Annotated in this window: 61 protein-coding genes, 1 tRNA gene and 1 pseudogene (2 of these 63 only partly in view); 42 read left to right on the top strand and 21 right to left on the bottom strand. The window is 62.4% G+C overall.

The genetic code is table 11. The annotated features are described in order from the left end of the window. On the top strand, positions 1–747 hold the final stretch of the coding sequence (gene aspS / locus AC1DYW_RS32215; RefSeq protein ID WP_477228870.1) for an aspartate--tRNA ligase. Its footprint begins 1,044 nt before the window's first position; only the last 747 of its 1,791 coding nucleotides appear in the window; its start codon lies beyond the left edge, outside the window; its stop codon occupies positions 745–747. Positions 748–862: 115 nt separating this feature from the next. On the opposite strand, the gene AC1DYW_RS32210 is transcribed toward aspS, so the two are convergent. Both AC1DYW_RS32210 and AC1DYW_RS32205 read right to left on the bottom strand, forming a co-directional pair. Then, entirely contained in the window at positions 863–2,053 is a 1,191-nt protein-coding gene (locus AC1DYW_RS32210; protein WP_457151810.1) for a hypothetical protein, read from the bottom strand. Between the two features lie 27 nt (positions 2,054–2,080). Continuing rightward, complete coding sequence (locus AC1DYW_RS32205) at positions 2,081–2,425, bottom strand: hypothetical protein (RefSeq protein WP_477228858.1); 345 nt, start codon at positions 2,423–2,425, stop codon at positions 2,081–2,083. Here AC1DYW_RS32205 and parC point away from each other — a divergent pair. Then, entirely contained in the window at positions 2,381–4,633 is a 2,253-nt protein-coding gene (gene parC / locus AC1DYW_RS32200) for a DNA topoisomerase IV subunit A (protein ID WP_477228857.1), read from the top strand. The genes AC1DYW_RS32205 and parC overlap by 45 nt on opposite strands. 197 nt (positions 4,634–4,830) lie before the next feature. Further along, on the top strand, positions 4,831–6,045 hold the full coding sequence (locus AC1DYW_RS32195) for an AI-2E family transporter (protein ID WP_457154028.1): 1,215 nt from the start codon (positions 4,831–4,833) through the stop codon (positions 6,043–6,045). Positions 6,046–6,208: 163 nt separating this feature from the next. On the opposite strand, the gene AC1DYW_RS32190 is transcribed toward AC1DYW_RS32195, so the two are convergent. The 3 genes from AC1DYW_RS32190 to AC1DYW_RS32180 all read right to left on the bottom strand — a co-directional run bounded on the left by AC1DYW_RS32190 (position 6,209) and on the right by AC1DYW_RS32180 (position 8,599). After that, a complete protein-coding gene (locus AC1DYW_RS32190) occupies positions 6,209–7,105 on the bottom strand; it encodes a DMT family transporter (protein ID WP_095085762.1) in 897 nt (298 codons plus the stop codon). Between the two features lie 118 nt (positions 7,106–7,223). Next, positions 7,224–7,988, bottom strand: coding sequence for an arginyltransferase (locus AC1DYW_RS32185; RefSeq protein ID WP_477228856.1), 765 nt, complete (start codon positions 7,986–7,988; stop codon positions 7,224–7,226). 140 nt (positions 7,989–8,128) lie between these two features. Beyond that, on the bottom strand, positions 8,129–8,599 hold the full coding sequence (locus AC1DYW_RS32180; RefSeq protein WP_457153868.1) for an RDD family protein: 471 nt from the start codon (positions 8,597–8,599) through the stop codon (positions 8,129–8,131). Between the two features lie 210 nt (positions 8,600–8,809). On the opposite strand from AC1DYW_RS32180, the gene sthA reads away from it, so the two are divergent. Beyond that, positions 8,810–10,198, top strand: a complete 1,389-nt coding sequence (sthA, locus tag AC1DYW_RS32175) for a Si-specific NAD(P)(+) transhydrogenase (protein ID WP_457153869.1) — start codon at positions 8,810–8,812, stop codon at positions 10,196–10,198. Positions 10,199–10,244: 46 nt separating this feature from the next. On the opposite strand, the gene AC1DYW_RS32170 is transcribed toward sthA, so the two are convergent. After that, positions 10,245–10,907, bottom strand: coding sequence for an alpha/beta hydrolase (locus AC1DYW_RS32170; protein ID WP_457153870.1), 663 nt, complete (start codon positions 10,905–10,907; stop codon positions 10,245–10,247). 202 nt (positions 10,908–11,109) lie between these two features. On the opposite strand from AC1DYW_RS32170, the gene AC1DYW_RS32165 reads away from it, so the two are divergent. Continuing rightward, positions 11,110–12,312: an OpgC family protein gene (locus AC1DYW_RS32165; protein ID WP_477228855.1), complete on the top strand. Its 1,203-nt coding sequence runs from the start codon at positions 11,110–11,112 to the stop codon at positions 12,310–12,312. Between the two features lie 4 nt (positions 12,313–12,316). Here AC1DYW_RS32165 and AC1DYW_RS32160 read toward each other — a convergent pair whose 3' ends face one another. Beyond that, on the bottom strand, positions 12,317–13,396 hold the full coding sequence (locus tag AC1DYW_RS32160; protein WP_477228854.1) for a LacI family DNA-binding transcriptional regulator: 1,080 nt from the start codon (positions 13,394–13,396) through the stop codon (positions 12,317–12,319). 155 nt (positions 13,397–13,551) lie between these two features. Here AC1DYW_RS32160 and AC1DYW_RS32155 point away from each other — a divergent pair, with 155 nt between their 5' ends. Both AC1DYW_RS32155 and AC1DYW_RS32150 read left to right on the top strand, forming a co-directional pair. Further along, positions 13,552–13,695 (top strand): hypothetical protein, encoded by a 144-nt coding sequence (locus tag AC1DYW_RS32155; protein WP_477228853.1) that lies wholly within the window; start codon positions 13,552–13,554, stop codon positions 13,693–13,695. Between the two features lie 60 nt (positions 13,696–13,755). After that, positions 13,756–13,905: a hypothetical protein gene (locus tag AC1DYW_RS32150; RefSeq protein ID WP_457154530.1), complete on the top strand. Its 150-nt coding sequence runs from the start codon at positions 13,756–13,758 to the stop codon at positions 13,903–13,905. A 120-nt stretch (positions 13,906–14,025) separates the two neighbouring features. Here the strand turns inward: AC1DYW_RS32150 and AC1DYW_RS32145 are convergent, their stop codons facing one another. Both AC1DYW_RS32145 and AC1DYW_RS32140 read right to left on the bottom strand, forming a co-directional pair. Further along, entirely contained in the window at positions 14,026–14,400 is a 375-nt protein-coding gene (locus AC1DYW_RS32145) for a DUF423 domain-containing protein (protein ID WP_457154529.1), read from the bottom strand. A gap of 42 nt (positions 14,401–14,442) precedes the next feature. After that, the gene (locus AC1DYW_RS32140) at positions 14,443–15,699 is read right to left on the bottom strand and encodes a multidrug efflux MFS transporter (protein WP_457154528.1); all 1,257 of its coding nucleotides are present in this window, start codon (positions 15,697–15,699) and stop codon (positions 14,443–14,445) included. 184 nt (positions 15,700–15,883) lie between these two features. On the opposite strand from AC1DYW_RS32140, the gene AC1DYW_RS32135 reads away from it, so the two are divergent. Together AC1DYW_RS32135 and AC1DYW_RS32130 are read left to right on the top strand one after the other, a co-directional pair. Then, positions 15,884–16,549: a GntR family transcriptional regulator gene (locus tag AC1DYW_RS32135; protein WP_457154527.1), complete on the top strand. Its 666-nt coding sequence runs from the start codon at positions 15,884–15,886 to the stop codon at positions 16,547–16,549. 119 nt (positions 16,550–16,668) lie between these two features. Beyond that, positions 16,669–16,902 (top strand): DUF982 domain-containing protein, encoded by a 234-nt coding sequence (locus AC1DYW_RS32130; protein WP_244730396.1) that lies wholly within the window; start codon positions 16,669–16,671, stop codon positions 16,900–16,902. A 54-nt stretch (positions 16,903–16,956) separates the two neighbouring features. Here the strand turns inward: AC1DYW_RS32130 and AC1DYW_RS32125 are convergent, their stop codons facing one another. Further along, positions 16,957–17,109, bottom strand: coding sequence for a hypothetical protein (locus AC1DYW_RS32125; protein ID WP_095085720.1), 153 nt, complete (start codon positions 17,107–17,109; stop codon positions 16,957–16,959). A gap of 195 nt (positions 17,110–17,304) precedes the next feature. Between AC1DYW_RS32125 and AC1DYW_RS32120 the strand changes: the two are divergent. After that, positions 17,305–17,782, top strand: a pseudogene (locus AC1DYW_RS32120) (hypothetical protein). A 43-nt stretch (positions 17,783–17,825) separates the two neighbouring features. On the opposite strand, the gene AC1DYW_RS32115 reads toward AC1DYW_RS32120, so the two are convergent. After that, on the bottom strand, positions 17,826–18,869 hold the full coding sequence (locus tag AC1DYW_RS32115) for an aldo/keto reductase (protein WP_457155236.1): 1,044 nt from the start codon (positions 18,867–18,869) through the stop codon (positions 17,826–17,828). A 270-nt stretch (positions 18,870–19,139) separates the two neighbouring features. Here AC1DYW_RS32115 and ppk2 point away from each other — a divergent pair, with 270 nt between their 5' ends. Then, positions 19,140–20,060, top strand: coding sequence for a polyphosphate kinase 2 (gene ppk2 / locus AC1DYW_RS32110; RefSeq protein ID WP_477228852.1), 921 nt, complete (start codon positions 19,140–19,142; stop codon positions 20,058–20,060). A gap of 254 nt (positions 20,061–20,314) precedes the next feature. Here ppk2 and AC1DYW_RS32105 read toward each other — a convergent pair whose 3' ends face one another. From AC1DYW_RS32105 to AC1DYW_RS32090, 4 genes are all read right to left on the bottom strand, one after another. Next, the gene (locus tag AC1DYW_RS32105; RefSeq protein WP_477228851.1) at positions 20,315–20,962 is read right to left on the bottom strand and encodes a dihydrofolate reductase family protein; all 648 of its coding nucleotides are present in this window, start codon (positions 20,960–20,962) and stop codon (positions 20,315–20,317) included. A gap of 198 nt (positions 20,963–21,160) precedes the next feature. Continuing rightward, positions 21,161–22,192 (bottom strand): porphobilinogen synthase, encoded by a 1,032-nt coding sequence (gene hemB, locus AC1DYW_RS32100; protein WP_477228869.1) that lies wholly within the window; start codon positions 22,190–22,192, stop codon positions 21,161–21,163. A 110-nt stretch (positions 22,193–22,302) separates the two neighbouring features. Then, positions 22,303–23,133: a DUF2066 domain-containing protein gene (locus AC1DYW_RS32095; RefSeq protein WP_477228850.1), complete on the bottom strand. Its 831-nt coding sequence runs from the start codon at positions 23,131–23,133 to the stop codon at positions 22,303–22,305. Between the two features lie 3 nt (positions 23,134–23,136). Further along, a complete protein-coding gene (locus tag AC1DYW_RS32090) occupies positions 23,137–23,721 on the bottom strand; it encodes a pyridoxamine 5'-phosphate oxidase family protein (RefSeq protein ID WP_477228849.1) in 585 nt (194 codons plus the stop codon). A 95-nt stretch (positions 23,722–23,816) separates the two neighbouring features. On the opposite strand from AC1DYW_RS32090, the gene AC1DYW_RS32085 reads away from it, so the two are divergent. The 4 genes from AC1DYW_RS32085 (at position 23,817) to AC1DYW_RS32070 (ending at position 26,624) form a co-directional block, all read left to right on the top strand. Further along, a complete protein-coding gene (locus tag AC1DYW_RS32085; protein WP_477228848.1) occupies positions 23,817–24,860 on the top strand; it encodes an enoyl-CoA hydratase/isomerase family protein in 1,044 nt (347 codons plus the stop codon). Further along, entirely contained in the window at positions 24,857–25,279 is a 423-nt protein-coding gene (locus tag AC1DYW_RS32080) for a DUF6163 family protein (RefSeq protein WP_477228847.1), read from the top strand. The genes AC1DYW_RS32085 and AC1DYW_RS32080 overlap by 4 nt, the downstream gene beginning before the upstream one ends. Positions 25,280–25,517: 238 nt before the next feature. Next, positions 25,518–26,033 carry a transcriptional regulator LdtR gene (ldtR, locus tag AC1DYW_RS32075; protein ID WP_013896002.1) on the top strand — a complete coding sequence of 172 codons (516 nt, stop codon included), beginning with the start codon at positions 25,518–25,520 and terminating at the stop codon, positions 26,031–26,033. A 189-nt stretch (positions 26,034–26,222) separates the two neighbouring features. After that, a complete protein-coding gene (locus AC1DYW_RS32070; protein ID WP_457153525.1) occupies positions 26,223–26,624 on the top strand; it encodes a hypothetical protein in 402 nt (133 codons plus the stop codon). A gap of 28 nt (positions 26,625–26,652) precedes the next feature. On the opposite strand, the gene AC1DYW_RS32065 is transcribed toward AC1DYW_RS32070, so the two are convergent. After that, entirely contained in the window at positions 26,653–27,186 is a 534-nt protein-coding gene (locus AC1DYW_RS32065) for a hypothetical protein (protein WP_477228846.1), read from the bottom strand. Between the two features lie 373 nt (positions 27,187–27,559). On the opposite strand from AC1DYW_RS32065, the gene AC1DYW_RS32060 reads away from it, so the two are divergent. The 15 genes from AC1DYW_RS32060 to AC1DYW_RS31990 all read left to right on the top strand — a co-directional run bounded on the left by AC1DYW_RS32060 (position 27,560) and on the right by AC1DYW_RS31990 (position 42,536). Further along, positions 27,560–28,813 carry a L,D-transpeptidase family protein gene (locus tag AC1DYW_RS32060; RefSeq protein WP_457153523.1) on the top strand — a complete coding sequence of 418 codons (1,254 nt, stop codon included), beginning with the start codon at positions 27,560–27,562 and terminating at the stop codon, positions 28,811–28,813. 112 nt (positions 28,814–28,925) lie between these two features. Next, positions 28,926–29,168 carry a hypothetical protein gene (locus AC1DYW_RS32055; RefSeq protein ID WP_477228845.1) on the top strand — a complete coding sequence of 81 codons (243 nt, stop codon included), beginning with the start codon at positions 28,926–28,928 and terminating at the stop codon, positions 29,166–29,168. Between the two features lie 183 nt (positions 29,169–29,351). Further along, the gene (gene glyA, locus AC1DYW_RS32050; protein ID WP_477228844.1) at positions 29,352–30,665 is read left to right on the top strand and encodes a serine hydroxymethyltransferase; all 1,314 of its coding nucleotides are present in this window, start codon (positions 29,352–29,354) and stop codon (positions 30,663–30,665) included. Between the two features lie 72 nt (positions 30,666–30,737). Beyond that, on the top strand, positions 30,738–31,376 hold the full coding sequence (locus AC1DYW_RS32045) for a hypothetical protein (protein WP_477228843.1): 639 nt from the start codon (positions 30,738–30,740) through the stop codon (positions 31,374–31,376). Between the two features lie 159 nt (positions 31,377–31,535). Next, the gene (gene nrdR / locus AC1DYW_RS32040; protein ID WP_111545742.1) at positions 31,536–32,015 is read left to right on the top strand and encodes a transcriptional regulator NrdR; all 480 of its coding nucleotides are present in this window, start codon (positions 31,536–31,538) and stop codon (positions 32,013–32,015) included. A gap of 2 nt (positions 32,016–32,017) precedes the next feature. Then, a complete protein-coding gene (gene ribD, locus AC1DYW_RS32035; RefSeq protein ID WP_477228842.1) occupies positions 32,018–33,136 on the top strand; it encodes a bifunctional diaminohydroxyphosphoribosylaminopyrimidine deaminase/5-amino-6-(5-phosphoribosylamino)uracil reductase RibD in 1,119 nt (372 codons plus the stop codon). Positions 33,137–33,262: 126 nt separating this feature from the next. Next, a complete protein-coding gene (locus AC1DYW_RS32030; RefSeq protein WP_095081155.1) occupies positions 33,263–33,880 on the top strand; it encodes a riboflavin synthase in 618 nt (205 codons plus the stop codon). A gap of 112 nt (positions 33,881–33,992) precedes the next feature. Beyond that, positions 33,993–34,448: a 6,7-dimethyl-8-ribityllumazine synthase gene (locus tag AC1DYW_RS32025; protein WP_095081157.1), complete on the top strand. Its 456-nt coding sequence runs from the start codon at positions 33,993–33,995 to the stop codon at positions 34,446–34,448. 5 nt (positions 34,449–34,453) lie between these two features. Continuing rightward, on the top strand, positions 34,454–34,954 hold the full coding sequence (gene nusB / locus AC1DYW_RS32020) for a transcription antitermination factor NusB (protein WP_095081158.1): 501 nt from the start codon (positions 34,454–34,456) through the stop codon (positions 34,952–34,954). Beyond that, a complete protein-coding gene (locus AC1DYW_RS32015; RefSeq protein WP_477228841.1) occupies positions 34,951–36,168 on the top strand; it encodes an MFS transporter in 1,218 nt (405 codons plus the stop codon). Before nusB ends, AC1DYW_RS32015 begins: the two co-directional genes overlap by 4 nt. Positions 36,169–36,343: 175 nt before the next feature. Then, positions 36,344–37,255, top strand: coding sequence for a glycine betaine ABC transporter substrate-binding protein OsmF (gene osmF / locus AC1DYW_RS32010; RefSeq protein ID WP_477228840.1), 912 nt, complete (start codon positions 36,344–36,346; stop codon positions 37,253–37,255). Between the two features lie 55 nt (positions 37,256–37,310). After that, the gene (locus AC1DYW_RS32005; protein ID WP_477228839.1) at positions 37,311–38,474 is read left to right on the top strand and encodes an ABC transporter permease; all 1,164 of its coding nucleotides are present in this window, start codon (positions 37,311–37,313) and stop codon (positions 38,472–38,474) included. Continuing rightward, entirely contained in the window at positions 38,471–39,409 is a 939-nt protein-coding gene (locus AC1DYW_RS32000; RefSeq protein ID WP_095081164.1) for an ABC transporter ATP-binding protein, read from the top strand. Before AC1DYW_RS32005 ends, AC1DYW_RS32000 begins: the two co-directional genes overlap by 4 nt. Further along, positions 39,406–40,155, top strand: a complete 750-nt coding sequence (locus AC1DYW_RS31995; RefSeq protein ID WP_477228838.1) for an ABC transporter permease — start codon at positions 39,406–39,408, stop codon at positions 40,153–40,155. Before AC1DYW_RS32000 ends, AC1DYW_RS31995 begins: the two co-directional genes overlap by 4 nt. A gap of 239 nt (positions 40,156–40,394) precedes the next feature. After that, positions 40,395–42,536 (top strand): sodium-translocating pyrophosphatase, encoded by a 2,142-nt coding sequence (locus AC1DYW_RS31990; RefSeq protein WP_457152674.1) that lies wholly within the window; start codon positions 40,395–40,397, stop codon positions 42,534–42,536. A gap of 215 nt (positions 42,537–42,751) precedes the next feature. On the opposite strand, the gene AC1DYW_RS31985 is transcribed toward AC1DYW_RS31990, so the two are convergent. After that, positions 42,752–43,267: an outer membrane protein assembly factor BamE gene (locus AC1DYW_RS31985; protein ID WP_457152675.1), complete on the bottom strand. Its 516-nt coding sequence runs from the start codon at positions 43,265–43,267 to the stop codon at positions 42,752–42,754. A gap of 114 nt (positions 43,268–43,381) precedes the next feature. Between AC1DYW_RS31985 and AC1DYW_RS31980 the strand changes: the two genes are divergently transcribed. The 7 genes from AC1DYW_RS31980 to AC1DYW_RS31950 all read left to right on the top strand — a co-directional run bounded on the left by AC1DYW_RS31980 (position 43,382) and on the right by AC1DYW_RS31950 (position 48,133). Continuing rightward, positions 43,382–43,924, top strand: coding sequence for a ubiquinol-cytochrome C chaperone family protein (locus tag AC1DYW_RS31980; RefSeq protein WP_477228837.1), 543 nt, complete (start codon positions 43,382–43,384; stop codon positions 43,922–43,924). 3 nt (positions 43,925–43,927) lie between these two features. Next, positions 43,928–44,476, top strand: a complete 549-nt coding sequence (locus tag AC1DYW_RS31975) for a YceD family protein (protein ID WP_095081175.1) — start codon at positions 43,928–43,930, stop codon at positions 44,474–44,476. A 113-nt stretch (positions 44,477–44,589) separates the two neighbouring features. After that, positions 44,590–45,660 carry a phosphate acyltransferase PlsX gene (gene plsX, locus AC1DYW_RS31970; RefSeq protein WP_095081177.1) on the top strand — a complete coding sequence of 357 codons (1,071 nt, stop codon included), beginning with the start codon at positions 44,590–44,592 and terminating at the stop codon, positions 45,658–45,660. A gap of 9 nt (positions 45,661–45,669) precedes the next feature. Further along, positions 45,670–46,641: a beta-ketoacyl-ACP synthase III gene (locus AC1DYW_RS31965; RefSeq protein ID WP_477228836.1), complete on the top strand. Its 972-nt coding sequence runs from the start codon at positions 45,670–45,672 to the stop codon at positions 46,639–46,641. 103 nt (positions 46,642–46,744) lie between these two features. Next, positions 46,745–47,068 carry an integration host factor subunit alpha gene (locus tag AC1DYW_RS31960; RefSeq protein WP_095081181.1) on the top strand — a complete coding sequence of 108 codons (324 nt, stop codon included), beginning with the start codon at positions 46,745–46,747 and terminating at the stop codon, positions 47,066–47,068. Between the two features lie 131 nt (positions 47,069–47,199). Continuing rightward, positions 47,200–47,739 (top strand): MerR family transcriptional regulator, encoded by a 540-nt coding sequence (locus AC1DYW_RS31955; protein ID WP_023810244.1) that lies wholly within the window; start codon positions 47,200–47,202, stop codon positions 47,737–47,739. Positions 47,740–47,830: 91 nt separating this feature from the next. After that, complete coding sequence (locus AC1DYW_RS31950; protein ID WP_477228835.1) at positions 47,831–48,133, top strand: hypothetical protein; 303 nt, start codon at positions 47,831–47,833, stop codon at positions 48,131–48,133. Positions 48,134–48,211: 78 nt separating this feature from the next. Here the strand turns inward: AC1DYW_RS31950 and AC1DYW_RS31945 are convergent, their stop codons facing one another. Together AC1DYW_RS31945 and AC1DYW_RS31940 are read right to left on the bottom strand one after the other, a co-directional pair. Next, entirely contained in the window at positions 48,212–48,418 is a 207-nt protein-coding gene (locus AC1DYW_RS31945) for a hypothetical protein (protein WP_457153466.1), read from the bottom strand. Positions 48,419–48,609: 191 nt separating this feature from the next. Continuing rightward, positions 48,610–49,224, bottom strand: a complete 615-nt coding sequence (locus AC1DYW_RS31940) for a hypothetical protein (RefSeq protein WP_477228834.1) — start codon at positions 49,222–49,224, stop codon at positions 48,610–48,612. Between the two features lie 161 nt (positions 49,225–49,385). Between AC1DYW_RS31940 and AC1DYW_RS31935 the strand changes: the two genes are divergently transcribed. From AC1DYW_RS31935 to AC1DYW_RS31915, 5 genes are all read left to right on the top strand, one after another. Further along, positions 49,386–49,793: a helix-turn-helix domain-containing protein gene (locus AC1DYW_RS31935; RefSeq protein ID WP_477228833.1), complete on the top strand. Its 408-nt coding sequence runs from the start codon at positions 49,386–49,388 to the stop codon at positions 49,791–49,793. Positions 49,794–49,966: 173 nt separating this feature from the next. Beyond that, on the top strand, positions 49,967–50,428 hold the full coding sequence (locus AC1DYW_RS31930; RefSeq protein ID WP_477228832.1) for a YbaK/EbsC family protein: 462 nt from the start codon (positions 49,967–49,969) through the stop codon (positions 50,426–50,428). A 96-nt stretch (positions 50,429–50,524) separates the two neighbouring features. Beyond that, positions 50,525–50,601, top strand: a tRNA-Pro gene (locus AC1DYW_RS31925). Positions 50,602–50,915: 314 nt separating this feature from the next. Beyond that, entirely contained in the window at positions 50,916–51,068 is a 153-nt protein-coding gene (locus AC1DYW_RS31920) for a hypothetical protein (RefSeq protein WP_477228831.1), read from the top strand. Positions 51,069–52,340: 1,272 nt separating this feature from the next. Then, the gene (locus AC1DYW_RS31915) at positions 52,341–52,607 is read left to right on the top strand and encodes a hypothetical protein (RefSeq protein ID WP_477228830.1); all 267 of its coding nucleotides are present in this window, start codon (positions 52,341–52,343) and stop codon (positions 52,605–52,607) included. Here the strand turns inward: AC1DYW_RS31915 and AC1DYW_RS31910 are convergent. Together AC1DYW_RS31910 and AC1DYW_RS31905 are read right to left on the bottom strand one after the other, a co-directional pair. Further along, positions 52,585–53,892, bottom strand: a complete 1,308-nt coding sequence (locus AC1DYW_RS31910; protein WP_477228829.1) for an O-antigen ligase family protein — start codon at positions 53,890–53,892, stop codon at positions 52,585–52,587. The genes AC1DYW_RS31915 and AC1DYW_RS31910 overlap by 23 nt on opposite strands. Further along, positions 53,889–54,876 carry the 3' portion of an undecaprenyl-phosphate glucose phosphotransferase gene (locus tag AC1DYW_RS31905; protein ID WP_477228828.1) on the bottom strand. 551 nt of this gene lie beyond the right edge of the window, so the window shows 988 of its 1,539 coding nt (coding positions 552–1,539); its start codon lies off the right edge, out of view — the gene reads right to left on this strand; the stop codon is at positions 53,889–53,891. Before AC1DYW_RS31905 ends, AC1DYW_RS31910 begins: the two co-directional genes overlap by 4 nt.

Below are 54,876 nucleotides of genomic sequence, written 5' to 3'. Positions count from 1 at the left end.
GGCGAGGGCCAGCCTGGGCTGGGCTACATCTTCTGGCGCAAGGAAGGCGACAAGATCGAAGGCGCCGGTCCGCTCGCCAAGAACATCGGCGAGGAGCGCACCGAAGCGATCCGGCAACAGCTCGGCCTTGCCGGCGGCGACGCCGCCTTCTTTGTCGCCGGCGACCCGAAGAAGTTCGTGTCTTTCGCCGGTGCTGCACGCACCCGCGCCGGCGAGGAGCTGAACCTGGTCGACCGCGAGCGTTTCGAACTGTGCTGGATCGTCGATTTCCCGTTCTTCGAATGGAACGAGGAAGAGAAGAAGATCGACTTCGCCCACAACCCGTTCTCGATGCCGCAGGGCGGTATCGATGCGCTGAATGGCGAGGATCTGCTCGGCATCAAGGCGTTCCAGTACGACATGGTCTGCAATGGCTTCGAAATCGCCTCTGGCGGTATCCGCAACCATTTGCCCGAGACCATGGTCAAGGCGTTCGAGACGGTCGGGCTGGATCGCGCCACGGTCGAGGAGCGCTTCGGCGGCCTCTACCGCGCCTTCCAGTACGGCGCGCCGCCGCATGGCGGCATGGCCGCCGGCGTCGATCGTGTCGTCATGCTGCTGGTCGGCGCGAAGAACCTGCGTGAGATCACCATGTTCCCGATGAACCAGCAGGCCTACGATTTGTTGATGAACGCGCCTTCGGAAGCAAGCCCGCAGCAGCTTCGCGAACTGGCGCTGCGCGTCGCCGCACCCAAGAAAGACGCCTGATCGCGCCTCGGGTGATGCTTTAAAGAACCGCCCGAACCGATTCTTTCGATTCGCTAATCCCACAAAAAAGCCCGGCATCGCTGCCGGGCTTTTTCGCGTATCGGGGTCGCTTCGATCAGTCTTCGTTCGCCTTGACGGCGACGCCGAGCGTCTTCGGCAATTCGAGCGGGTTGGACATGGCGCCCGCCATGATCAGCGCGAACGGCACAGATGCCGGCGGTTCGGCCGAGATTTCGAGGCTCTTCGGATCGTCGAGATACTTGCCGACGGCCGCGGTCACCTGCGCCGTCAGTTCCGGATTGTTGAGCTGAGCCATGCCGAACGGCACGATCGCCTTGGCCTGGTTGGCGATGTCCTTGGCCGACATGCCTTGCTGCTTGCCGACATATTCCAGCACCTTGTTGGTCAGCGAATCGTCGTCGAAACGGATCGAGGCGCTGTTGAACGAAAGCTGCTGCAACAGGCCGAGCATGGCCATGCCTTGCGCCGAATTGTCGGCACCTTCGGGCTGTGCCGCCATCTTCTTCTGCATTTCCTGCAGCGACTTGATGAAGTCCATCGTGTAGCCGCCGAGGTCGAAGGTCATGCCGAGCGTGCCGGCGTTCTCGACGGAAATGTCGTATTTCGACAGTTCCATCTTGCCGTCCGTGGGCTGCCAGGTGCCGGCCATCTCAAGATTGCCCGCGATGTTCTGGTAGCCGAGCGCGTTGATGACTTCCTTGGACTTGGGGTCGTCGACCAGCGTCAGGTCGGCATTGAACTTTTCCGTGGTTGCGGTGAATTCCATCGCCTTACCGTCCGCCGGCGGCGTGATCTCGACGGCAAGTCCGTCCATCGAGAAGGCGGTCTTGTCGGCGACCTTGACGGTCATGTTTGAGAGTTCGGCCGACTTGTACATCATCAGCGAGCCCAGCGGACCGGTGGAGCCGTCGGCCGGAACCGTCATGCCGTGGATGACGAAGGGGCTGAGGTTGAGCGTGACGCCGTCCTTTGAGTGTTCGAATGCCGATGTCGACACGGTGGCGATATCATAGCCGCCGTTTCCCTCGGTCACGCCCTCGAGCTTGACGTCGCCGATGGGGAGCGCTTCCTTTTCCGCCGCCGGCTTGATGGCAACGCCCTGCAGCACCATGCTGGTGTTGTCGCCGGTCACGCCGGTCCAGGAGATGTCGACGCCCTGGGCGGAAAGTGCAGCCTTCAGCCGGTCGGCGACCGCTGCATCCTGGGCGAGGGCCGCGTTCAGCGGCAGCGTGAGCAAAAAGGTCGAAAAGGCGAACTTCTGGAGAGTTGAGCGGTTGATTGTCATCGCAAGGTCCCTGAGAGTGTCCTGAAATTATTTTTCAATTCTTTGCGCCATCACCATTCCGTGACGAACTGGACGGGAAAAAGGCGTGTCCCGGCACAATGGTCGAAAATCACGGTGAAAGGCAAACTCGATCCCACCGTCTTTGCGCAAACCGGTGAATTTGTAATGAAGAGCCGGTTGCCTGATATCATCACGCTTGGCCTTAGAGGCCTGATGTAACAGGCTGATGTTGGTCGACATCCGTTGGCCTGCGGTTTCATGTTGCAGAAGCGCCGGTACATCTGTCGGCCCCTTGCCGCGAATCACCCGCTCGGCTAGGTCCAGCCCATGGGAAAAAGGCTTTTGCCGCCTGAAAATGGCGGTGGCGATCATGTCGAACCGGTCGATCTGAAGAAGGCGCTGGAAGAGCGCTATCTGGCCTATGCGCTGTCGACCATCATGCACCGGGCGCTGCCGGACGTGCGCGACGGACTGAAACCGGTCCATCGCCGCATCATGCACGCCATGCGTCTGCTGCGGCTGAACCCCGACCAGGGCTTTGCCAAATGCGCCCGCATCGTCGGCGAGGTGATGGGCAAGTTCCATCCGCATGGCGACCAGTCGATCTATGACGCGCTGGTGCGGCTGGCGCAGGATTTTTCGATGCGCTACCCCCTGGTCGACGGGCAGGGCAATTTCGGCAACATCGACGGCGATAACGCCGCTGCCATGCGCTACACCGAAGCGCGCATGACCGATGTGGCGACCGAGCTGTTGTCCGGCATCACCGAAGATGCCGTCGACTACCGGCCGACCTACAATGAAGAAGACGAGGAGCCGGTGGTTTTGCCCGGCGCCTTTCCAAACCTGCTCGCCAACGGCTCGTCTGGCATTGCCGTGGGCATGGCGACATCGATCCCGCCCCACAACGCGGCCGAACTTTGCGACGCGGCACTTCACCTGATCGAGCATCGCGATGCGCCGGTGGCGAAGCTGATGGACTTTGTCCAGGGACCGGATTTCCCGACCGGTGGCATTATCGTCGACAGCCGCGCCGCTATCCTGGAAGCCTATGAAACCGGGCGCGGCGGCTTTCGCGTCCGGTCGAAGTGGATCCAGGAGGACCAGGGCAGGGGCACCTGGAGCATCGTCGTCACCGAAATCCCCTACGGCGTGCAGAAGGCGCGGCTGATCGAGAAGATCGCCGAGCTCTTGATGGCGCGAAAGCTGCCGCTGCTCGAGGATATCCGCGACGAAAGTGCGGAAGACATCCGCGTCGTGCTGGTGCCGAAGAGCCGCTCGGTCGACCCGGGGATCCTGATGGAATCGCTTTTCAAGCTGACCGAGCTCGAAAGCCGCTTTCCCCTCAACATGAACGTCCTGTCGCGCGGCAAGGTGCCCAACGTCCTGTCGCTGAAAGGCGTGCTGCAGGAATGGCTCGAACACCGCCGTGACGTGCTTGTTCGCCGCTCGAAACATCGTCTTGGCGAGATCGAAAGACGGCTGGAGATCCTCGCCGGCTACCTGATCGCCTATCTCAACATCGACGAAGTGATCAGGATCATTCGCGAGGAGGATGAGCCCAAGCAGGTGATGATGGCCCGCTGGTCGCTCACCGACACCCAGGCCGAAGCCATCCTCAACATGCGGCTGCGCGCTCTGCGCAAGCTGGAAGAATTCGAGATCCGCAAGGAATTCGACGGTCTGAGCGCCGAGAAGAAACAGATCGAGGCGCTGCTTGCTTCAAACGAAAAGCAATGGGCGACGATCAAGTGGGAAGTCACCAATATCCGTGACAAGTTCGGCCCGGAGACCGAGCTCGGCAAGCGCCGCACCCAGTTCGCCGATGCGCCCGAACACGACCTGACCGACATTGCGCACGCCATGATCGAGCGCGAGCCAGTCACCGTGGTCGTCTCGGAAAAGGGTTGGCTGCGGGCGATGAAGGGGCATCTTGCCGATCTCTCGACGCTGACCTTCAAGGAGGGCGACAGCCTTAAGCTCGCCTTCCATGCCCAGACCACCGACAAGGTGCTGGTCTTCACGACGGGCGGCAAGTTCTACACCATCGGCGCCGACCGGCTGCCGGGTGGCCGCGGCCATGGTGAGCCGATCCGCATCATCGTCGACATGGACAATGACCAGGACATCGTTACCGCCTTCGTCCACGATCCCAAGCGCAAGCTTTTGCTGGCTTCGTATGACGCCAATGGCTTCATCGTGCCGGAGGAGGAAGTCGTCGCCAACACCCGCAAGGGCAAGCAGGTGATGAACGTCAAGGCGCCCGACGAGGCCAAGCGCTGCATCCCGCTCACTGGCGACCATCTGGCCATCGTCGGCGAGAATCGCAAGATGCTGGTGTTCGCACTCTCCGACATCCCGGAGATGGGACGCGGCAAGGGCGTTCGCCTGCAGAAATACAAGGATGGCGGCCTTCTGGATCTCAAGCCGTTCACGCTGGAGAGCGGCCTGTCCTGGCAGGATTCGGCCGACCGCACCTTCGTCCGGTCGCGTGAGGAACTGGCCGAATGGATCGGCGCCCGTGCCTCTGCCGGCCGCATGGTGCCGAAGGGCTTCCCGAGGACAGGGAAGTTTGGGTAGCTGCTAATCTCCCCCTCGAGGGGAGATGTCGCCGAAGGCGACAGAGGGGTTGGTCGGCGTTTCATGCGCGGCGCCCCACTCTGGCGGCTGCCGGCCATCTCGCCCTCGCAGCTTCACCATCATCATTTGGACTATCGTCACGATTGCTGCACTATACCAGTGCATAAGCAGGAAAGGTGTTCGGGAGAAGCGGGCGTTTGAGGGAAGCAAAAATCCAGAAACCGGAACGGCAGCAGCGCCTGTTCGGCCTGTCGACGCCGCTGCGATCGGCCGTCATTCCGCCGCTGTCGGCGGCGCGCTGGCTGCTGGTGCTGATCGTCGCCGCCGGTGTTTATTTCTTCCATGGCTTCCTGTTTCCGGTGCTGGCGGCGCTGGTCATCGCTTTTGCAAGCTGGCCGCTCTACCGGCGGCTGCTTGTCGCGGTTGGCGGCAACCGCACCATCGCCGCGACCTTTGCCATCCTGTTCATCCTTGCCTTCCTGGTGGTGCCGATCGCGCTTGCCGGCACCTACGCCATCAACGAGGTGCGCGAGTGGGTCGGCTGGGCGATCGAGACCAACCGGCACGGCGCCGTGACGCCGCACTGGATCGCCACCATGCCTGTCGTGGGCGAGTGGCTGAACGAGCAATGGACGACCAATTTTGGCCATCCCGGCGGCATCGGCGAACTGATCCAGTTGGTCAGCGGTGCCAATATCGGCAGCATCTATCGCGGCGTCCTTGCCGCCGGCGGCAGCGCCTTCGGCCTGCTCCTGACGCTGCTGTTCATGATGATCGCGCTGTTCTTCGCCTATCGCGACGGCGAGCATTTTGCCGGCCAGATCGACCGCCTCGGCGAGCGCATCCTGCCGACCAGATGGGAGCGGATCTCGCGCGTCGTGCCGGCAACGATCTCTTCGACCGTGACCGGCATGACCGTCATCGCCATCGGTGAGGGGCTGGTGCTGGGCATTGCCTACTGGCTGGCCGGCGTGCCGTCGCCGGTAACGCTCGGCGCCCTGACCGGCGTCATGGCGCTCATCCCCGGCGGCGCACCGCTGTCCTTCACCCTGGTCTCGATCTACCTCGCCGCCAGCGGGTCGCCGATGGCTGGGCTCGCGCTGTTCCTATGGGGTGCGGTCGAGCTGTTCATCGTCGACAAGACGCTGCGCCCGAAGCTCGTCGGCGGGCCGATAAAGCTACCTTTCCTGCCGACTTTTTTCGGCCTGATCGGCGGCGTCAAGACCATGGGGTTCCTCGGCCTGTTCATCGGCCCGGTGCTGATGGCCCTGCTAGTCGCGATCTGGCGCGAGTGGCTGCGCGAGGTGGAACTGACCGACGAAATCATGTCGGGTTCGCCGGCCGAAATCGAAGCTGGCCCGCAGATCGAGGTTCTGCCTGAACCCAGCGTGGTGAAGAAAGCCAGCGCCTGATTCTGCGATCCGGTTCGCGTTAAGGGGTGTTGAGAGTCAGGTTAGGCCGAGCCGAAAGCGACGGCTTTCGAGAACCGGAGCGGAGCGTACTTTTCGTACGTGAGCACCGGAAGCGCAGGAAACCGCCGTTTGCAGGCCGGCATCACCTGAATATCGACATACCTTAGGCCGGGTGATGCACCGCAAGGTCGCCACGGCGCTTGCGTCCGTCGTGCAGTTGCCACAGCGAATGGGCTATCAGCGTGACGATCAGGATCACGCCGCCGATCAGGCTGTTGCGGGTCGGTGTCTCGGCAAAGATCATCCACACCCAGACCGGCGCCAGCACGGTTTCGAGCAGGTAGAACATCGCCACTTCGGGACCTGAAATGTATTTCGGACCGTTGGCGAGGCAAAAGAACGAGATCGGCATGATGACGGCGCCGTTGAAGATGATCCACCATGGCGCATTGACCTGAAAACCTTCGCCAGTGACCATGAAAGCCGCCAGCGCCAGCGGCAGAAGGACGCCGACAAGGGCCGTGAATCCCATATCCTTGCCGCTGGCGTGCGAGATGGTGATGGCGACCGCGATGAAGAATGCCGAGCACAGCGCCATGAAATCGCCGAACAGGTGCCCGGTGCCGACCGAGCCGCCGACGATGACCAGCACGCCGAGGATCATGACCAGCATCGCCACGATCGTTACCAGCCTTGGCTTCTCCTTCAGGAATATCCAGGACAGCAGCGCGGCGAAAACGGGGTTGAAGGCCAGGATGAACACCAGGTCGGCGGTCGAGGTGTGGAAGACGGCGGTGACGAAGGTGATCGAGGTCAGCCCGTAGCAAATCGCCACGACAAGGCCGGACCAGCCGGGGATGAGTTGCGGGGCGTTCCGGCTGAGCGCGCGCCAGATCGACCAGATGATCATGGCCGCGACGAAGGTGGTGCCAGTGCGCAGCAGCAGGATCGTCCATGCGCCGCCGTCGGCGAGCCGGATCAGCGGGATATCGACGGTCAGCGTCAAGCCGCCGATGGCTGTTATCAGAAGGCCTTTCTGGTGGTCGTTGTGGGAGGACATGCAGCAACTTTCGCAATGAAATGCAGGTGGACCGGCGCAATGGCGCACTCTCTAGCCAAGCGGCTGAAAGACCAGCATCCCCCGCTTTGAAACAGTTATGAGTGGATCGTGGAAAAACTCAGCGTGAAACCGCTTCGTTGGTGTAACGCTCCCAGCCCTTCGGGCCGAGATGCTCCTGCGGCATGAAGCGCATCTTATAATTCATCTTGCGCGAGCCGTTGACCCAGTAGCCGAGGTAGACATTGGGCAGGCCCATGGCCCTGGCGCGGGCGATATGATCGAGGATCATGAACGTGCCGAGCGAACGATCCTCGAAATCGGGATTGAAGTAGGAATAGACCATCGACAGGCCGTCGGCCATCTTGTCGGTGAGCGCCACCGCGATCAGTTCGCCCTGTCCCTTGCCGGTGATGAAGGTGTCGGGCCCGCGCCGCCGGTATTCGATCACCTTGGTGTCGACATGGGTGTCCTCGACCATCATGGCGTAGTCGAGCACCGTCATGTCGGACATACCGCCACGCCGGTGGCGGGCGTCGAGGTAGCTGCGAAATAGCGAATATTGTTCGGTCGAGGGCTCGGCATTGTGCATGTAACCGACGAGGTCGGAATTGTGCTGCAGCACCCGCTTCATGTTGCGGCTGGCGCTAAATTCCTGGGCGAGGATGCGTACCGAAACGCAGGCGCGGCAGGTCTCGCATGCCGGCCTGTAGGCGATGTTCTGCGAGCGCCGGAAGCCGCCTTGCGTCAACAGGTCGTTCATCTCCGCCGCCTTGTCGCCGACCAGATGCGTGAACACCTTGCGCTCGAACTGGCCGTCGAGATAAGGGCACGGCGACGGCGCGGTCAGGAAGAACTGCGGCGACTGGGTCGGATGCTGCGTCATCGAGCCTTGGAAACACTCCTTCGAATCGCTCTACCTTTGGCGCGGATGGCGAAAAATTCAACAGGATTGTGTGGGCGTGGTTGACTAGACGCCTTCACATTTACACTCAATCGGCCGTGACTGCGCCTGACAGGGCCGTTTCAGCGGTCGGTGCGGCTGACCACGGTGCCGAGCAAAAGGTCATGCAGCGTGCGCTTGCGATCGGCAAATAAGGTCACCAGAAGGACCAGCGGCGACAGGATGACGTTGCCGGCCCAGAACAGCACCGAATGGACGACGGCGGTCAGACCGTCGATCGGCCTGCCATCGAGCCGGTCGAGCCGGATGCCCATCAGCTTCATGCCCGTAGTGGCTTGGTCGGCACTGCCCAGCGTGTTCCAGATGTAGAGAATGGCGACGGCCGGCACGAGGGCGCCAAACAGCATCCAGCCAAGACCGAGGGTCAAAAGGCCGAGGAAGAACACCAGGATGGCGAACGGAATGGTGAGCAGCGCGACGATGATATAGTCGATCACGAAGGCCAGGATGCGCCGCGTGCGCACGCCGTCATAGGCCCTGACATCGTCGAGCCTGGTCGGGATGATTTCGCCGTCGAGAACGCGCGCGTTCATGTCATTTCCTCGTAACAAGGCCCGACATAGGGTGCGAGCCGCTCGGTAATGAAATGGTGAAGGCCCGCGGCGGAATCAAGATCGAGCTTTTTGCGGCGCGCAAGCCGCGAGCTGCATAAGACGCAATCCGAATCGGTTGAATTTGCGGCGCGGATGGCATTAGCTTGCTGCGGCGCAACAAAGCGCTCAGGGGCAGAGGGACGGGGCACTATGGACTACGACATGCTGGTCATCGGCAGCGGTCCCTCGGGGCGGCGCGCTGCGGTGCAGTCGGCCAAGCTCGGCAAATCGGCGCTGGTGGTCGACCGCGGCCGGCGTCTTGGTGGCGTCTCGGTGCATACCGGCACCATTCCATCGAAAACGCTGCGCGAAACCGTGCTCAACCTCTCGGGTTGGCGCGAGCGTGGCTTCTATGGGCGCGGCTACCGGGTCAAGCAGGATATTTCGGTCGGCGATCTTGTCGAGCGCCTGCACAAGACGCTCGACCACGAGGTCGAGGTGCTCCAGCACCAGTTCATGCGCAACACGGTCAAGAGCGCCCGCGCCGACGTGAAGTTTCTTGGCTCCAACAAGGTCAGCCTGACCACCGACACCGGAGACTACAGCGAGGTTGGTTTTGCCAATGCGCTGATCGCGGTCGGCACAAGGCCGCACAGGCCGCGCGATGTGCCTTTCGACAGGACCCGAATCTTCGACAGCGACGAGATGCTGGAGCTCGACCGTTTGCCGCGCACACTGACCGTGATCGGCGCCGGCGTCATCGGGGTCGAATATGCGACGATCTTTTCCGCGCTAGACGTGCCGGTGACATTGGTCGAGCCGCGCAACTCCATCCTCGATTTCGTCGATCGCGAGATCGTCGACGATTTCATCCACCAGATGCGCGATCGCGGCATGACGATCCGGCTGGGCAGCGCGGTGAAGGAAATCCGGTCCAAGCCGGACGCCGCCGAGGTCGAACTGGCCGATGGCCGCACCATTCGCTCCGAGGTGGTGCTCTACGCCGCCGGCCGAACCGGGAATGTCGGCAGCCTGGGGTTGGATATCGTCGGCATCGAAGCCGACTCAAGGGGGCGGATCAAGGTCGATCCGCAGACCTTCCAGACCAGCGCGCCCAACATCTACGCCGCCGGCGACGTCATCGGCTTTCCGAGCCTGGCCTCGACCTCGATGGAGCAGGGCAGGGTGGCGGCCTGTCATGCTTTCGGCGTGCCCTTGCCGCCGCCGCCTGAAACCTTTCCCTATGGCATCTATGCGGTGCCGGAAATCTCGACGGTCGGCCAGTCCGAGGAACAGGTGCGTGAAAGTGGGGCCGCCTATGAGGTCGGCGTGGCGCGTTTTCGCGAGACCTCGCGCGGCCACATCATGGGGGTCAATACCGGCTTTCTGAAGCTGTTGTTCTCGATCGAAACGCGCCGCCTGCTCGGTGCGCACATCATCGGCGAGGGCGCCACAGAGCTCATCCACATTGGCCAGGCGGTGATCAATCTCGGCGGCACCGTCGACTTCTTCGTCAACAACACCTTCAACTATCCGACGCTCGCCGAAGCTTACAAGATCGCCGGGCTGGATGCCTGGAACCGGATGGGGCGAGGGTAGGCTGGTCGGCGCCGTCGGCATGCTGGTCAGCAACGGCAGCCAGCAGCTAGGCGGCCGTTGCCGTCACCGCCTTCAGCCATTGCCTTACGATTGCCGCGTCGGCGCTGCCGAATTCATGACCCGATGGAACAATCCTCGCGTCGAGGTCGGCGCCATGTTGGCTGAGCAATGTCACCAGAGCCGGCGCGAAGGGCGCATAGGTAAGGTCGGCAGCACCGGCGACGATCAGCACCCGCACGCTTGACAGATCCGTAGCCGGCACGTCGTCGAGCACCGGCATCGGCCGCAGCAGCGCGGCGCGTTCGACGAGGCCCGGATGCAGCAGCATCAGGCTCGAAACCAGATTGGCGCCGTTCGAATAGCCGAGAAAGATCGTGCGGGAGAGATCGAGATTGTGGCGTGTGGCCACATCCGTGACGACCCCTGCAAAAGCGTTGGTTTCGGTGCGGATGCTGTGCTGTTCGAAGCGCGTCGGCGTGATGCGCGCGAACCAGCGGAAACCATCCTCCTGGACAATGCGGCCGCGCACGGCGACCAGCGTGGCGTGCGGCGCGATCTCTCGTGCCAGCGGCACCAATGTCGTCTCATCGACACCCGACCCATGCAGCAGGAAGAAGCATTGACCAGTTGAATCCGCAGGCCTGTAAATGCGGTAGCAGAAGGCGAGATCACGCCGTAACGCACCATCTTGTGAGGTCTCTTCGGTCATGGCCTCATCCTTTTGATTTCATGACGGTTCCGGTCAGTTTGCCGGCTTCAAAACGCAATATTTTCAAGCTCCGCGAAAGTTGATTGAACCGGGCGCATTACTGTCCGTTTCTTCGCCGATATCATTCCTATGGGAGGAATCGAAGCGGTGCGCCGGGGGTCGCATTGCCGGCATGAACAACCAGCTTTGAGGCCTTTTGTCGATGACCACCCAACTTTCCCCGGACCGCGATACGCGCGTCTCGGAGCGTGACACGCGCATCGATGTACTGCGCGCTCTCGCCTTGCTGACCATCTTTGTCGACCACGTGCCGGGTACCGCCTTCGAGTATCTGACCTACAAGAATTTCGGCTTTTCAGACGCGGCAGAGGTCTTCGTGCTGATTTCCGGAATCTCGGTCGCGCTCGCCTATGGCAAGAAATTCCAGCCTGGAAACCGGCTGCTGGCAACGTTGAAGCTGTGGCGCCGTGCTGGCGTGCTCTACGCCGCCCACATCGTCACCACCATGGTGGTGATGGCGATCTTCTGCGCGGCGGCGGTGTTCGCCCGCCGACCTGAGCTGCTGACGATGATCAATATCGAGCCGTTGATCAAGAATACGCCGCAAGTGCTGGTCGGCATCGTGACGCTCGGCCACCAGCTCGGCTACAACAACATCCTGCCGGTCTATGCGGTGCTGCTCCTGCTGGCGCCGGTCTTCCTGCTCTTCGTCAGCTACCGGCCATTGCCGGCACTTGTCGCATCCGGTGCGCTGTGGCTGGTCGCCGGGATCTACCAGATCGCGCCGCCGAACTATCCCGAGCCCGGCTTCTGGTTTCTCAACCCGCTGTCGTGGCAGTTCCTGTTCAACATCGGCCTTGCGGGCACGCTGCATGTGCGTCGCGGTGGCACCATCCCGGTCAATCGCTGGCTGGTTGGCGCGGCTTTGGCCTACACCGCCACGGCGCTGGTCTGGGTGCACAGTCCGCTATGGGGGCAGATCTCCTGGTTGGGCCTGCCTCCGGTGCTGACCGGCTTCGACAAGACGTTCCTGGCGCTGCCGAGGCTGCTGCATATCCTGGCGGTGAGCTATCTGATCGTGGCATTCCCCGCCGTCTCGAACCTGTTCCGCACTGGGCGCGATCATCCGCTTGCCATATTGGGCAAACGATCATTGCCGGTTTTCATTGCCGGCACGGTGCTCGCCCTGACGGCGCAGGTGCTGAAGCTGATCAACCCGGGCGGGCTGGCCTATGACAGCCTGTTGATTGCCGCCGGCATCGCCATGCAGTTTGCGCTTGCCTACTATCTCGAATGGCTTTCGAGCCTTGGCAGGCCCGGGAAAAGCAGACCGGCTCAAAACGCCGCACTGCCGGTCCAGGCGTCCTTCGTCATGTCGTCGATGGCAACAAGAATGGGGCGTTGAGGCGTCAGGCGGGCGAGGGGCCGGATGAGGCCCGCACCACGAGGTCGACCGGCAGCGATTGCCGACTGAACGTGCCGTCGTTTTCGAGGATCGCCTTGACGGCAAGGCGGCCCATCTCGGCGATCGGCTGGACGATTGTGGTCAGCGGCGGCTTGGAGACCGCTCCTTCCGGGACACCGTCGAAGCCGACGATCGAAACGTCGCCCGGGACAGTGATGTCGTGCTGGCGCAGCCAGTCCAGCGCATGCAAGGCGATCCTGTCCGACATTGCCAGGATGGCGGTCGGTGTCTCGGCGCCGGCGAAGATATGATCGAGGCCCGCCCAGACGCTCTCCTCGTCATTGACGGTTTCGTAGATCGGCACCTTCGAGACGTCGATGTCGACGCGGGAGAGTTCGGCGAAGTAGCCGCGCAGGCGGTCACGCGTCCCGGAGTAGAGGGCCTTCTCCACCTGCGCCTGCGTGGTTGGGCCGAAGCCGGCGTCGGCACAGGGCAGGGCAAGCACGGCAAAGCGACGATGCCCGAGCTCGGTCAGATGGCGCGCCGCGAGACCGGCACCGACGATGTTGTCGACACCGATCGCCGCGACCGCCCCGTCGTCGTCCGAATCAAGATCGAGTGCGACAAACGGGAGTTTGCGTTCGCGCGCCAGTTCGACCAGCCTTGAGCCGCCTTCGATACAGAAGACGATGAAGCCATCGACCAGCGCGCTCTGGATGTTCCAGGCGAGCTGTTCGTTGTTGGCGGCGGAGACCAGCGAGATCCCCGCACCAGTCGCGTCGCAAGCCTGCGAGATGCTGGCCATCATCACCCGGGCGAAAGGGTCGTTGAAGAAATAGGACAACGGTTCCGCGGTCGCGACACCGATGGCATTGACCTTGCCGGCGCGCAGCAGCCGACCCTTGGGGTCGGGTCCGCCATATCCCATTGCCTCGGCTGCCGCCTTGACCCGTTCGCGGACCTCCTCGCGCACGATCTCCGGGCGGGCGAACACGTTGGACGCGGTGCCGTGCGACACGCCGGCCGCTTTGGCAATGTCTGCCAGCCGGACCGGTCTTGTCTTTCCAGAGCTCAATGGGGCCATCTTCGTCTCCTGAATTCATCCCATCTAACACTTTCGTTGGATCGGTTCAAATTCTGCCTTGAACAACGACCCGGCGAGGTGTATCTTTGAATCGATCCAAGGGGACAAAGGTCCATATTATTGGATCGATTCAATATCAGCAAGGGAGATGTGTCATGCATCCCGTCAACTATCTCTTCCAAGACATCTACCGCAACGACTGGAGCATCGGTTCGACCGCCACGAAACAGAGGCGCCACGAGAGTGACAGCCCATGGGTTCGCGAACTGCGGTTCTTCGCCGAGCGCAGACGGAGCTGATCGGGATAGCTTTTTTGTGCGCACCGATTGGATCGATTCAAATCTTGAAAGGAGTGCATCATGCATCCCGTGAGCTATCTGTTCGAAGACATCTACCGCAACTACTGGGGCATCGCGCCGGCGTCCAAACGGCCGGAGAGGCGTCTACTGGCGAAGCTGCGGCGGCACGGTCGCGAAGTGCTCGATAAGCCCGAGCGACGGCAGGATTGATCGTTCGACAAACGCGGTGTGACAGGATCGCGTCGGTTTCGCGAATAGGACCGTCCCGGGCAGTGCGCCCGGAGACATCGCCCCCCAGAGACATCGATAAAGGCTGCTGGTCCAGCCTGGTCAGGAACGTGTGCGCACCAGCGCCGAGCCGGCGATCACCAGCCAGCCGGCGATGAGCAAGGTGCCGCCGATCGGCGCCGACAGCGGGAACAGCCGCGAACCGAGGAAATCGCGGGCCAGCAGGTCGCCGCAGAACAACAGCAGCCCAACCAGCAGGATCAGGCTGCCGATGCGCAGCGTCCGGTTCGCGCCAAGCAGTCCGGTCGCGAGGAAGACCGGCGCGTGCATGAGCAGGAAGGATGCGGCAGTGCCGACAAAGGCACCGCCCAGATGCGCCGCCGCGGCCGACAGCGCCACGCCGGCGGCGCCACAGAGGCCGCCGGCCAGGACGAGGATCTGGCCGCTGTTGACGGAAGATTGCTCGGCCGTGCTCATGTCTCGGGCTCCGTGACGTTCAAGGCAAGCGACCCAATTTGGTCAGGGCTTGCCGGCATTGGCGAGCATGTCCTGCTCACGGCGCGATTGCGCCAGCCAGTTATAGACCGCGCCGCCGGCCATCAAGATGGATGTGCCCAGAAACACCGAGCGCATGCCGAAATGGCCGCCGGCAAATCCGCCAAGCAAGGGGCCGGCGACCTGTCCGACATATTGAGCGGAGATCGAAAGCCCTAGCACATTGCCGCCGACGCCATCGGGAACATTGTGGCGGATGACACTGGTGATGCAGGGCAGGAGCCCGCCCAGCGCCAGGCCCATCAGGAAGCGCAGGCCGATGAGTTGCCAGCTCTGCGTGACGAAGGCCTGAGGAATCAGCAACAGCGCCGAGACGGCAAGCGCGCCGATGATGACGTTCCAATGGCCAATGCGGTCGGCGAGTTTCCCCAGGCGTGAAGCCGACAGGATGGCGCCAAGCGCCGCCGCCGACATGACGACGCCGGAGATCAGCGTGACGCGGCTCTGGTCTTCGATCAATTGCTGCACATAGACGGTGATGATCGGCTCGATCGACATGGTGGCGAAACTCAACAGCATGCCGGTCGCCAGCATGGCGATGACAGGCCGTTTGTCGGGGATTTGTGCCCAGCCGCCTTTCGGCTTGCCCTTCGATGCGGCGTCCGTCGCTTTCGGCCGGGGGTTCTCCTTGATCAGAAACGTGGTCGCCAGGAATGCCAGGAAGATGACGCCGCCGGACAGCAGGAACGTGGCGCGGATGCCGATCAGCGGCGGCAGGGCGCCACCAACCAGCGGGCCGACCAGTGCCCCACCGGTGATACCCGCCGACAGCAGGCCCAATGCCCAGCCCGAACGCTCCTTGGGCGTCTGCATGGCAACCAGGATGGTCGATCCCGAGGAATAGCCGCCGGCAAAGCCGATCAGCAGCCGCAGCAGCACCAACTGCCAGACGGTCTGGACCATGCCGGTCAGCGACATGCATATGGCCATGCCAAAGCTGGCGCGAACCAGCATCACCTTGCGGCCGTAGCGGTCGCCGAGACGTCCCCACAGCGGCGCCACAAGTGCCGCCGCAAAAAAGGTCGCGCCATAGGCGATCCCCGACCATTGCACGATCGCCGCGTGGCCTTCAGCGCCGAGCTGCTCGATATAGAGCGGCAGGAACGGCAAAAGCAGCGTCATGGCGACAAGCGTCGAGAACGAACCGGCAAAGCAAACGAACAGATTGCGCCGCCAGTGGATGTTGTAGGTGCTGTCGGTCGTCGGGGGCGTGTTCTGCATGTCATGCGTCCTGTCCGAGCAAATGCCGTGTTGGTGGTTGCTGCGGATACCATTTTGGGATACCAAGATGGTATCCGTCATGGACGCAAGCGTGGGTGCTGTCAATGCGACCCTCTCAAACGTGATTGGGAAAACGTGGCCAGCAAACCGATAGCCAGCCAACGGTCAGAAAACGGGAACGACAATGTCGCAGATGCATAGCGTCGAAAAACAGCTTCGGCAGATGATCCTGGGCCTCGAGATCGGTCCCGGCGAGAAACTGACCGAGCGCTGGATCGAAAGTCGCTTCGGCGCCTCGCGAACCCCGGTCAGGGCCGCGCTGCTGCGGCTCGAGACCGAGGGCCTGGTCGGCAGGGACGGCCGTGGCTGGACGGTGTCGCCCATCAACCTGGCCGAACTCGAGCAGATTGCCGTCTACCGGGAGGCGGTGGAGGTTGCAGCCCTTCGCCTGACATGTGCCCTGGCGGACCGCAGCGCGGTCGATGTCATCGAGGCGATGCTCGACTCCTGCGACACCGACACGCCGCGTGAGGAATGGCATCGTATCGGTATGGATTTTCACATCGAGTTGGCGCGCTTGTCTGGCAACGAATTCCTGTTCCGGGCGGTCCGCGATGCCATGACACGCCTGTCGCGGGCCCGCTGGCTGGAGGTTCGCGACGAGGCCGCCCTTGCTCGCGCCTGGGCGGAACATCGCGCCATTCTGGCGGCGGCACGCCTCGGCGACGCCGATGAAGCCGCGCGCCTGCTTTCGGCCCACATCGTCGGCAGCCGCGACCGCCTGGTGACGTCGCTCGCCAACGACCGGCGCGGTCTTCGCGCCAGGGGTTTTGCCGTCATCGCCGCCTAAGGCATGCGGTACGCGCCGCGCAAAAGGCGACGTCCAGGCGCGCCGTGCACTTTCGGCCTCGCTTCGCGGACACCGATGGCGTAAGAGCGGCGATGGAAAACAACCGATTTGAAACACCCGTGACCGTCAAGTCAGTCACGGCGGGGAGCACTCAGCTCTTGCGTACGGCCCGTGAGGCTTCCGATTACCTGCTCAACAGCTGGCCCGGAAAACGCAGCCCCAAGCATCGCGCGGCCCTGCAGGCCTGTCACGATGCGCTGGCCGGCGACAAGCCGGCGATGAACGCCAGGCGCGCCTTCATTGCGGCGGCGCGCGAAGTGGACGTCTTCGTCAGCGACAAGGCGCCGGCTTGATCCAAGGCGACAATCTGGAATGAGGCACGGCCCGCATGCGCGGACCTTTTGCCGTCACTTTGCCGTTTCGGTTTCGGTTTCAGTCTCGTCTTCGGGCTTCGAACGCTCGCGTGCGGCAACCTTGGCCGCCAGCTTTTCAGCCTTCTTGGCCGCCTTCTGGCGGTCGCGTTCCTTGCGTTCCTGATCGTAGTTTGGTGGTCGCGCCATATCGGCTCCTTTTCACTGCCTTGCGGCTCTGACCCTGCCTAGGAGCATTAGCCGTCAAACACAACAGCTGAAGCGATCGTGCCCAGCCGTTCGCGTCGATGATGGCCCGGGCTTGCAAGATGCACGGGACCATGGTGTAGGGGGCCGGGGCGCCAACGTATCGCGACCGCGCGTTCGTTTTGATCAAGTGAAACCATGGCCACCATACAACGAACGACGGCAAGGGTTTTTTATTATGCGCGAAACGTCGTGCGCGATATCGCGCCGCAGGCGCTTTTCCGCCGGCGGCTTGTGGGTCGCCTCGAAAAAGCCCGGCTTGCTGACGGTTCGGTTCGCCGGCGGCTGAATTGCTACAACAAGCTGCAGGACGCATTTTCGCCCAGCCCGGCTGCGGTGCATATCGACAATCTGCCGCTGATACCGAGTATCTAGTACTACGACCTCAAGGAGATTGCCCGGTACTTCGACCGCCGACCTTGCCGAAAAAGTGCGCTATTTCGAGCAGCACCCGGCTGCAGCCGAACGCATCATTGCCGCGGCGAATGCCTATTGCCGCACATTCGCAAACGAGAAGGCCGAGCAGGCGATCTCCCTGCTCGTGCTCTACAAATACTTTGTCCTCAGCGGCCAGATCGAGCCTGATGCCGAGGTCTGGCGCTATATCACGGGTTAAGTGCGGGCTTCGTCCGCCGAGCCCCGCCGCAAACCTCCCGTGGTCACACGCCGCTGCGGTCAATCACCAGATCGGCGGGACCAAAACGGTCCTTTGCCGTCAGTTGCTGGTGCCAGTAGGGATAGAGCAAGGGTGGCCGGCTGACCGTGTCTAGGCGGTCACGCTCTTCGCCGGTCAGCACCAGGCTTGCCGCGGCGATGTTGTCGCGGAACTGCGTTTCGGTCCTGCCGCCGATCACCAGCGAACTGACCGCCGGCCGGCCGAGCAGCCAGGCCAGCGCCACCTGCGCCGCCGACACGCCGCGCTGCGTGCCGATCTCGACAAGGACATCGACGATCCGCCAGAGGCGGTCCTCGTCGCGGATCGGCGGTTCCGACCAGCCGGCGAGCTGGCGGGCGGTCGGGCTGTCGCGGCGGTATTTGCCGGACAGCAATCCGCCGGCAAGCGGGCTCCAGACCAGCACACCCAGCCCCTGGTCGACCGAAATCGGCAGCAATTCATATTCCGCCTCGCGCGCTTCCAGCGTGTAGTGGATCTGCTGGGTGACGAAGCGCGGCTGGTGATGGCTGTCGCTGATGCCGAGCGCCTTCATCACCTGCCAACCGGAATAGTTGGAGCAGCCGACGTAGCGGACCTTGCCCTGGGCAACCAGCGTATCCAGCGCGGCGATGGTTTCCTCGAGCGGTGTCGTACCGTCCCATTCGTGCAGGAAGTAGATGTCGATGACATCGGTCTTCAACCGCTTCAGGCTCTTCTCGCATTCGCGGATCAGGTGATAGCGCGACAGGCCTTCATCGTTGGGGCCATTGCCGATCCGCATCCGCGCCTTGGAGGCGATCAGCACGTCGCCCTTGCGCTTGCCGCCGAGCGCCTCGCCGATGATCTCTTCAGAGACGCCGTTCGAATAGACATTGGCGGTGTCGATGACATTGATGCCGGCATCGATGCAAAGATCGATCATCCGGCGCGCCTCATCGAGGTCGGTCTTTCCGACAGCCGAAAATGCGCCAGCACCGCCGAAGGTCATGGTGCCCATGGTCAGGGTCGAAACTTTCAAGCCGGAACGGCCGAGGGTGCGGTATTCCATGTCAGTCCTCGCGATTTGTTGTTGAAAGGCAGTGCCCGGACGGGCCTGGCACATTTGTAGGACAATTCAAGCCGCTTGTCGCCATGCCACGACGATGGATCGATCATGCCTCGCGGAATTTGCAGTGGCGGCTGTCTCGCTCCAGGCTGCAATAAAACCGTCATTGCCGGCCTATATTGAAGTCGGCTCAGGTGTTGCCACTCCGGGACGCAGGCCAGGGGTTGGGGCGCCGGACGTGGATCGACAGGGCTTGCAAGCGGAGCAGCTGATATGACCGAGCTAAAACAGAATTCTCCTGCCAGGGACTGGCTTGAGGCCGAGCTCGCCGACACGCTCGACGAGGACTATGAGCTCGAAATGTCAGAGCCGGCTCTGTCGATGGAGATCGCCAAGATCTACAAGAACTCGCATCCGCCATCGATCGATCGCATGCAGCATTTTCGCGACCTGATCACCTTGCAGTCAGAGCTGATCAAACTGCAGTCCTGGGTCGCCTATCACAAGAAGAAGCTGGTGGTGATCTTCGAGGGCCGCGACTCCGCCGGCAAGGGTGGCGTCATCAAGCGCATCACGCAGCGGCTCAATCCGCGCATCTGCCGCGTCGTCGCACTCCCGGCACCGACCGAGCGCGAGAAGTCGCAATGGTATTTCCAGCGCTATGTGCCGCATCTGCCGGCCGGCGGCGAAATCGTGCTGTTCGACCGCTCCTGGTACAACCGCTCCGGTGTCGAAAGGGTGATGGGTTTTGCAGAGCCCGATCAGGTCGAAGAATTCTTCCGCGACGTGCCGGAGTTCGAGCGCATGCTGGTCCGCTCGGGCGTCACCGTGGTCAAATACTGGTTCTCGATCACCGACGAGGAGCAGCAGATGCGCTTCCTGATGCGCATCCATGATCCGATGAAGCAGTGGAAGCTGTCGCCGATGGACCTGCAGTCGCGCGTGCGCTGGGAGCAGTATACCAAGGCCAAGGAAGAGACCTTTGCCCGCACCAACATTCCCGAGGCGCCCTGGTTCATAGTCGAGGGCAACGACAAGAAGCGGGCGCGGCTGAACTGCATCGACCATCTGCTCAAGCAGTTGCCGTATGAAGAGGTGCCGCACGAGGAGATCACGCTGCCCGAGCGCGTCTTCAATCCCGAATACGAGCGCCAGACGCTGCCGCGCGAACTCTACGTGCCTGAGAAGTATTGAGGTAAGGTTCCCTTCTCCCCGTCACTATACGGGGAGAAGGTGCCGGCAGGCGGATGAGGGGCGGCGCCAACTTCAACAGTTGAACTCGGCCAAATCACTGCGTGGACTAGACGTAATTTGATGCCATACTGCCATCGGCGGTATTGTCGGGAAAGGCAATCTTCGATCGGTTGCGCCGCCCCTCATTGCCCTGCCGGGCATTTTTCCCCGTATAGTGACGGGGAGAAAGGGGCCTGGACCAAGGGTTTCGCCTCCTAAGCCCGCTTGACGATCACATGCGTGGCGAGCGCTGTCGCCACCTGCTCGCTGCACTGATAGCCAAGCTTGGGCATGTCCAGGCCGGCAAAGAGATTCTCGCCCGCACCGAGCAGCAGCGGCGAGATCGCCAGATGCATCTCGTCGATCAGTTTCTCTTGCAGATATTGCCGGATGGTGGCGACGCCACCGCCAACCCGCACGTCCTTGCCATCCGCCGCCGCTTTCGCCTGTTCAAGCGCCGAATGGATGCCGTCGGTGATGAAGTGGAAAGTAGTACCGCCCTCCATCGTGATCGGCGCCCGCTTGTGGTGGGTCAGCACGAAAACCGGCACATGGTAGGGCGGGTTATCACCCCACCAGCCCTTCCAGCTATCGTCAGGCCAGTCGCCCCGGATCGGCCCGAACATGTTGCGACCGAGGATCCAGGAGCCGACATTCTCGAAGCTGCGCGCCGCGAACGCCTCGTTGGTGTCGGTGGTGCCGCCCTCCTGTCCGAGCACCATCTTGCGAAAGGTGCGGGTGTCGACAAACCATTTATGCAGATCTTCGCCACCGACGCCGAGGGGATTTTGCAGAGTCTGATCGGGACCGGCTCCGTAGCCGTCGAGCGACAGTGTGAAAGCATTGACGCGAAGTTTGGACATGAAAGCCTCCTCCATAACCAGTTGCGCAAAGGAGTAGCAAACTGATTGCGAAATGCAAGCAGTCTATATGGATGCAGCAAACCCCGGCGATTGGTCCAACGACCTTCGCTGGGGCTCCCGACCGGAAGCTGGAAATTTTCATTGATATCGAGAGGCCGCCGGGCATTGCCGCGACCGGCCATCGGTGGGAAGAGAAAACTATCCCTTCAGCATCGTTGCCACTTCGGGCGCGAAATAGGTCAAAATGCCGTCGCAGCCGGCGCGCTTGAAGGCCAGCAGGGATTCCAGCATCGCCTTCTCGCCATCGATCCAGCCATTGGCGCCGGCGGCCTTGATCATCGAATATTCGCCTGACACCTGGTAGGCGAAGGTCGGCATCTGGAATTCATCCTTCAGCCGCCGGATGATGTCGAGATAGGGCAGGCCGGGCTTGACCATCAGCATGTCGGCGCCCTCGGCGATGTCCTGTTCGGCCTCGCGCACCGCCTCGTCGGAATTGGCGTGGTCGATATAATAGGTCTTCTTGTCGCCCTTGAGCAGGCCGGCGGTGCCCACCGCCTCACGATAGGGACCATAGAAGGCCGAGGCGAACTTGGTCGCATAGGACATGATCGCCACGTCCTGGAAACCGTTGGCGTCGAGTGCGTCGCGGATGGCGCCGATGCGGCCGTCCATCATGTCGGACGGCGCGATGATGTCGGCGCCGGCTGCCGCCTGGATGACGGCCGCGGCGGTCAGCTGTTCCACCGTCTCGTCATTGACGATGATGCCGTCGCGCAGGATGCCGTCATGGCCATGGCTGGTGAACGGATCGAGCGCGGCATCGGTTATGATGCCGATCTCAGGCACCGCGTCCTTTATCGCCCGGGTGGCGCGGTTGATGACGTTGTCGGGGTCGAGAATGTGCGAACCGGTCTGGTCGCGCAGGGAGATATCGACATTGGGGAAGGTGGCGAGTGCGGGAATGCCGAGCTTTGCCGCGCGTTCGGCCTCCTTGACGGCGAGATCGATCGACAGGCGAAAGACGCCCGGCATGGCGGCGATCGGCTCGCGCACTTGTCTGCCGTCGACGACGAAGATCGGCCAGATCAGGTCGTCGACCGTAAGCCGGTTCTCCTGCACGAGTCGGCGCGACCAGTCGGCCTTGCGCATACGGCGCAAGCGGCGGCTGCCGGTGATGTCGTCGACGCTGCGCGCGCCGGCTGGCTTTGCCGGTGTGAATTTGTTCATCGCCGTCGGGGTGAATTTGTTCATCGCCAAAACTCTCGTTCGGCGGCTTTTACCACGAGCCCTTGCCGCTGACCAATGCGACACGTTTGTGCCAACGAGCAGGTCGAGGTCTATTCCGGTTGCCCATTGCCCGACAGGATCTGCGCCGCACCCCTCATGGCGACGCGGAAAGCCTCGTCGAAGGAAACGCCGCGCACTTGCCAGGTGTAGGTCTTGCCGGCCATGGCCAGCCGCCAGTCGGCAATCCAGCCGAACTCCTTGTCGCTCCACACGATGCTGCCGGAAAGTGCTTGATCGGCGCCGGCCTTTTTCGCAACCATGTCCAGCACTGCCATGTCCGCGTCGCGCAGTGTCCTGTCGTCCAGTCCAGCCTGCGACAGCAGCGCTGCGGTGGGAAAAGTCACCCGCATGGCGAGCGGCGCAGCGGCATTGGTGAACGATTCGCGCATCAGCACGCTGCGCTCGTCACCGGCATCGAGCACGAAATGCCTGATGTCGCGCTCGGTTGCCAAAAACACCGCCAGTCGTGGCCGCTCGGTCAGCCACGGCCTGCTGCCGAGCGAAGCCAGCACCGGATCGATCACCTCCGGCCTGTACTGGCAATAGAGATTGTGAGGCCGGTCGTACGTGCCTTGATCATCATGGTTGGGAATGCCTTCCATTCGGTCGCGGTAGCGGAAGCTGGCGACGAAGCTGCCGGCCTTGTCGCGCAGTGCCGTCATCTCCGGTTTCGCCGGCAGGCGCTGATCGCCGGAAACCCGGACCAGGACCGCGTCGAGGCAGAACTTGAAGCCGACCTCGCGATGCTTTTCATACTTACCGTTGACGATGGTCTGCGACTGATAGAGATCCTCGAGATCGGCCGCCCTGGCCAGGCCATTGATGGCCCAGAAGGCCAGCAGGCCACCCAGAACAAGTGCGAGGCGCAAAAACTGCGGCATGGCTCACCGTTCGCTTCTAGACCCGTCGTCGATATTTGGCGGCCATGCAAGGTCAGGGCCGGTTCTGAAGAACGATACGTTGTTGGTGAAAATGCTGACTGGGGCAAGCCTGATCATGCGCCCGTCTGGATGTTCGATCTGGGCCACGTTGTCGATGAACCACTCGTTCCAGCTTGCTTCGGGGCCGAGATATTTGTGCAGGAGCCGTTTGAAGCGGTCTGGCGACATCGGTTCGATGGTTGCGGTGCCGCGCAGTCCGAGGTGCAGCAAGATGCCGCCATTGTTGTCGAAGTGAACAATTTCCACCGCGCAGCGCGGGTCTCTTTCAAGATGCTTTACAGCACTTCCATCCGATGACCCGAGAAGCCAGATCGCACCGTCCTCCCAGATGAACCACACTGGCGCGTTGCGCGGCGCGCCGTCCGCGCTGACGGTCGCCAAATTCGCCATCAGCGGGCGACTGAGAACATCGTCCGGGTCGAACTCTCGCGGCATCGCCAAATGATCTCCCAATAGGCTCACAGACGGATGGTTGCACCCATTTGGCCGCGACGCAAAGGATGGCGCGTTGCCTCTCTTGAAATGCAAACTGACCCGACATCGACCGGGCTTGGCATTGACGCACCCATGCGCCACGCTTTAGCACTTCAATCCCGGCGGCGCGGGGGAGGGATTCTTTCACGATGGATTTTGGCGGAGGCGACGAAATCCGCTTCGAACATCTGGGCCGGGCCGGCGTCGTCACATTGGCGCGACCGCAGGCGCTGAATGCCGTCACGCACCGCATGATCCGGGCGCTCGACGCTGCTCTTCGCGCCTGGGAGACCGACCAGGGCGTCGATGTCGTTATCGTCAAGGCCGAGGGCAGGGCGTTTTCAGCGGGCGGCGACATCCTGCATATCTACGAGGCTGGCCGGGCTGGAAAGCCGCCGGTCGAGTTCTTCGCCGACGAATACCGGCTCAACGCCCGTATCAACGGCTTCAAGAAACCTTACGTCGCGCTGATCGACGGCATCGTCATGGGCGGCGGCGTCGGCATCTCCTTCCACGGCTCGCACCGGGTGATGACCGAAAATGCCCAGTTCGCCATGCCGGAAGTCGGCATCGGCTTTTTCCCGGATGTCGGCGCCAGCCATTTGCTACCCGATCTCGGCGGCTCCTTCGGCATGTATCTGGCGCTGACCGGCAATCGCATCCGCTATGGCGACGCGCTGTGGTCAGGGCTCGCCACCCACACCATCAAGGCCGCCGACCAGGGCGGCTTCCTCGACCGGCTGACGCTGACCGGCGATCCGGAATCGGTGTTGCGCGGTTTCTTCGTCCAGGCAAAACGGGAAACCGACAGGCCGACGCTGGAGGCGATCGTCCGTCATTTTTCGCAACCATCCCTCAAGGCTGTCATCGACAGCCTGGAACAGGCGGCAGGCGCCGACGAGTTCGCGGCCAAGACGCTGGCGACGATGCGGACGCGTTCGCCGACCAGCCTGCGCGTCGCCTGGCGCCAGATAAGCGCCGGGCTGACCATGTCCATGGACGCCTGCATGAAGATGGAGTTCCGCATCCTCAACCGGATGCTGGCCGGCCACGATTTCTACGAAGGGATCCGCGCCGCCATCATCGACAAGGGCTCGAAGCCGCAATGGCGGCCGGCGAGCCTCGGCGCGGTCAGCGAGGCGGACGTCGACGCCTATTTCGCCTCGCTCGGCGAGCGGGAGCTCGACCTGTGAGCGAGGTGACCTCCAGACGCGTCGTGCTGCAGCCCTCGGGCGTGGAGCTGATCTTCGCCTGGTTCCAGCGCGTCGTCGCCGGCTACTGCCTGCTGTTCGGCATTCTCTACTGGATCAGGCTGATCGGCTTCTATCCGGGCGCGTTGTGGCGCTTCGACCTGATGCCGGTGCACTGGCAGGTGGCGGCGGTGATGCTTGCCGTATTTTTCCCCTTCGCCGCCGCCGGCCTGTGGATGCTGGCGTCCTGGGGACCCGTGATCTGGTTTATCTGCGCGGTGACCGAGACGGTCATGTATGCCGGTTTTCCCGAGCTTTTCGGCCACCGCATGCTCATCGTCGTCTCGCATGCGGTCGTGGCGCTGCTTTATATCGCTTTCCGCGTGATCATCTGGCTGCAGAAACGACCGGTGCGGCACTAACCCCTTGAGCCCATTGGCACCCTGGCGGCTGCCTCAATTCGGCCCCGCAATTGTTGGCTAAATCTTTAGGTTAATTATCCTTGCTCGGGAGACCGTTCGTTAAGCCTCTTTCGAAACCTCTTACCGGTAAGCTCTTGTTAGCCCTAGCGTTTAAGTCGAATTTTATGAGTATTCGATAGTGTCGCGATCAAGGTGAAAAACAAAAAATCACCAGGGCGACAAACGAGAGGCAAAGACAATGATCAATTCGCGTCCGGCGGCGAAGACCGCCAACGTATCTGACGACCGCCGCGAGGCTATCCGCTCGCTGTACATGGAATCGCTGCAGCTTGTAGAGCGGCTGCACCGCCGCCTGCTTGACGTGATCAAGGACGAGTTCGACCGCAACGGCCGCTCCGACATCAATGCCATCCAGGCGCTGCTGCTGTTCAACATCGGCAATTCGGAGCTGACCGCCGGCGAGCTGCGTTCGCGCGGCTACTATCTCGGCTCCAACGTCTCCTACAATCTGAAGAAGCTGGTCGATCTCGGCTTCATCAACCACCAGCGCTCGCGCATCGACCGCCGCTCGGTCCGCGTCTCGCTGACGCCGAAGGGCAACGAGGTGGCGGACGTCGTCGCCGGTCTTTATGAGCGCCATGTCGGCTCGATCGAGCAGGTCGGCGGCATCAACACCGACGAGTTTAAGCAGATGAACCGCGCCCTGCAGCGGCTCGATCGCTTCTGGAACGACACCATCGCCTACCGGATGTGAGCCGGCGCATCGGATCTGGCCCGCGCCACAGAAGCGCGGCCGAAATGTCGACCTCTGGTCAAGGCCGGTGCCGAAAGGCATCGGCCCTTTTCTTTTCCTGATACCGAAGCCCAGGCGCCCGGTCGACACTAGTCCGCCAGGTTTGCTTTCGCCACAGCAGTGCCTAATGTCACGGCCCGGAGGGGGCGCATGATGGGTTTGGGAAAACGCTCGAAGATCTGCTCGGTTGCCGCAGTGCTTTTGTTGGTCCCGCAAATGGCTTTTGCCGAGGAGTGGTGGAAGGATTCTTTCGCCTCGGAAGGCAGCGCTCCATGCGACAACAATGACTCGATCGTGACGTTTACCGACAAGGCAGTCGAGATGTGGGAGGTCGGCTGCACATTGGACAAAATTCAGAAGATCAACCGCCTGGATGTCGTCATCCTGGACATGTCGTGTACGGATGGTGAAAGCACAGACAAGAGGCGGGAACTGTTGCTCAAACTGGAGGATAACAAGGTTCTGCGCTATCCCCAGCATGAGGTGTTGCAAAGATGTTCGGAATTGAAGGCGCAGCCAAGTCCGGCCCCAAATGTTGAAAATCCGCACTGAGATCGTGAGATAGTCGGCCCAGACAGGATCACGGCTTCAGCGGGCAGAATTTCTCGTGGAAATAGGCAAGCGCCTGTTCGGCGTGGCCGGGCTCGCCGAAGAACGGACCGATTGCTTCGGGCTCGCGCGTCAGGTCGCAGCTGCCCTCGGTGTCGGTCGTGCATGTCTTCACCAGCCCCTTCAGCGCGATGGTTGCCGGCGGATTGTCGAACGACAGGCCGTTTACGCCGCCAAGCCGCAGTTCGTAGCTCAGGCGGTAGTAGATGGCGCCGTCCTCCTCGAACTGCTGTTCGGCTCTAAAGGTGCAATCATCCAGCCGGGTAACGATGAACCTCAGCGTTTCGGTTTCGTCGCCGACCTCGTTCGGGCCAGTGCTGGTGAAGACCGCCGGCGATCGGGACACCTGCTTCAGCGGTTCGTCGGTCTGCTGCCCGTATTTGGGGATCGCGCCCTGTTCCAGGCCGTGCACGAAATAGGCAACCGTTTCCTCCGGCGTCGGGGTGCTGCCGTTCGGACCTGCGGCCAAGGCGAAGGCCGCGACGATAAAAAGGACACCAGGCATGGTCTCGTTCCTCGCGTTGGACTAGCTTGTCAGTGTAGCATCAAGGGCTTGTGGTAATCGGTCGATATCGCGGCCGGCGACCCGGATCGGTGCCGAAAAAGCACGGGCTTTTCATTTCGCTGCACCGCCCGAGGCAAATCGCAGGCCAAGGCCACGTTGCCGCCATATTCCAATGGAACCGAGGATGCCGGTGATGCTGTGGTGAAGGCCGTGCGTTCACCCGGAACCCGTGTCGCGGCTCAAGCGTTTGTGGCCGAACTGATACGGACATGGTTGGCTAATTGTTAAGATTGCCAACTCTAGAGTGCGGGCAACATCGCCCTGAAAACCGAATGCAGCAAGATCGAACGCTACAAGAATGTCTGGAACGTCCATGAGAACCAGCCGCCGTTTTTTCCTCTCCGGAGCCTCCGCGCTCGCAGCCGCGATGGTCGCCGGCGGCGCCAATGCGCAGGATGTCATCGGTGATATCCTGAAATCCTCGGCGCGCGGCAATTGGGACGACCAGTTCGACGCCCGGGCCAGCGAGGGCGGCAAGGTGGCCTCGACGCTGCCGATCTTCAGCCCGCAGACCGTCGCCTTTACCGAGCAGGCGGTGGCGCAATACCAGAACATCGTCAGCCAGGGCGGCTGGGTAGAGGTGCCCGCGACCAAGAAGTTGCAGCTCGGCGTCGATGATCCCGATGTCGTGCCGTTGCGCAAGCGGCTGATGGTCTCTGGCGACCTGTCGCAGAGCGCCGGCATTTCGACGGCCTTCGATTCCTATGTCGACTCGGCGGTCAAGCGCTTCCAGTTGCGTCACGGCCTGCCCGCCGACGGCTCCATGGGCAAATACACCTACTTGGCGATAAACGTTTCGGCGCAAATCCGGCTTGGCCAGCTACAGACCAACCTGCAGCGGCTGAAGGAGAAGGCTGGCACGCTTGGCAGCCGCTACGTGCTGGTCGACATTCCGGCGGCGCAGATCGAAGCCGTCGAGAATGACCGCGTCGTGCTTCGCCACACCGCGATCGTCGGCAAGATCGATCGCCAGACGCCGATCGTCAATTCCAAGATCAACGAGATCATCGTCAATCCGTACTGGAATGCGCCGGTATCGATCGTCCGCAAGGACATCATTCCGCTGATGCGGAAGGATCCCAACTATTTGAAGGACAGCCATATCCGGCTGTTCGCTCCGGACGGCAGCGAGGTCGACCCGCTCAATGTCGACTGGTCGACCGACGACGCCGCCAAGTATCGCTTCCGCCAGGATCCAGGCGCGGGCAACGCCATGGCGTCGGTGAAGATCAATTTCCCGAGCCCGGACGGCGTCTACATGCACGACACGCCGCAGCAGAGCCTGTTCGGCAAGATGATGCGTTTCGATTCCTCGGGCTGCGTGCGCGTGCAGAATGTGCGCGACCTCGTCACCTGGATCCTGCGCGACACGCCCGGCTGGGACCGTCAGCATTTCGAGGCGACGATCAAGACCGGCGAAAACACGCCGGTCGAGGTCACCAACCCGGTGCCGGTACATTTCCTCTATCTCTCGGCCTGGTCGACGGGCCCGGGCGTCGTGCAGTTCCGCGACGACGTCTACGCGCTCGATGGTGCCAACGAGCTGCAGATCACGTCTTCGCTTTAACTAACTGATTTTTTTACGAGAAAAGGCCGCCGGCAAGGGCGGCCTTTTCGTTGCTCGGATTGCCTGCACCTTTTCGCGGGAGGGCGTTTGGACGGATCGACCGGCTTTGCGCATGGTCGGCAGACAAGGCTGGAACCGGACCATGGATGTCGCCGTCTTCATTCTGGTTGTGCTCGTCTTCGTCGCCGTTTCCGGCGCACTGGTGCGTCTGGTGCGGGTGCCGTTGCCGGTGCTGCAGATCGCCATAGGCGCCGCACTCGCCTGGCCGGTGCGCGAGATCAACGACCACGCGGCGCGGGCGCTGTTCACCGAGATCACGCTTACCGAGGCCTTGCTGAAGGGGCGGCAGGCGTGAAAATAGCACGCTCGTTGCCTCGCTGGCGCAAACCGGCCAGCAAATTTCGCGCCGCAAACGTGGCGGGGCGAAAACAACTGTGTTAATGGCGCGGCGAATGCATGTCGCCCAAAAGTGTGCAGCGGTTTTGGGACAGCGACATGCATAAATCAAAATTGCCCCCGAACCCAAGGATTTCAGGCCATGGCATCAGCAGCGGCAGTGTCGAACAAATTTGAATCCTTCTTCGAAACCACGCTGGAAGATGCCGACCCGGAGATTTTCGGCGCCATCCGCAACGAACTCGGTCGCCAGCGCCACGAGATCGAACTGATCGCCTCTGAAAACATCGTCTCGCGCGCCGTGCTCGAGGCGCAGGGCTCGATCATGACCAACAAGTACGCCGAAGGTTATCCGGGCAAGCGCTACTATGGCGGCTGCCAGTTCGTCGACGTCGCCGAGGAACTTGCCATCGAGCGGGCCAAAAAGCTGTTCGGCTGCAACTTCGCCAACGTCCAGCCGAATTCCGGCAGCCAGATGAACCAGGCGGTGTTCCTGGCGCTCTTGCAACCCGGCGACACCTTCATGGGGCTCGACCTCAATTCGGGTGGCCACCTGACCCACGGTTCGCCGGTCAACATGAGCGGCAAATGGTTCAAGGTCGTGTCCTATGGCGTGCGCCAGGACGACCATTTGCTCGACATGGACGCCATCGAGAAGACCGCCCATGAGACCAAGCCGAAGCTGATCCTGGCCGGTGGCACCGCCTATTCGCGTGTCTGGGACTGGAAGCGTTTTCGCGAGATCGCCGACGCGGTTGGCGCCTATCTGATGGTCGACATGGCGCACATCGCCGGTCTCGTCGCCGGAGGCGTGCATCCGTCGCCGCTGCCGCATGCCCATGTGGTGACCACCACCACGCACAAGTCGCTGCGCGGCCCGCGCGGCGGCATGATCCTGTGCAACGACGAGGACATCGCCAAGAAGATGAATTCTGCGGTGTTCCCCGGCCTGCAAGGTGGCCCGCTGATGCATGTCATCGCCGCCAAGGCGGTGGCCTTCGGCGAAGCCCTGAAGCCGAGCTTCAAGGTCTATGCCGAGAGCGTCGCCGCCAACGCCAAGGCGCTCGCCTCCAGCCTCAAGGAAACCGGCCTCGATATCGTCTCCGGCGGCACCGACAACCATCTGATGCTGGTCGACCTGCGTCCCAAGAACGCCACCGGCAAGCGCGCCGAGGCAGCGCTAGGCCGCGCCAACATCACCTGCAACAAGAACGGCATTCCGTTCGACCCGGAAAAGCCTTTCGTCACCTCGGGCGTGCGCCTCGGCACCCCGGCGGGCACAACGCGCGGCTTCGGCCAGGCCGAGTTCCGCGAAATCGGCAAGCTGATCGCCGAAGTGCTGGATGGTCTCAAGGTCGCCAATTCCGACGAGGGCAATGCCGCTGTCGAAGCGGCGGTCAAGGCCAAGGTTGTGGCGCTGACCGACCGCTTTCCGCTCTATCCCTATCTCGGCTGACGAGATAGGACGTCTCACCACCTTGCCGCGACGGACAAGCGTCGTCGCGGCAAGGCTGCGACAGGAGCCTTGATGATGCGAATTGTCCGTCTCGCCGACCTTGCCATCGCCGGCGTCCTGGCTGCTTCGATTGTCTTGCCGCTCTCCGGCATCGCCTCGGCGCAAACCGCGCCTGCGCAACCGGCACCCGCCCAGGCCGCACCCGCGGCACCCGCCCCGGCGGCGCCCAAGCTTGAAACCTTCGGCAGATGGTCGACCCTGGTCGACGAGGTCGATACCGGCGAGGACATCCGCAAGACCTGTGCAGCGTCGACCGCTTTTATCGGCGCCCGCGGCGAAAGCGGCACTCTGACGCTTATCATCACGAACGGCGACGCGCTGCCGCCGGCTGCCTACCCGTCCGTGACCATTGCGGTCGACAACACGGCGCTGCCAACGGGCAAGTCGGTCGCGGTAACCTTTGGCGATGACAAGGGCCACGTCGCCACCAAGCTCCATTCCGACGCCACCGTGGGCGGCCGGCTCAGCTGGACCGTGGACAATCAGGCCAAGACCAGCCTGGCGCTCTTGCGCGTCATGCGCCGCGCATCGGTGCTCGATGTGTCCTTTGGCGACGCGCCGGTTGGAAGCATAGCCATGGACGGCTTCACCAAGGCCTATCGCAACCTCGGCGCATCATGCGGGTTTGCGACCACCGACGTCGCCCCCTGACGGTATCGCTGTCCGGCTGCCTGGCGGCGCTGGCAATCTTGCTTGCAGCTCGCTATCTCTCAGGGCGAGCGGCTCTGAGGGGCGAGGGGCTGCTTTGCCATCGTTGCAAAAACCTCTAAGCCTTTCGCTTCACCAGATTCGCCAACCAAAGGCTTCTCCATGCGCTGTCCCTATTGCCAGTCAGAAGATACGCAGGTGAAGGATTCGCGCCCCGCCGAGGATGGCGCCGCGATCCGCAGGCGGCGCGTTTGCCCCGATTGCGGCGGCCGCTTCACGACTTTCGAGCGCGTGCAGCTGCGCGACCTCGTCGTGGTCAAGAAATCCGGTCGCAAAGTGCCGTTCGACCGCGACAAGCTGCTGCGCTCGGTGGAGATCGCCGTTCGCAAGCGCAATGTCGATCCCGAGCGGATCGACCGCGCGGTGACCGGCATCGTGCGCCAGCTCGAAAGCTCCGGCGAGACCGAAGTGGCCTCCGGCGAGGTCGGTCGGCTGGTCATGGACGCGCTGAAGTCGCTCGACGATGTCGCCTATGTCCGCTTCGCCTCGGTCTACCGCAATTTTCGCGAGGCCAAGGATTTCCACGAATTGCTCGGCGAGCTCAAGGGGGACGAAATCAAGGGCGAAGAGGACGCCAGCTGAGCATGACTGCAAGCGACAGACAGGCCGGCCTTGATCGCCGTTTCATGGCAGCGGCGCTCCGCCTTTCGCGGAAGCATGCCGGGCGCACCGCGACCAACCCATCCGTGGGCACGCTGATCGTGCGCGACGACGGCGACGGCCCGATGATCGTCGGCACCGGCGTCACCGCTGTCGGCGGCCGCCCTCATGCCGAGACCGAGGCGCTGGCCGAGGCCGGCGCGCTGGCGCGCGGCGCCACCGCCTATGTCACGCTGGAACCTTGCGCCCATCATGGCCGCACGCCGCCCTGTGCCAACGCGCTGGTCAACGCGGGTGTCGCGCGCGTCGTCGGCGCGGCCAGCGATCCCGATCCGCGCGTGTCCGGCCAGGGCTACGCGATCCTGCGCGCCGCCGGGATCGAAGTGGTCGAGAAGGTGTTGGCGGCGGAAGCAGCCGAACAGATGGCCGGCTATTTGATCAGGTCGTTGAAAAAACGCCCCGAAGTGATTCTCAAGCTTGCGCTTTCCAGCGATGGCAAGATCGGTAGGGAAGGCCAAGGGCAAGTGTCGATCACCGGCGATGTCGCCCGTCGCGAAGTGTATCTGATGCGGGCCGAGGCCGATGGCATATTGGTCGGCATCGGCACGGCGCTTGAGGATGACCCGGCTCTCACCGTGCGCTTGCCGGGACTGGAGAACCGTTCGCCGGCGCGCATTGTACTCGACCGGCAGATCAGGTTGCCGGAGACCTCAAAGCTGGTTTCGGGCGTGGACCGGGTGCCGCTTTACGTCGCCGCCTGCCTGGAGGCCGATCCGCTGCGGCGGACCATGCTGGAGCGCGCCGGGGTGCGCTTCATCGGCACCGAAACGCATGAGGGCGGCGTCGCACTGCCGGAACTGCTCGAGGATCTGGCCGCGCTCGGCATGGCCAGTGTTCTGGTCGAGGGCGGCGCCAAGGTTGCGAGCGCCTTCCTGGCCGAGGAACTGGTCGACCGCATCGTGCTGTTCCAGGGATCGGAAGCGATCGGCGCCGACGGCATTGCATCGCCCATCGATGCCGACCATATCCCGGCAGGATTTCGAAAGCTCCGCGACATGCGTTTCGGCGAAGACAGCTACGCCGAGTGGATCAGAGATATTTAGACCATGATCCCGAAAAGTGGGACCCGGTTTTCGGACAAGATCATGGTCAAAGGGAAGGATAGACCACGATCCCGAACAGTGGGACCGGTTTTCGGACAGGATCATGGTCAAACGGAAGGATCACCGATGTTTACTGGAATTGTCACCGATGTCGGCACCGTCGCGACCGTCAAGCCGCTGAGGGAAGGGGTGGGGCTACGCATCGACACCGCGTATGATCCGGAAACCATCGCCATCGGCGCCTCGATCTCCTGCGGTGGTGTCTGCCTGACGGTTACCGCCTTGCCCGACAGCGGCACGAACGCGCGCTGGTTTGAGGTCGAGGCCTGGGAAGAGGCGCTCAGGCTGACGACGGCGACGAATTGGAAATCGGGCACGCGGATCAATCTGGAGCGAGCGCTGAAGATCGGCGACGAGCTTGGTGGTCACATCGTTTCGGGCCATGTCGACGGCATGGCCGAGATCATTGAGCGCAGGGATGAAGGGGACGCGGTGCGTTTTACCCTCGAAGCACCGCGCGATCTGGCGAAGTTCATTGCACCGAAAGGCTCGGTCGCGCTCGACGGCACCTCGCTCACCGTCAACAAGGTGGAAGGCACGCGCTTCGACGTGCTTTTGATCCACCACTCGCTGACCGTGACCACCTGGGGCGAGCGCAGGGTTGGCGACCGCGTCAATCTCGAGATCGACACCATGGCCCGCTACGCGGCGCGGCTGGTGGAGGCCGCAAAAGAGGGGCTTTGACGGTCACAGTCGGACGGACTTCAGCGGCAAACTGGGCACGTGCAACATCTTCTGCTTGCGATCAAACGGGCTTCGGCCTAAGTCACCGGCTCCGCCGGAGACGTGACGCAAAATGCCCAGGAACAAGAAACTCAAGCTGCTGATCATCGAAGCCCGCTTCTATGATGATCTGGCGGACGCGCTGCTCGAAGGCGCCAAGGCTGCGCTCGACGAAGCCGGCGCCAAGTACGATGTCGTCACCGTGCCGGGCGCGCTGGAAATTCCGGCCGTGATCTCCTTCGCGCTCGATGCCGCCGAGGGTGAGGGCACCGACTATGACGGCTTTGTCGCGCTTGGCACCGTCATCCGCGGCGAGACGCATCATTTCGATATCGTTGCCAATGAATCCGCGCGCGCCCTGATGGATATGTCGGTGCAGGAATCGATCTGCATCGGCAACGGCATCCTGACCACCGAAAACGACGAACAGGCCTGGACGCGCGCCCGGCGCACGGAAGGCGACAAGGGTGGCTTTGCCGCCCGCGCCGCTCTGACCATGATCGCCGTCAAGAAACGGCTCGGAGCCTGACCGGCGTGACGCAATCCGGAGACAACGACCGACCACCGGTGCGCCAGGCCAACAAGCGCGGCGCTGCCCGGCTGGCCGCCGTGCAGGCGCTCTATCAGATGGATGTCGCCGGCAGCGGCGTCTTCGAGATCACCGCCGAATACGAGGCCTTTCGCCTCGGCAAGGAAGTCGACGGCGCGCTCTATCGTGAAGCCGATGCACAATGGTTTCGCGCTATCCTCGCCGGTGTCGTCGAGAACCAGAAGACGGTCGATCCGATCATCCGACAGGCACTGACCGAGGACTGGCCGCTGTCGAGGCTCGATTCGACGCTACGCGCCATTCTGCGCGCCGGCGTCTACGAGTTGATGAAGCGCGAGGATGTTCCCGTCGCCGTCATCGTCTCCGAATATGTCGATATCGCCAAGGCTTTCTACGAGGAAGACGAGCCGAAGCTGGTCAATGCTGTGCTTGACCGTGTGTCTCGCCGGGTGCGTGGCGAGGGGCGCGGCAAGGACGCATCATGACGGCAATCGCCGTCGAGGCAGGCAAGGATGCGCGGCGCACCGCTTTGATCCTTGCCGCATCGCAGGCGATCATCGGTTCTGCTGCCCCCATCGCCATCTCCATGGGGGGGCTGGCCGGGCAATATCTGCTTGGTCCCGACAAGTCGCTGGCAACAGCGCCGATCACCGGCTTCAACATCGGCGTGGCGCTCGGCGCGCTGCCGGCAGCGGCCATCATCCGCGCGATGGGCCAGCGCGGCGGCTTCATGACCGGCACGATCGTCACTGCGCTTGGCGGGCTGGTTGCCACAGCAGCGCTTTTCCACGGCAGTTTCTGGCTATTCGCCTTCGGCCTGCTGGTGATCGGCATCGGCGGCGCCTTCGTCCAGCAGTTTCGATTTGCCGCCGCCGACAATGCGCCGCCGCAGTTCAAGGCACGCGCCATCTCCTTCGTGCTGGCCGGTGGCATCGTCACCGCCGTCCTCGGGCCGCAGATCGTCATCTTCACCCGTGAATCGTTCGCGCCGGTGATGTTTGCCGGTTCGTTCGCAGCCATCCTGCCGCTGGCGGCCGTTGGCGCCATCATCCTGTCGTTCCTGCGCTTGCCGGAGAAGGTATCGGGCAAGGTGGAGATCGCCGACAGCGACGCCAGACCATTGGTCGAAATCGTCACCCACCCGCGCTTCGTCGCGGCGCTGTTCTGCGCCGTCGGCAGCTACGCGCTGATGAGCTTCGTGATGACTGGCGCGCCGCTGGCGATGGTTGGTTGCGGCCTGTCGGAGGACGATGCGACGCTCGGCATTTCATGGCACGTCATGGCGATGTTTGCGCCGAGCTTCTTCACCGGCTCGCTGATCCATCGCTTCGGCGCCGAACGGATCGTCGCCACCGGGCTGGTCCTGCTCATCGGCTGCGCCACTGTCGCTCTGTCGGGCCTGGCGCTTTGGCAATTCTGGACGTCGCTGATCCTGCTCGGCCTTGGCTGGAATTTCAGCTTCATCGGCGCCACCGCGATGGTGGCGGCCAGCTACCGGCCGTCGGAAAAGGGCAAGGTCCAGGGCTTCCACGACTTTGTGCTGTTCGGCTCTGTCGCTTGCGCGTCGCTGATGTCGGGCATGGTTTACAACGCCTGGGGCTGGACCATGCTTAACTGGATGGTCTTCCCTGTCACCGTTCTGTGCTTCGTCGCCCTCGGCGCGCTCAAGCTGACGGGACAGCGCAAAGCCGACGCCTGACCCGGTCGCCGCATGCCTGACACGCCCTGTCAGCATGGTGTCGGTCGAATACGCAGCGCCCGAACAAAAATATTGCGTCTGTGCCAGATGTTATGAAACCGTGTGCCCCGACTGGCCGTTGAAGCCATGCTCATATGCGGCCGCCGCATTCCGGTTCACAGCAAGGGATTTCACGATGTTTTCAGTCAAGGTTCTGGCCAGCGCGGCATTGGCGCTCGGCATCACGGCGGTTTCCGCCAGTGCCCAGGTCGTTGTCTCCTCGAAGATCGACACCGAGGGCGGTGTGCTCGGCAACATCATCCAGCTCGTTCTCAACGCCAACAACATCAAGACCACTGACCGTATCCAGCTCGGCGGCACGCCGGTGCTCCGCAAGGCGATCACCGCCGGCGAGATCGACATCTATCCCGAATACACCGGCAACGCCGCCTTCTTCTTCGAGAAGGCCGACGACCCGGTCTGGAAGGATGCCGCCAAGGCCTACGAGACGGCCAAGAAGCTCGACTACGACGCCAACAAGATCGTCTGGCTGTCGCCGTCGCCTGCCAACAACACCTGGGCGATCGCGCTGCGCAAGGAGGTCGCCGAGACCAACAAGCTCGCCACGCTCACCGACTTCGGCAAGTATGTCACGGGCGGCGGCCAGGTGGTGCTGGCGGCATCCGCCGAGTTCGTCAATTCGGCGGCCGCACTGCCGGCCTTCCAGACCACGTATGGTTTCACGCTGAAGCCGGACCAGCTGATCACACTCTCCGGTGGCGACACGGCGGCAACCATCGCAGCCGCCGCCAATCAGACCAGCGGGGCGAATGCCGCCATGGTCTACGGCACCGATGGCGGCATCGCACCGTCCGGCCTGGTCGTGCTCGAGGACGACAAGGGCGTGCAGCCGGTCTACCAGCCGGCGCCGATCATTCGCGAAAAGGTGCTGAAGGAACATCCCGAGATCGAAACGCTGCTGACGCCGGTCTTCGCTAAACTCGACCTCGTCACGCTGCAAGAGTTGAACGGTCGTGTGCAGGTCGGCGGTGAGCCGGTCAAGGGCGTGGCCGAGGACTTTTTGAAGAAGAACGGCTTCCTGAAGTAGGACGATTCCGGCGCGCCGCATCCGTGGCGCGCCGGATCGACTGACGGGGGAGGGCGTGCAGATCCGGTTCGACAAGCTCGGCGTGGTCATCGCCGCGATAGTAGCTTACGCGGCTTTCGCTGCGCCCTTTGCCACGTTCCGCGGCAACCGCATCGTTCCCGGCCAGGCGCGCTCGATTCTCGAGGCGCTGCCGACGGCGACCGGGACGCTGCTGCTCGCCATCATTGTTGCCGCCGCACTTGTCGCGCTGTTCAGGACACCGCTTGTCCTGCGCCTCGTCGCCAGCGTGGTGGTGCTTGCAGCGCTGGCGCTGCTGATTGGCGTCGCCGGAACATTTCTGACGCCGGCCGGCAACACCCTTGCGAGAGTGTCGCCTGCTTCCGGTTTCTGGATAATGATGTTCGCCTTCACGCTTCTGCTGGCCGATGTGCTGACACGGCTGAACCTGTCGCCATTGGCACGGGTCGGCGTGCTTGTTGTGGCGGCTTTGGCGATCGGCCTGCTGTTGATTTCGGGAAGCTGGGATAATCTGTCGATCCTCAAGGAATACGCCAACCGCGCCGACAGTTTTTGGGCCGAAGGCTCCAAGCATGTGACGCTGGCTCTCGGCTCGCTGGCCGCGGCTGTGATCATCGGCCTGCCGCTGGGTATCCTTTGCCATCGCGTCGAAAGACTGCGCGCCGGCGTCCTCAACGTGCTCAACATCATCCAGACCATTCCCTCGATCGCGCTGTTCGGCCTTCTGATCGCGCCGCTCGGCTGGGTCGCCACGCACGTGCCGGGGGCCGCCGCGCTCGGCATTCGCGGCATCGGCACCGCACCGGCTTTCGTCGCCCTGTTCCTCTATTCGTTGCTGCCGGTGGTGGCCAACACCGTGGTCGGTCTTGCCGGCGTGCCGCGCGCCGCCAACGACGCGGCGCGCGGCATGGGCATGACCGACAGGCAGCGCCTGTTCGGCGTCGAGTTTCCGCTGGCATTTCCGGTGATCCTCACCGGCATCCGCATCGTTCTGGTGCAGAACATCGGCCTCGCCACCATTGCCGCGCTCATCGGTGGTGGTGGGTTCGGCGTGTTCGTTTTCCAGGGGGTTGGCCAGACGGCGATGGATCTGGTGCTGCTCGGCGCCGTGCCGACGGTCGCACTCGCCTTCGCCGCCGCCATCATCCTCGACGCAGTGATCGAAATGACCGCCACCAAGCGCAGGGTTGAAACGGCATGATCGAGATCGAAGGCATTACCAAGCGCTACGATTCGACAACGGTCGTCGATGACGTCTCGATGGTCATCGAGCCGCGCACGGTTTGCGTCATTGTCGGCACGTCGGGTTCCGGCAAGACGACGCTGCTGCGCATGATCAACCGGCTGGTCGAGCCGACGGCTGGCGTCATCAAGCTCGATGGCGCGGACAATCGCTCGCTGCCCGGTTACGAACTGCGCCGCAGCATCGGCTACGCCATTCAGGGCCACGGCCTGTTTCCGCATCGCACGGTGGCGCAGAATATCGCCACAGTGCCGGTGCTGCTCGGCTGGGACAAGGCCCGCATCAAGGCCCGCGTCGACGAGTTGATGACGCTCTACCAGCTCGACCCCGACGCGTTCGGGCCGCGCTACCCGCACGAACTGTCCGGCGGCCAGCAGCAGCGCGTCGGAGTTGCCCGCGCGCTCGCCGCCGAGCCCAACGTGCTGTTGATGGACGAACCGTTCGGCGCGCTCGATCCGATCATCCGCAACAAGGCGCAGGAAGATCTGCTGGCGATCCAGAAGCGCTTCGGCACCACAATCATCCTCGTTACCCACGACATGGAAGAGGCCGTGCACATGGGCGACAAGATCGCCGTTATGGATGCCGGCAAGCTTGTGCAATACGCTAAACCCGCGGAGATCCTGGCAAATCCGGCCAGTGCGTTCGTCGGGACCCTAGTCGGCGCAAGCGAAAGGCCGTTCCGGCTCTTGTCGCTCGGCCGCGTACGCGACGCCGTGGAGGACGGCTCCGCCGAAGGCGAGGCGATCTCAGGCGATGCAAGCCAGCGCGATGCGCTGGCCGAACTGTTGTGGTCGGGCCGGCCGGCGCTGCCGGTCAAAGGCGCCGACGGCAAACCGCTTGGCCGCGTCACCGTCGACGGGCTGGTCAAGCGCGCCGCGAGGCCGGCATGAAGGCCTGGCTTCCCGCGCTGCTCAGGCTGGCTTTGGTGGTGCTGCTGGTTGCCTTCGTCACCAATCCCGGCTGGTTCGAGCCGCTGCTGAAGCCGCTGACTGAGAACAATGCGCCGGTGATCTACAATCAGGGCAGCCTGCTGACGCTGACCTTGCTGCATCTACGCATCGTTCTGATCGCCACGGTGGCTGCGACCGTGGTCGCGGTCGCACTGGCCATCCTGGTCACGAGGCCCGCCGGCGTCGAGTTCCTGCCGCTGTCGCGCAGCCTGGTCAACATCGGCCAGACCTTTCCGCCGGTGGCGGTGCTGGCGCTTGCCGTGCCGGCGGTCGGCTTCGGCGAAAAACCGACGCTGATCGCGCTGTTTCTCTACGGCCTGCTGCCGATCTTCGAGAATGCGCTGACCGGCCTGACGACATTGCCGGCCAATGTCATGGAGGCGGCACGCGGCGCCGGCATGACCGGTTGGCAAAGGCTCACCAAGGTCGAACTGCCGCTCAGCGCCCCGATCATCCTTGGCGGCATCAGGCTGTCAGTGGTGATCGGGCTTGCCACCGCAACCATCGGCTCAACCGTTGCCGCCAAGACGCTTGGGGAGGTGATCATCGCCGGGCTGTTGTCCAACAACCTCGCCTTCATCCTGCAGGGCGGCCTGATCGTGGCAGCCCTTGCCGTGCTGATCTATGACGGTCTTTCGGCGGTCGAACGCTACACGGCGCGCCGCATGGGCCGCGAAGTCGAGTAGCCAAGTGCCGCGTCGAGATCGATTTCAATCGATCTAATAGGACAATGCCGATGGCTGCGGTCTCGTGGCCCTATGCCTTTTGGGCGAAAGCCGGGCAAAAACCGAACAATATCTTGACGTTCGCAGCCCTGTTTCGCATACACCGCTGCGAAGAGGCGGATTCCGTGCACGGGTCCGGTCTTTGTCTCAACGGCCCAGGGAGGGGTTCTTTTGGGCCATCAATCGAGGAAAATCCGGCAATGACAATTATTTCCGCCGTCATCGCCTGCGGTCTGCTTTCTGTCCTCTACGCCATCTGGGCGACACGTTCGGTCCTCGCGGCCGATCAGGGCAATGCACGCATGCAGGAAATCTCCGCGGCCATCCGCGAGGGCGCGCAGGCCTATCTGGCGCGCCAGTACACCACGATCGCCCTCGTCGGCGTCGTCGTGCTCATACTCGCCTGGTGGCTGCTTTCCATCACCGCCGCGGTTGGCTTCCTGATCGGCGCCGTCCTGTCGGGCGCCGCCGGCTTCATCGGCATGCACGTTTCGGTGCGAGCCAATGTGCGTACCGCGCAGGCGGCCTCCAACAGCCTCGCCGCCGGTCTCGACATCGCTTTCAAGTCGGGCGCCATCACCGGCATGCTGGTCGCTGGCCTGGCCCTGCTCGGCGTGTCGATCTACTACCTCATCCTCACCCATTTCATGGGCCTTGAGCCCAATGACCGTATCGTCATCGACTCGCTGGTTTCGCTGGGCTTCGGCGCTTCGCTGATCTCGATCTTTGCCCGTCTCGGCGGCGGCATCTTCACCAAGGGCGCCGATGTCGGCGGCGATCTGGTCGGCAAGGTCGAAGCCGGTATTCCCGAAGACGATCCGCGCAACCCGGCCACCATCGCCGACAATGTCGGCGACAATGTCGGCGACTGCGCCGGTATGGCCGCCGACCTGTTCGAGACCTACGCGGTGACCGTCGTCGCCACCATGGTCCTCGGCGCGATCTTCTTCGGCGGCACCGCCATCCTGGGGGCAGCGATGCTCTATCCGCTCGCCATCTGCGGCGCCTGCATCCTGACCTCGATCGTCGGCACCTTCTTCGTCAAGCTCGGTTCCAACGGCTCGATCATGGGCGCGCTCTACAAGGGCCTGATCGTCACCGGCCTGTTGTCCATCGTCGGCCTCGGCGTCGCCACCTCGGTTACCCTGGGCTGGGGCGAGATCGGCGTGGTTGCCGGTATGGCCATCACCGGCAAGAACCTGTTCATCTGCGGCCTGGTCGGCCTCGTGGTGACCGGTCTGATCGTGGTGATCACCGAATACTACACCGGCACCAACAAGCGCCCGGTCAACTCCATCGCCCAGGCGTCGGTGACCGGTCACGGCACCAACGTCATCCAGGGCCTTGCAGTCTCGCTGGAATCGACGGCGCTGCCGGCGATCGTCATCGTCGCCGGCATCATCTCGACCTATCAGCTCGCCGGCCTCTACGGCACGGCAATCGCGGTCACGACGATGCTCGGCCTCGCCGGCATGATCGTTGCGCTCGACGCCTTCGGCCCGGTCACTGACAATGCCGGCGGCATTGCTGAAATGGCCGGTCTGCCCAAGGAAGTGCGCCACTCCACCGACGCTCTCGACGCGGTCGGCAACACCACCAAGGCGGTGACCAAGGGCTACGCCATCGGTTCGGCGGGTCTCGGCGCGCTGGTGCTGTTTGCCGCCTACTCGAACGACCTGAAGTTCTTTGCCGCCAATGGCGACAAGTATCCGTACTTCCAGGGCATGGGCGAGATCTCCTTCGATCTCTCCAACCCCTACGTCGTTGCCGGCCTGATCTTCGGCGGCCTGATCCCGTATCTGTTCGGCGGCATCGCCATGACGGCCGTCGGCCGTGCGGCCGGCGCCATTGTCGAGGAGGTGCGCAAGCAGTTCCGCGAGGATCCGGGCATCATGGCCGGTACGTCGAAGCCGAACTACGCTCGCGCTGTCGATCTGCTGACCAAGGCGGCGATCCGCGAGATGATCATCCCGTCGCTGCTGCCGGTGCTGGCGCCGCTCGTCGTCTATTTCGGCGTGCTGCTGATCTCGGGCTCGAAGGCGTCCGCCTTTGCCGCCCTCGGCGCCTCGCTGCTCGGCGTCATCGTCAACGGCCTCTTCGTCGCCATCTCGATGACCTCCGGCGGTGGCGCCTGGGACAACGCCAAGAAGTCGTTCGAAGACGGCTTTGTCGACAAGGACGGCGTCAAGCACCTCAAGGGTTCCGAAGCGCACAAGGCTTCGGTGACCGGCGACACGGTCGGCGATCCCTACAAGGACACCGCCGGTCCGGCCGTCAACCCGGCAATCAAGATCACCAACATCGTCGCGTTGCTGCTGCTGGCCGTGCTCGCGCACGGCTGAGCCATTGGCCCCAAGACAAAACCCGCGGGGAGCGATCCCCGCGGGTTTTTTGTTGCGTCGATGACCGGCCGCCCTTCAGTTCGTCCCTTTGGCGAGGCCCTCGCTGCGAGCCTTGCCTCATTGTTTCTCCATAACAAAAACCCGCAGGATCGCTCCCGCGGGTTTTTGGTCGCCTGAGATGGTGCTGCTCTCCTCGAGGGAAGGCAGGTCTGAGATCAGGGAGTGCCGCCGCCCGGGATGCCGGGGGCCAGCTTGCTGGCGCCGTTGATGATCTGGCTGAGGAAGTTCTGGTCCTTGCCGCCGGTCGGCGTGGTGCGCGAGATGAAGTCGAACACCTTGCCGTCCTTCAAGCCGTAATTGGCGATCTGGGTGACGCGACTGTCGGGGCCGAAATAGACCGCCAGCACATGCTGGTCAATGAGGTGCGGCTTGTCGAAGGCGACGTAGCGCTTGCGCGTCTGCGAAATGTAATAGAAGGCCTCGTTGTCGAAGGTCGCCGTCGTCGACGGCGTGCCGAGCGCCAGAAGCACCTGCTCGCGGCTCGATCCGACCGGAACCAGGTCGATCGCCTGCTGATCGATCACATAACCCTGGGTGAGGGTTTCGCTCGGGCTGAGGTCACCGATCATCTTGGAGGTGTGGCAGGCGGACAGCGCCGAAACAATCACCAGTAGCGAGATCGCACCGGCGGGCCGGGACGAGAAGGTCGACTTGAAATTCAGCGCGCGCAACAACAACTCCATTAGCTGGCCGCAACTTGCGCTGGGCCGCAAAACCGGTAAACCAGCTTGCAGGCCGATGCAACAAGGCCACTTCAACAAACGGTCCCCGGGAGACCATCCCCAATGTTCCAGCGCTTTTTTGGCCGCGAACGCCATGCCAACCGCGCTATCACCGAGGCGCTTTACGCACAAATCGTGGCGGCGGCGCGGCAGACTGTGTTTTATTCCCATTGGAATGTGCCCGATACGCCGCTTGGCCGCTTCGAGATGGTGTCGCTGCACATGTTCCTGTTCCAGCACCGGTTGCGCGGCGAGGACGGCGTTGCGCAAGAGGTTGCGCAGGTGCTGATCGACGAGTTCTTCCTCGATGTCGATCATTCGCTGCGGGAATTGGGTATTGGCGATGTCGGCGTGCCCAAACGCATGAAAAAGCTGGCAAAAATGTTCTATGGCCGAACCGCCGCTTATGACGATGCTCTGGAAAGAAACGACCATGACGGGCTCACCGCGGCCCTTGCCCGCAATGTCCGGCCCGACACCGGCGCCTGGCCGGAAGCGTCGCTGCTGGCCAATTATGTCACCGACGCCCGCGATCAACTGGCCACCCAGCCATCCGAATCGATAGTCTCCGGCACGGTGGCGTTTCCCGTCGCCAACGGAGGTTGATCGATGAAACACATTGACCCGCAAAGCCCAGTATCGTTCCGCGCAAACATCGCTCGTCTGCCGCAGAAGGGGTTGCCAGTGGTGATCGAGGCTGACGCCGCGCAGCGCGCGGCACTGGCCGAGGAGCACGGGCTGCTTTCGGTCGAAGCCTATCGCGCCGAGCTTCTGGTGACGTCATGGAAGCGCAATGGCGTGAAGGTCAGCGGTCGCGTCGAAGCCGACATCACCCAGGCCTGCATCGTCACGCTCGATCCTGTCGAAGCGCATATCGACGAGCCGGTCGAAGCGCTGTTGCTGCCCGAGGACTCCAAGCTCGGACGGCAGGGTTTCGATGACGGCGGCGAGATCCTGCTCGACGCGGACGGACCGGACGCTCCCGAAACATTTTCCGGCGACACGATCGATGTCGGGGCGCTCGCCGAGCAGTTCTTCGGACTGGCGATCGACCCATATCCGCGCAAGCAGGGCGCGTCTCTGGATGCCGGCGGCGAGAGCGAACCGGCGGAGAATGAATTTCAGCAAAAACTGCGATCCTTGCTGGGAAAATCCTGAAAACCACGTCCGCGACGGAAAAGTCGGTTGTGCGGCAGCCCAAAACCGCTATTTTCGCCGAACCTTCGCGACCACTAAAGCGACCTGCCGCCTAACCGTGAGATGAATACCGCGTGATCAGGATTTCCATCGATGCCATGGGCGGCGATCACGGACCAGCCGTGGTCATTCCGGCGCTCATGACGGTCGCGACCCGCCGTCCCGACATCCGCTTCGTCATCTTCGGACGTGAAGAGGTGGTGCGCCCTGAACTGGCCAAATTCCCGAAGCTGGCCGAAATCAGTGAATTCTTCCACTGCGAGATCGCGGTCAGGATGGACGACAAGCCTAGCCAGGCGCTGCGCCACGGCCGCTGGAAGTCGTCGATGTGGAAGGCTGTCGAAGCGGTCAAGGCAGCGTCGGCGGACGCCTGTGTCTCCGCCGGCAATACCGGTGCGCTGATGGCGATGTCGAAATTCTGCCTGCGCACCATGGCCACCATCGAACGGCCGGCGATTGCAGCGCTTTGGCCGACGACGCGTGGCGAAAGCGTGGTGCTCGACGTCGGCGCCACCATCGGTGCCGACGCCCATCAGCTTATTGATTTCGCCATTCTCGGCACCGGTATGGCGCGCTCTGTCTTCGGCATCACGCGACCGACGGTTGGCCTGCTCAATGTCGGTGTCGAGGAGATCAAGGGCCAGGAAGAAGTCAAGGAAGCGGGGCGCATGCTGCGCGAGGCCAACATGGCCTCGATGAATTATCATGGCTTTGTCGAAGGCGACGATATCGGCAAGGGTACGGTCGACGTTGTGGTGACGGAGGGCTTCGCCGGCAATATCGCCCTGAAGACGGCCGAAGGAACGGCGCGGCAGATAGCGGGCTATCTGCGCGCCGCGATGAGCCGCACCCTGATGGCCAGGATCGGCTACGTTTTCGCCAAGGGCGCTTTCAACCGCTTGCGTGAAAAGATGGATGTCGGGCGCTCGAATGGTGGCGTTTTCCTGGGGCTGAACGGGATCGTCGTGAAGAGCCACGGCGGAGCAGATTCGGATGGTTTCGCCGCGGCGATCGAATTGGCCTACGATATGGTTCGCAACAATCTGCTCGACCGCATCGAGGCGGATCTGGACCTGTTTCATGCGCGCAATCCGCATACTCAGACATCTAGGAAATCCGACGTCGTTATCGACGCAAAGGAATAGGAAAGAACTTTGATCAGATCAGTCGTGCGCGGCACGGGCGCCGCGCTGCCCCGCCGAATTATGAAGAATGCCGATTTCGAAGGCATGGTGGAAACCTCCGACGAATGGATCGCCCAGCGCACCGGCATCCGCCAGCGCCATATCGCCGGTGATGACGAGACAACGGCTTCGCTGGGTGAAGCGGCGGCGCGTGCCGCACTTGCCGATGCCGGGCTGACGCCAGCCGACATCGACGTGATCGTGCTGGCGACCTCGACGCCCAACAACACTTTTCCGGCCACCGCCGTCGAGATCCAGAACCGGCTCGGCATGCATCACGGTTTTGCTTTCGACATGCAGGCGGTCTGCTCCGGCTTCGTCTATGCGGTGACCACCGCTGATCTCTACATCCGTGGTGGCCTGGCCAGGCGCGTGCTGGTGATCGGCTCGGAAACGTTCTCGCGCATCCTCGACTGGAGCGACCGCTCGACCTGCGTGCTGTTCGGTGACGGCGCCGGTGCCGTGATCCTGGAGGCCGGCGAGGGGACTGGCGGGATCGCCGATCGTGGCGTTCTGGCGGCCAGCCTGCGCTCCGACGGTACCCACAAGGAGAAGCTCTTTGTCGATGGCGGGCCATCGACCACGGGCACGGTCGGCCATCTCAGGATGGAGGGCCGCGAAGTCTTCAAGCATGCGGTCGGGATGATCACCGACGTCATCGAGGCGACGTTCTCGCAGGCCGGCATATCGGCCGATGATCTCGACTGGTTCGTGCCGCATCAGGCCAATAAACGAATTATTGACGCTTCCGCCAAGAAGCTCGGGATAGCCGAGCAAAAGGTGGTGGTGACGGTCGATTTGCACGGTAACACCTCGGCTGCTTCCGTGCCGCTGGCGCTGTCGGTGGCCGTCGCCGACGGCCGCATCAAGAAGGGCGATCTCGTGCTTCTGGAGGCCATGGGGGGCGGCTTCACCTGGGGTGCTGTTCTGGTTCGCTGGTAAGTGCCGAACGGTCCGGTTTCGGTCCTTGACCTTGCCGGATCAATTACTTAGGCTCTGCCGTTGTTGTGCCGAATTTAATGTTTTGAGCTGATGGGACGGTCGCATGGGGGGAAAGACACTTACGCGCGCCGACCTTGCCGAGGCTGTTTACCGGAAGGTCGGCTTATCGCGCACTGAATCGGCCGAACTTGTCGAAGCGGTGCTGGACGAGATCTGCGAAGCGATCGTCCGTGGCGAGACGGTGAAGCTGTCGTCCTTCGCGACATTCCACGTCCGGTCCAAGAACGAGCGCATCGGCCGCAATCCCAAGACTGGCGAAGAGGTGCCGATCCTGCCGCGCCGGGTGATGACCTTCAAGTCGTCGAACGTACTGAAGAGCCGCATCTTGCGGTCCCATCAAAGCGGCAAGGCCAAGGGCAGTAAGTAGCCTCGCTCGGCTCAGCGGTTGAAAACGGCGCCGCGCCATGACGCCGGGCTTGAATATTGTTTCACAAACCGCTGAAATGAGGCCCGATTCGGCAGGTAAGCCGGATCATCGTCCAGCGTGAGGATTCGCCCATGGACAAGAGCCCCGACGCCTTTCGTACCATCAGCGAGGTCGCCGAAGATCTCGACCTGCCGCAGCATGTGCTGCGCTTCTGGGAAACGCGTTTCAACCAGATCAAGCCGATGAAGCGCGGTGGCGGCCGCCGTTACTACCGGCCGCAGGATGTCGAACTGATCAAGGGCATCCGCCATATGCTCTACGACCAGGGCTACACCATCAAGGGCGTGCAGAAGCTGCTGCGCGAGAACGGCAATCATTTCCTGGTCGCCATCGGCAATGGCGACATGGCCGCCGTCGAGGCGATCTCGCAGCGCCGGCAGGCCGATCAAGTGCCGTTGACGCCCGCGGCCCAGCCGCGCGGCATGGATGACGAACTGGTTGGCCAGCCGCGCGTCAAACCCAGCCGCCGCTTTTTCGGCCTGGGCAAGAGCGACGAGGACGGTCCGGTTCAGCCGGACGCGTCGAAACTCTCGCGCGACAATCGCGCCCTGCTGCAGGAAGCGCTGTTCGACCTCCTGGAATGCAAGCGACTGCTCGATCAGGTGCGCTGACCGCCAACTGAGCAATGTCGGCCGATCGAAAACCGGAACCCGCCTTGGCGTGAGGCGTTACGTTTCCTTCTGCAATTGAAGGAAAAACGTCATGGCATCATATTCGACCCTCTCGGACATCGACCTCGACAAGCAGGTCGCGGCTCTCACCAGGGAATTGGCCAGCCTGAAGAAGGCGGTGTCTAAGCGGGGCGGCGCCTATTACGAAGACGGTCGCGATGCCGCGTTCGACACCTATTCCGATCTTGCAGGGCGTCTGCGCGATGCGATGCCGGCCATCCGCAAGCAGGGCAGGGTCGTCGAGAAATCGGCCCGCGACCATCCGGCCGCGGCGGTCGCGGTCGGCCTTGTCATGGTCGGTCTCGTTGCCAGTCTGCTGTTCAGCCGGCGCTGAATCGTATCGCATTGCCACGAGAAGACCAGCCTTGAACAAGAAGCCAAGGCCGGTCTTCTCGTTGGCAGTCTGGTATGCCTAGGCCTTCTTCATGTCGTGGTGATGATGATGGTAGTGGTGATGGTAGTGATGGCGGTGATGGACAGGATGGTAGGGATGATGATGGTGGTGATGATGCTGTGCCATCGTGGCCGGAGCGGCATCCGCACTCGTCGCGCCGATCACCGGCACCGTGAAAGCAAGTGCAACCGCAAGCCCGAGGGCCGAGAGGAGGGACGTCTTCATGGGTCGTTTTCCTTTTTTAGCAAGTCGATCGAATCGATGACCCGATCGCCGCGAATGGGATTACGCTCCTGAATTTTTTCCTCGTTATTTCCCGGCTGTAGAATTTTGTTTCTCGACTGTTTCTAAGCAAATCGGGCTTCCACCATCATCATCCCCAAGGCCGAAAGGCCATGCTTTCCCGCCTGTTTTGCCTACATTGGCGGGGCCACGCCATTGTTTCCAACCACCACGCGGCCGGAACTCAGCGTGCCGTCAGCCGCTCGCTCAGCCGTGACGACGACCGTCGCACCTGGCTTGAGGTCGGTCGGCGTGGCCGGCGCGAAGGTCACGACAGGTGTGGTGTCGGGTATCGAAATCTTCTTCGTCTGCCCATTGTCATAGGTCAGCGTGACGGCTCGGCCGTTTATGTCGGTGACGTCGGCCACGGTGCCGTTGGTCATGCGGCTGTTGGGCTGCAGGTCCCAGGGGCGGTCGCCCTCGCCAGTGCCTTTCAAGGCTGCCGGAAAGACCACCACTTCCAGCGCGCCGCTGCCGCCATCGGCTTTCGATACGGAGGCGATGCCGAGGAAATCGCCTTGCTTGATGTCCTTCACGGATGCGCTGGCGATGCCTGATATCTTCCAGCCGGCATTGAGCTTGATGGCGGAGGTATCGCCCTGGCGGGTTTTCACGGTGAGCAGCGATGGCTCGAAACTGGCCACAGTGCCGCGCACGCGCAGCATGTCCGCCGCTTGAGCACCGCCGACACCGGCAGCGGAAAGGCTGGAAATCGTGCCGAGCACGAGCATGAGTGTCTTCAAGTTCATTATAGAAATCCTTCCGGGAACGGCTGGCTGGAACCGGATGGTTTTCAGGCCAGCGACTCAGGGAATAACGAACGGGCGCGGCGAAACTGCCGGACAAAGCGCGATTGCACGGTCAAAACAACTTGATCGCGACGTGTGCGCGATCCGGCCGCGCAAGGCGCATGCTTCACGATAGCGTGACGGTCAGATTGGCACTTGGCAAATCGCTGGCGAGCGGGCATGTTCCCGATCGTCTCAGGCAACTTCGTCATTTGATCAAACTCTTTCAGCTTACGGAGTTGCCAATGCCCAACACTGCAAAAAGCGAAGCCCTCTCCGAATCGTTAGCCAATGAGATCGGGCCGGATTACAGCACCCTCAGAGCGATGCGGGAGACCCGCGGCTACAGTGTGGAAAAGCTTTCCCTGACATGCGGTCTGGCTGCCGACGAGATTGAGGATATCGAGAGCGGTAAGGTGACCGATCCGTCGAAGCTGCGTCGTATTGTGTCCGCGCTTCGACTTCCCCAGGACGCTTTGATCGCTTCGGCTGTGCACACGCCGGCCGCGCAAGGTCGATCCCTGGCATAGTTCAACGACAGGCATGCCCGACAACCCGCCAAGGAATAGCCTTGGCGGGTTTGTTTTTGTGGTGCGGCGGCCGCCCTGCCGGAGCCGGGGCTTGTCGAATTGTATGTGGCACGTGTTTATACGCGCGGCAGCTCAGTCCGCTGTCCATCAGTCCTGAACTATGGGTTTTCGATATGAGCCTGGAATCCGTTCGTGCCTTCTTCGCCGCTCACGCGCCCGACATCGATGTCATCGTGACCGAAGCGAGCTCGGCTACGGTGGCGCTGGCGGCGGAGGCGCATGGCGTGCTGCCGGCGCAGATCGCCAAGACGATCTGCCTGCGCGTCGGCGATCGCACCATGCTGGTGGTGACCAGCGGCATCGCCAGGCTGGACAACCGCAAGTGCAAGGACCAGTTCGGCGGCAAGCCGCGCATGCTCGACGCCGCCGAGGTTGTCGAAGCAACCAGCCACCCGGTCGGCGGTGTCTGCCCGTTCGGCCTGCCGGCGCCGCTGCCGGTCTACTGCGATGTATCGCTGCGCGAATTCGACGAGGTCGTGCCCGCCGCCGGCGCCACCAACGCCGCCGTGCGGCTCAGCCCGCAGCGCATGGTCGATCTCACCAGCGCCGAATGGGTCGATGTCTGCCAGGGCTAAGTAGGGGGCTCGCCGGCACCCGCGATCGCATCGGCGCGAAAGTCGCCGAATTTCGGTTGACCCGGGCGGGGTTATCACGATACATCGCGACCGGTCCGGAGTGTAGCGCAGCCCGGTAGCGCACTTGACTGGGGGTCAAGGGGTCGTCGGTTCGAATCCGGCCACTCCGACCATTTAAAAAACAAGGACTTACCCCCAAAGTCCTACCTTCCAAAAATAGCTGAAAAATCCGTCTGGGTAACAAAACCGACGAATGACAACAAGCAGATACAGGACAAAGCGGCCCAGGTAGCCACCACGGCTCTCCCAAGTAACTGAAGAGCCGTGGCTACCGCCCCCCGGCCTATGCTGCTGCATATTAGAGCCAGCTTACGGAAGTTTGCGTGCAACGCAATATCTTTGTTGCGTTGCACCATGATTTTCTACCGGCCGCCCATCGCGGTCGGCACTACCGGCCTGCCGGTTTCTCCAGATGGGATGACCACCCATGACCAACTCATCATTCATCAGCAGACCACGCTTGCTGTGCCGCGAAAGCAGCGGGGAGCCGTTTCACTGCAATACGAAAGAAGAGCGTGATGCCCTCCGCGCCAGGCTGGCCATGAACAAGCAGGACGAGCAACGTCGCATGGACGCCTGAGCGGCTACGACTTCTTTGAGGATCTCGTAGAGGCTGGAATTGTTGAGGACCGCCGCGAGGTGCCGCGCGATTTGGCAGAGGAAACTTGGCGTCGCATTGGCCATGATGTTCTCGATTACATGGTGGAATTCCACCGCGGCTTCGTGCCCCCGGAGCGGCCCATCTGGGCAGAGCGTGAGTTCGGCCCACCCGATAGGAAGAAGCGGCACGCTGGGACGCGCTGGAGGGAATAGGCGTCGCGCAGAATCATCTGCATCTACCGCGGTCGATGTGGCCGCGGTTTATGGTCGACGCCTACGGATGAAGACGATCTCTGAAATAGGATTGCCAACTTGTAACTTGGAAAAAGGGGAAAACAAGTATTTACAAGGCCATCTCGCTGGGCTGCTCGATGAGTTGGAAATCAAAGATCCCCATGGAAAAGGTGAACGTGCCACCGTTCGCTTTATCCGGAGTCTACGCCACCCTAAGTCGCGGTTTTAAGGGCGAGGATTTCAACTTGATGTTTAGCAAGAGCGTCTTATTCGTAGAGTACACGGAAACACGCTTGAAGAGGGCGCGCGCAAAATCAAAACGGTCTGTGCCCTCCTTCCTCGCGGCAGTGTCGCTGCGGGCGGATAATGACAATCCGGGAACGGAGTTTTCTAGGTAGGAGCGCCGGCCGCCTAAATCGGCCACTGGCTGAATGCGCGCCGTCTCAGGAAACAACATGACCACCACACAACGCGGCCGCGGCGCTCGCAAATGCGCGGCGTCGCATCGATGTCGCTCGCGCCGAGACGGCAATGAGGCTGCGCGGCATCCTGCAGGGGGCAGCCCCATAGGAAACTAGCCCGCCAATCTTTACCGGCCCCTCATTTCTGCGCGGCCAAAAAATCTGAGATGTTCTTAAAGGTTTCGGGATCGTGGATGGCCGCCTCAAGATGGATCTGTAGGGTGGCATCCTCTTGAAACATTTTGAGCATGTCTCGGATTAGAAATACCGCCAGATCTCCCGATCTCCCGCTGAACTGACTATCGAGATGGGCTGAGCGCTAGAGACGCGGCACGAGGACAGCCATCCTGGCGACTGATCGATGAGGCGATGTCCAACCTTAGGCGGATCGCCTCGATTTTGAACCACGACGACAGAGAGCCGCCCAAACCCGCCAATTGATATTGTCAAAGTCCCCTTCTGCCATCCAGATACCAAGCGCACAGCACCGAACAGGGAACTGCGGTAATCTCGGCTGGCTCTGCGCTTTTCTTGAAAGGTCCGAAAAGGAGGTTGACGTGAAGATCAGGACGACAAGACACAATCACCCCGGTGAACCCGGCGTCATTCTGCTCGACCAGTCATTGCAAAACATGATCGTGGCGACCGACATACGCGATGGCGCAACGACGCTGTTCGGGACAGTAAATCTGCAGGTGAATTATTCCGGGCAGTACGACATCAGAGTCGAATTATCGCCAGGGGAACTCACGCAGGTCTACCAGCTGCTGGTCAAAAACCTCCTGGAAAAGATACAGGAACTTACGAGCGCTCAAGATCCTTGACGCTCGCAAACCAACCGCGTTCTACAGCTAGCCTTCCACCTTGGGCTTGAACCGGGTCCGGCCGCAACAGCCGCTGGTGTCTGTACTCAAGCGCGATGGCTCCCCAGATCAGGCCGAGCAGCAGGTAGACGTGGCGCCAGTGGTCGATATCGATGAAGGTGCCGAGCCCGATATTGCCGATGAAGGCGACATAGGCGCACAACAGGTAGGGCTGCCATGGCCGGTCGCGCAGCAGGATGCGGAATCCGGCTGCTATCGTCCAGGCGACGAGCGTCAGGAACGACACAAAGCCGAGCCAGCCATAGTCCATCAGCATCTTCAGCCAGATATCGTGCGTGTCTTCGCCAAAGATCGTGCCGAAGACCAGCGGGCCGATGCCGAACGGATGCTCGAGCGCCATCTGGAAGCCGATTGCGTAGCGGGCGAAGCGGCCGAGGCGGGCTGTGTCGTAACTCTGTTCGAGATGGGCGCGGTTGGAAAACATCTCCGACACCCCGGGCAGTTGCAGGATGACGATCATGGCGACGACCAGCAGCGACAGCGCGGCAACCGTCATCACCACCACGCGCAGCCGGAACATGTCGCTGGCGCTCTGCAGGAACAGGCAACCGGTGAGCAGGACAGCAGAAACGGCGAACATGCCCCAGGCGCCGCGCGAGAAGGAAAAGAAGATGCCGGCGGTGATGATCAGCAGCGGCACCGCCAGCAGCGGCATGCGCGTGACCGGTCCGGTCAAAAGCAGATAGAGCAGATAGATGCCGGGCAGAACCAGGAACGGTCCGAACACATTCGGGTCCTGGAAGGCACCGGCGGCGCGGTCGTATTTGGTGAACATCTCGGCGCCCGGAAAGGCGTGGAAATAGCCCGCTATGCCGAGCAGTGAGGTTATCACCGCCGACACGACATAGGCGAAGAAGATCAGCCGGTAGAGACTGGGTTGCACCGCGGTCACCGAGGCGAAGAACACCGCGGTGAAGGCGAGAAACAGCGAGACGGCGAGATAGAGCGGCGTGTTGGCGAGATCCGCCATCTGCGTCATCGCCATCATGCCACCGATGTTCATCGCCACCAGCAGCACCAGCAGCGGCATTGCCGCGCGCGACAGCCTGAGGCCGAAGAGGGCCCAGATGGCGATCAGCCCGGCCATATAGAGTTCATAGGGCGCCGGTTCGCTGATTACGAAGCCGGACAGGAATATGCCGACGAACACCGCGGCTGAGGAAATCAGCGCGATCAGCTTGGCGTTGACCGCGGCCTGCGGCAGCTCATGGGAAATCGCGCTCAATAGGCGTTTTCCGTGTTCAGCAGCCGGGCCGGCGTCAGGAACAGGATCCGCAAGTCGAACAGCAGAGACCAGTTCTCGATGTAATAGAGGTCATACTCCGTCCGCATGCGGATCTTCTCGTTGGTGTCCATCTCGCCGCGCCAGCCATTGATCTGCGCCCAGCCGGTGACGCCGGGCTTGACCTTGTGACGCGCGAAATAGCCGTCGACCACTTCGTTGTAGAGAAGGTTGTGCGACTGCGCGGCGATGGCGTGCGGGCGCGGGCCGACCAGAGACAGCGAACCCAGCAGCGAATTGAAGAACTGCGGCAGCTCGTCGATCGAGGTCTTGCGGATGAAGCGGCCGACGCGGGTGACGCGCGGGTCGTTCTTGGTCACCGTCTGCTTGGCGGTCGGGTCGGCCTTGTCCGTATACATCGAGCGGAACTTGTAGACCTCGATGATTTCATTGTTGAAGCCGTGCCGCTTCTGGTGAAACAGCACCGGCCCCTTGCTGTCGAGCTTGATGGCGATGGCGGTCGCCAGCATCACCGGCGAGAACACGACGATGCCGATGAGGCTGAAGACGATGTCGAAGGCGCGCTTGGCGACCGAATCCCAGTCGTTGATTGGCCTGTCGAAGATATCGAGCATCGGCACCGAGCCGATGTAGGAATAGGCGCGCGGGCGAAACTGCAGCGCGTTGGAATGGGCCGACAGCCGGATGTCGACCGGCAACACCCACAGCTTCTTCAACAGCTGCAGCACGCGCGATTCGGCGGTCAGAGGCAGCGATACGATCAGCATGTCGATGCGGGCGATGCGGGCGAACTCGATCAGCTCCGAAATGGTGCCGAGCTTGGGATAACCGGCGACGATGGGCGGTGAGCGCTTGTCGCCGCGATCGTCGAAGATGCCGCAGATGCGGATGTCGTTGTAGGGCTGCTTTTCGACCGAGCGGATCAGCATTTCAGCCGCCTTGCCACCGCCGACGATGACGGCGCGC

It is taken from the genome of Mesorhizobium sp. P2_D5, assembly GCF_056404355.1.
Note: the sequence above shows the minus strand (reverse complement) of the source record. Positions and strands in the feature narration are given on the sequence as shown.

Coding starts and splice junctions, on each gene's coding strand:
- AC1DYW_RS32210 (WP_457151810.1), bottom strand. CDS start 2,053: ATGACAATCAACCGCTCAACTCTCCAGAAGTTCGCCTTTTCGACCTTT.
- parC (WP_477228857.1), top strand. CDS start 2,381: ATGGGAAAAAGGCTTTTGCCGCCTGAAAATGGCGGTGGCGATCATGTC.
- AC1DYW_RS32205 (WP_477228858.1), bottom strand. CDS start 2,425: ATGATCGCCACCGCCATTTTCAGGCGGCAAAAGCCTTTTTCCCATGGG.
- AC1DYW_RS32190 (WP_095085762.1), bottom strand. CDS start 7,105: ATGTCCTCCCACAACGACCACCAGAAAGGCCTTCTGATAACAGCCATC.
- AC1DYW_RS32185 (WP_477228856.1), bottom strand. CDS start 7,988: ATGACGCAGCATCCGACCCAGTCGCCGCAGTTCTTCCTGACCGCGCCG.
- AC1DYW_RS32180 (WP_457153868.1), bottom strand. CDS start 8,599: ATGAACGCGCGCGTTCTCGACGGCGAAATCATCCCGACCAGGCTCGAC.
- sthA (WP_457153869.1), top strand. CDS start 8,810: ATGGACTACGACATGCTGGTCATCGGCAGCGGTCCCTCGGGGCGGCGC.
- AC1DYW_RS32170 (WP_457153870.1), bottom strand. CDS start 10,907: ATGACCGAAGAGACCTCACAAGATGGTGCGTTACGGCGTGATCTCGCC.
- AC1DYW_RS32165 (WP_477228855.1), top strand. CDS start 11,110: ATGACCACCCAACTTTCCCCGGACCGCGATACGCGCGTCTCGGAGCGT.
- AC1DYW_RS32160 (WP_477228854.1), bottom strand. CDS start 13,396: ATGGCCCCATTGAGCTCTGGAAAGACAAGACCGGTCCGGCTGGCAGAC.
- AC1DYW_RS32155 (WP_477228853.1), top strand. CDS start 13,552: ATGCATCCCGTCAACTATCTCTTCCAAGACATCTACCGCAACGACTGG.
- AC1DYW_RS32150 (WP_457154530.1), top strand. CDS start 13,756: ATGCATCCCGTGAGCTATCTGTTCGAAGACATCTACCGCAACTACTGG.
- AC1DYW_RS32145 (WP_457154529.1), bottom strand. CDS start 14,400: ATGAGCACGGCCGAGCAATCTTCCGTCAACAGCGGCCAGATCCTCGTC.
- AC1DYW_RS32140 (WP_457154528.1), bottom strand. CDS start 15,699: ATGCAGAACACGCCCCCGACGACCGACAGCACCTACAACATCCACTGG.
- AC1DYW_RS32135 (WP_457154527.1), top strand. CDS start 15,884: ATGTCGCAGATGCATAGCGTCGAAAAACAGCTTCGGCAGATGATCCTG.
- AC1DYW_RS32125 (WP_095085720.1), bottom strand. CDS start 17,109: ATGGCGCGACCACCAAACTACGATCAGGAACGCAAGGAACGCGACCGC.
- AC1DYW_RS32115 (WP_457155236.1), bottom strand. CDS start 18,869: ATGGAATACCGCACCCTCGGCCGTTCCGGCTTGAAAGTTTCGACCCTG.
- ppk2 (WP_477228852.1), top strand. CDS start 19,140: ATGACCGAGCTAAAACAGAATTCTCCTGCCAGGGACTGGCTTGAGGCC.
- AC1DYW_RS32105 (WP_477228851.1), bottom strand. CDS start 20,962: ATGTCCAAACTTCGCGTCAATGCTTTCACACTGTCGCTCGACGGCTAC.
- hemB (WP_477228869.1), bottom strand. CDS start 22,192: ATGAACAAATTCACACCGGCAAAGCCAGCCGGCGCGCGCAGCGTCGAC.
- AC1DYW_RS32095 (WP_477228850.1), bottom strand. CDS start 23,133: ATGCCGCAGTTTTTGCGCCTCGCACTTGTTCTGGGTGGCCTGCTGGCC.
- AC1DYW_RS32085 (WP_477228848.1), top strand. CDS start 23,817: ATGGATTTTGGCGGAGGCGACGAAATCCGCTTCGAACATCTGGGCCGG.
- ldtR (WP_013896002.1), top strand. CDS start 25,518: ATGATCAATTCGCGTCCGGCGGCGAAGACCGCCAACGTATCTGACGAC.
- AC1DYW_RS32070 (WP_457153525.1), top strand. CDS start 26,223: ATGATGGGTTTGGGAAAACGCTCGAAGATCTGCTCGGTTGCCGCAGTG.
- AC1DYW_RS32065 (WP_477228846.1), bottom strand. CDS start 27,186: ATGCCTGGTGTCCTTTTTATCGTCGCGGCCTTCGCCTTGGCCGCAGGT.
- AC1DYW_RS32060 (WP_457153523.1), top strand. CDS start 27,560: ATGAGAACCAGCCGCCGTTTTTTCCTCTCCGGAGCCTCCGCGCTCGCA.
- AC1DYW_RS32055 (WP_477228845.1), top strand. CDS start 28,926: ATGGTCGGCAGACAAGGCTGGAACCGGACCATGGATGTCGCCGTCTTC.
- glyA (WP_477228844.1), top strand. CDS start 29,352: ATGGCATCAGCAGCGGCAGTGTCGAACAAATTTGAATCCTTCTTCGAA.
- AC1DYW_RS32045 (WP_477228843.1), top strand. CDS start 30,738: ATGATGCGAATTGTCCGTCTCGCCGACCTTGCCATCGCCGGCGTCCTG.
- nrdR (WP_111545742.1), top strand. CDS start 31,536: ATGCGCTGTCCCTATTGCCAGTCAGAAGATACGCAGGTGAAGGATTCG.
- ribD (WP_477228842.1), top strand. CDS start 32,018: ATGACTGCAAGCGACAGACAGGCCGGCCTTGATCGCCGTTTCATGGCA.
- AC1DYW_RS32030 (WP_095081155.1), top strand. CDS start 33,263: ATGTTTACTGGAATTGTCACCGATGTCGGCACCGTCGCGACCGTCAAG.
- AC1DYW_RS32025 (WP_095081157.1), top strand. CDS start 33,993: ATGCCCAGGAACAAGAAACTCAAGCTGCTGATCATCGAAGCCCGCTTC.
- AC1DYW_RS32015 (WP_477228841.1), top strand. CDS start 34,951: ATGACGGCAATCGCCGTCGAGGCAGGCAAGGATGCGCGGCGCACCGCT.
- osmF (WP_477228840.1), top strand. CDS start 36,344: ATGTTTTCAGTCAAGGTTCTGGCCAGCGCGGCATTGGCGCTCGGCATC.
- AC1DYW_RS32000 (WP_095081164.1), top strand. CDS start 38,471: ATGATCGAGATCGAAGGCATTACCAAGCGCTACGATTCGACAACGGTC.
- AC1DYW_RS31995 (WP_477228838.1), top strand. CDS start 39,406: ATGAAGGCCTGGCTTCCCGCGCTGCTCAGGCTGGCTTTGGTGGTGCTG.
- AC1DYW_RS31990 (WP_457152674.1), top strand. CDS start 40,395: ATGACAATTATTTCCGCCGTCATCGCCTGCGGTCTGCTTTCTGTCCTC.
- AC1DYW_RS31980 (WP_477228837.1), top strand. CDS start 43,382: ATGTTCCAGCGCTTTTTTGGCCGCGAACGCCATGCCAACCGCGCTATC.
- AC1DYW_RS31975 (WP_095081175.1), top strand. CDS start 43,928: ATGAAACACATTGACCCGCAAAGCCCAGTATCGTTCCGCGCAAACATC.
- AC1DYW_RS31960 (WP_095081181.1), top strand. CDS start 46,745: ATGGGGGGAAAGACACTTACGCGCGCCGACCTTGCCGAGGCTGTTTAC.
- AC1DYW_RS31955 (WP_023810244.1), top strand. CDS start 47,200: ATGGACAAGAGCCCCGACGCCTTTCGTACCATCAGCGAGGTCGCCGAA.
- AC1DYW_RS31950 (WP_477228835.1), top strand. CDS start 47,831: ATGGCATCATATTCGACCCTCTCGGACATCGACCTCGACAAGCAGGTC.
- AC1DYW_RS31945 (WP_457153466.1), bottom strand. CDS start 48,418: ATGAAGACGTCCCTCCTCTCGGCCCTCGGGCTTGCGGTTGCACTTGCT.
- AC1DYW_RS31940 (WP_477228834.1), bottom strand. CDS start 49,224: ATGAACTTGAAGACACTCATGCTCGTGCTCGGCACGATTTCCAGCCTT.
- AC1DYW_RS31935 (WP_477228833.1), top strand. CDS start 49,386: ATGCTTCACGATAGCGTGACGGTCAGATTGGCACTTGGCAAATCGCTG.
- AC1DYW_RS31930 (WP_477228832.1), top strand. CDS start 49,967: ATGAGCCTGGAATCCGTTCGTGCCTTCTTCGCCGCTCACGCGCCCGAC.
- AC1DYW_RS31920 (WP_477228831.1), top strand. CDS start 50,916: ATGACCAACTCATCATTCATCAGCAGACCACGCTTGCTGTGCCGCGAA.